At 43.9% G+C, this 57,671-nt stretch carries 48 protein-coding genes (2 of these 48 cut by a window edge); 13 read left to right on the forward strand and 35 right to left on the reverse strand.

Annotated elements, in window-relative coordinates; all coding sequences use genetic code 11:
- From DXX92_RS17700 to DXX92_RS17735, 8 genes are all read right to left on the reverse strand, one after another.
- Nucleotides 1-338, reverse strand: partial view of a hypothetical protein gene (locus tag DXX92_RS17700; protein ID WP_116001995.1) — the start only. The gene continues 1,162 nt to the left of window position 1, outside the view; only the first 338 of its 1,500 coding nucleotides appear in the window; it begins with the start codon at nucleotides 336-338; its stop codon lies off the left edge, out of view.
- A 315-nt stretch (nucleotides 339-653) separates the two neighbouring features.
- Nucleotides 654-1,721, reverse strand: coding sequence for a 3-dehydroquinate synthase (gene aroB, locus DXX92_RS17705; protein WP_116001996.1), 1,068 nt, complete (start codon nucleotides 1,719-1,721; stop codon nucleotides 654-656).
- A complete protein-coding gene (gene aroK, locus DXX92_RS17710) occupies nucleotides 1,721-2,239 on the reverse strand; it encodes a shikimate kinase AroK (RefSeq protein ID WP_116001997.1) in 519 nt (172 codons plus the stop codon). The genes aroB and aroK overlap by 1 nt, the downstream gene beginning before the upstream one ends.
- Before the next feature lie 150 nt (nucleotides 2,240-2,389).
- Nucleotides 2,390-4,450 (reverse strand): type IV pilus secretin PilQ, encoded by a 2,061-nt coding sequence (locus DXX92_RS17715; RefSeq protein ID WP_116001998.1) that lies wholly within the window; start codon nucleotides 4,448-4,450, stop codon nucleotides 2,390-2,392.
- Nucleotides 4,451-4,461: 11 nt separating this feature from the next.
- Entirely contained in the window at nucleotides 4,462-4,986 is a 525-nt protein-coding gene (locus DXX92_RS17720; protein ID WP_116001999.1) for a pilus assembly protein PilP, read from the reverse strand.
- Nucleotides 4,986-5,591: a type 4a pilus biogenesis protein PilO gene (locus tag DXX92_RS17725; protein ID WP_116002000.1), complete on the reverse strand. Its 606-nt coding sequence runs from the start codon at nucleotides 5,589-5,591 to the stop codon at nucleotides 4,986-4,988. Before DXX92_RS17725 ends, DXX92_RS17720 begins: the two co-directional genes overlap by 1 nt.
- The gene (locus DXX92_RS17730) at nucleotides 5,591-6,181 is read right to left on the reverse strand and encodes a PilN domain-containing protein (protein WP_116002001.1); all 591 of its coding nucleotides are present in this window, start codon (nucleotides 6,179-6,181) and stop codon (nucleotides 5,591-5,593) included. The genes DXX92_RS17725 and DXX92_RS17730 overlap by 1 nt, the downstream gene beginning before the upstream one ends.
- Nucleotides 6,169-7,248 (reverse strand): pilus assembly protein PilM, encoded by a 1,080-nt coding sequence (locus DXX92_RS17735; RefSeq protein WP_116002002.1) that lies wholly within the window; start codon nucleotides 7,246-7,248, stop codon nucleotides 6,169-6,171. The genes DXX92_RS17730 and DXX92_RS17735 overlap by 13 nt, the downstream gene beginning before the upstream one ends.
- A 128-nt stretch (nucleotides 7,249-7,376) precedes the next feature.
- On the opposite strand from DXX92_RS17735, the gene DXX92_RS17740 reads away from it, so the two are divergent.
- The 5 genes from DXX92_RS17740 to DXX92_RS17760 all read left to right on the forward strand — a co-directional run bounded on the left by DXX92_RS17740 (nucleotide 7,377) and on the right by DXX92_RS17760 (nucleotide 15,304).
- Complete coding sequence (locus tag DXX92_RS17740; RefSeq protein WP_245961522.1) at nucleotides 7,377-9,962, forward strand: penicillin-binding protein 1A; 2,586 nt, start codon at nucleotides 7,377-7,379, stop codon at nucleotides 9,960-9,962.
- Between the two features lie 490 nt (nucleotides 9,963-10,452).
- Complete coding sequence (locus DXX92_RS17745; protein WP_116002003.1) at nucleotides 10,453-11,337, forward strand: P-loop NTPase fold protein; 885 nt, start codon at nucleotides 10,453-10,455, stop codon at nucleotides 11,335-11,337.
- Nucleotide 11,338: 1 nt separating this feature from the next.
- A complete protein-coding gene (locus tag DXX92_RS17750) occupies nucleotides 11,339-12,229 on the forward strand; it encodes an HAD-IIB family hydrolase (protein ID WP_245961523.1) in 891 nt (296 codons plus the stop codon).
- A complete protein-coding gene (locus DXX92_RS17755; RefSeq protein ID WP_116002004.1) occupies nucleotides 12,222-13,448 on the forward strand; it encodes a glycosyl transferase in 1,227 nt (408 codons plus the stop codon). The genes DXX92_RS17750 and DXX92_RS17755 overlap by 8 nt, the downstream gene beginning before the upstream one ends.
- A gap of 92 nt (nucleotides 13,449-13,540) precedes the next feature.
- Entirely contained in the window at nucleotides 13,541-15,304 is a 1,764-nt protein-coding gene (locus DXX92_RS17760) for a sugar phosphorylase (protein ID WP_116002005.1), read from the forward strand.
- Between the two features lie 173 nt (nucleotides 15,305-15,477).
- Here DXX92_RS17760 and DXX92_RS17765 read toward each other — a convergent pair whose 3' ends face one another.
- From DXX92_RS17765 to metB, 11 genes are all read right to left on the reverse strand, one after another.
- Nucleotides 15,478-16,266, reverse strand: coding sequence for a PEP-CTERM sorting domain-containing protein (locus DXX92_RS17765; protein WP_116002006.1), 789 nt, complete (start codon nucleotides 16,264-16,266; stop codon nucleotides 15,478-15,480).
- Nucleotides 16,267-16,886: 620 nt separating this feature from the next.
- Nucleotides 16,887-18,263 (reverse strand): amino-acid N-acetyltransferase, encoded by a 1,377-nt coding sequence (argA, locus tag DXX92_RS17770; RefSeq protein WP_116002007.1) that lies wholly within the window; start codon nucleotides 18,261-18,263, stop codon nucleotides 16,887-16,889.
- A gap of 42 nt (nucleotides 18,264-18,305) precedes the next feature.
- Nucleotides 18,306-20,255, reverse strand: a complete 1,950-nt coding sequence (gene argH, locus DXX92_RS17775; protein ID WP_116002008.1) for an argininosuccinate lyase — start codon at nucleotides 20,253-20,255, stop codon at nucleotides 18,306-18,308.
- Between the two features lie 54 nt (nucleotides 20,256-20,309).
- A complete protein-coding gene (locus DXX92_RS17780; protein WP_116002009.1) occupies nucleotides 20,310-21,536 on the reverse strand; it encodes an argininosuccinate synthase in 1,227 nt (408 codons plus the stop codon).
- Nucleotides 21,537-21,610: 74 nt separating this feature from the next.
- Entirely contained in the window at nucleotides 21,611-22,525 is a 915-nt protein-coding gene (locus DXX92_RS17785; RefSeq protein ID WP_428977367.1) for an ornithine carbamoyltransferase, read from the reverse strand.
- Between the two features lie 150 nt (nucleotides 22,526-22,675).
- Nucleotides 22,676-23,482 carry an acetylglutamate kinase gene (argB, locus tag DXX92_RS17790; protein ID WP_116002011.1) on the reverse strand — a complete coding sequence of 269 codons (807 nt, stop codon included), beginning with the start codon at nucleotides 23,480-23,482 and terminating at the stop codon, nucleotides 22,676-22,678.
- On the reverse strand, nucleotides 23,479-24,528 hold the full coding sequence (gene argC / locus DXX92_RS17795; RefSeq protein WP_116002012.1) for an N-acetyl-gamma-glutamyl-phosphate reductase: 1,050 nt from the start codon (nucleotides 24,526-24,528) through the stop codon (nucleotides 23,479-23,481). The genes argB and argC overlap by 4 nt, the downstream gene beginning before the upstream one ends.
- Nucleotides 24,529-25,277: 749 nt before the next feature.
- Nucleotides 25,278-26,741, reverse strand: a complete 1,464-nt coding sequence (locus tag DXX92_RS17800; protein ID WP_116002013.1) for a hypothetical protein — start codon at nucleotides 26,739-26,741, stop codon at nucleotides 25,278-25,280.
- Nucleotides 26,742-26,902: 161 nt separating this feature from the next.
- The gene (metF, locus tag DXX92_RS17805; protein WP_116002014.1) at nucleotides 26,903-27,793 is read right to left on the reverse strand and encodes a methylenetetrahydrofolate reductase; all 891 of its coding nucleotides are present in this window, start codon (nucleotides 27,791-27,793) and stop codon (nucleotides 26,903-26,905) included.
- Nucleotides 27,793-30,279, reverse strand: coding sequence for a bifunctional aspartate kinase/homoserine dehydrogenase II (metL, locus tag DXX92_RS17810; protein ID WP_116002508.1), 2,487 nt, complete (start codon nucleotides 30,277-30,279; stop codon nucleotides 27,793-27,795). The genes metF and metL overlap by 1 nt, the downstream gene beginning before the upstream one ends.
- 16 nt (nucleotides 30,280-30,295) lie before the next feature.
- Nucleotides 30,296-31,456: a cystathionine gamma-synthase gene (metB, locus tag DXX92_RS17815; protein WP_116002015.1), complete on the reverse strand. Its 1,161-nt coding sequence runs from the start codon at nucleotides 31,454-31,456 to the stop codon at nucleotides 30,296-30,298.
- A gap of 287 nt (nucleotides 31,457-31,743) precedes the next feature.
- On the opposite strand from metB, the gene metJ reads away from it, so the two are divergent.
- Nucleotides 31,744-32,076 carry a met regulon transcriptional regulator MetJ gene (gene metJ / locus DXX92_RS17820; protein ID WP_116002016.1) on the forward strand — a complete coding sequence of 111 codons (333 nt, stop codon included), beginning with the start codon at nucleotides 31,744-31,746 and terminating at the stop codon, nucleotides 32,074-32,076.
- 116 nt (nucleotides 32,077-32,192) lie between these two features.
- Here metJ and DXX92_RS17825 read toward each other — a convergent pair whose 3' ends face one another.
- The 12 genes from DXX92_RS17825 to DXX92_RS17880 all read right to left on the reverse strand — a co-directional run bounded on the left by DXX92_RS17825 (nucleotide 32,193) and on the right by DXX92_RS17880 (nucleotide 46,196).
- Nucleotides 32,193-33,437, reverse strand: coding sequence for a malic enzyme-like NAD(P)-binding protein (locus DXX92_RS17825; RefSeq protein WP_116002017.1), 1,245 nt, complete (start codon nucleotides 33,435-33,437; stop codon nucleotides 32,193-32,195).
- Nucleotides 33,438-33,920: 483 nt separating this feature from the next.
- Nucleotides 33,921-35,219, reverse strand: coding sequence for an adenylosuccinate synthase (locus tag DXX92_RS17830; protein ID WP_116002018.1), 1,299 nt, complete (start codon nucleotides 35,217-35,219; stop codon nucleotides 33,921-33,923).
- Between the two features lie 179 nt (nucleotides 35,220-35,398).
- Nucleotides 35,399-35,962 (reverse strand): prepilin-type N-terminal cleavage/methylation domain-containing protein, encoded by a 564-nt coding sequence (locus DXX92_RS19370; protein ID WP_116002019.1) that lies wholly within the window; start codon nucleotides 35,960-35,962, stop codon nucleotides 35,399-35,401.
- Between the two features lie 209 nt (nucleotides 35,963-36,171).
- Nucleotides 36,172-37,056, reverse strand: a complete 885-nt coding sequence (hflC, locus tag DXX92_RS17840; RefSeq protein WP_116002020.1) for a protease modulator HflC — start codon at nucleotides 37,054-37,056, stop codon at nucleotides 36,172-36,174.
- A 3-nt stretch (nucleotides 37,057-37,059) separates the two neighbouring features.
- Nucleotides 37,060-38,217, reverse strand: a complete 1,158-nt coding sequence (gene hflK / locus DXX92_RS17845) for an FtsH protease activity modulator HflK (protein WP_116002021.1) — start codon at nucleotides 38,215-38,217, stop codon at nucleotides 37,060-37,062.
- 67 nt (nucleotides 38,218-38,284) lie between these two features.
- Nucleotides 38,285-39,571 (reverse strand): ribosome rescue GTPase HflX, encoded by a 1,287-nt coding sequence (gene hflX / locus DXX92_RS17850; RefSeq protein ID WP_116002022.1) that lies wholly within the window; start codon nucleotides 39,569-39,571, stop codon nucleotides 38,285-38,287.
- A gap of 39 nt (nucleotides 39,572-39,610) precedes the next feature.
- On the reverse strand, nucleotides 39,611-39,859 hold the full coding sequence (hfq, locus tag DXX92_RS17855) for an RNA chaperone Hfq (protein ID WP_116002023.1): 249 nt from the start codon (nucleotides 39,857-39,859) through the stop codon (nucleotides 39,611-39,613).
- 91 nt (nucleotides 39,860-39,950) lie between these two features.
- A complete protein-coding gene (gene miaA, locus DXX92_RS17860; RefSeq protein ID WP_116002024.1) occupies nucleotides 39,951-40,886 on the reverse strand; it encodes a tRNA (adenosine(37)-N6)-dimethylallyltransferase MiaA in 936 nt (311 codons plus the stop codon).
- 6 nt (nucleotides 40,887-40,892) lie between these two features.
- The gene (gene mutL, locus DXX92_RS17865) at nucleotides 40,893-42,830 is read right to left on the reverse strand and encodes a DNA mismatch repair endonuclease MutL (RefSeq protein WP_116002025.1); all 1,938 of its coding nucleotides are present in this window, start codon (nucleotides 42,828-42,830) and stop codon (nucleotides 40,893-40,895) included.
- A 2-nt stretch (nucleotides 42,831-42,832) separates the two neighbouring features.
- Nucleotides 42,833-44,149, reverse strand: a complete 1,317-nt coding sequence (locus tag DXX92_RS17870; protein WP_116002026.1) for an N-acetylmuramoyl-L-alanine amidase — start codon at nucleotides 44,147-44,149, stop codon at nucleotides 42,833-42,835.
- On the reverse strand, nucleotides 44,150-44,671 hold the full coding sequence (gene tsaE / locus DXX92_RS17875) for a tRNA (adenosine(37)-N6)-threonylcarbamoyltransferase complex ATPase subunit type 1 TsaE (RefSeq protein ID WP_116002027.1): 522 nt from the start codon (nucleotides 44,669-44,671) through the stop codon (nucleotides 44,150-44,152). It lies immediately after the preceding gene.
- Between the two features lie 4 nt (nucleotides 44,672-44,675).
- Nucleotides 44,676-46,196, reverse strand: a complete 1,521-nt coding sequence (locus DXX92_RS17880; protein ID WP_116002028.1) for an NAD(P)H-hydrate dehydratase — start codon at nucleotides 46,194-46,196, stop codon at nucleotides 44,676-44,678.
- Nucleotides 46,197-46,209: 13 nt separating this feature from the next.
- Here DXX92_RS17880 and queG point away from each other — a divergent pair, with 13 nt between their 5' ends.
- Nucleotides 46,210-47,418 carry a tRNA epoxyqueuosine(34) reductase QueG gene (gene queG / locus DXX92_RS17885; protein WP_428977350.1) on the forward strand — a complete coding sequence of 403 codons (1,209 nt, stop codon included), beginning with the start codon at nucleotides 46,210-46,212 and terminating at the stop codon, nucleotides 47,416-47,418.
- A 48-nt stretch (nucleotides 47,419-47,466) separates the two neighbouring features.
- On the opposite strand, the gene DXX92_RS17890 is transcribed toward queG, so the two are convergent.
- From DXX92_RS17890 to DXX92_RS17900, 3 genes are all read right to left on the reverse strand, one after another.
- The gene (locus tag DXX92_RS17890; RefSeq protein ID WP_116002509.1) at nucleotides 47,467-47,646 is read right to left on the reverse strand and encodes a DUF1289 domain-containing protein; all 180 of its coding nucleotides are present in this window, start codon (nucleotides 47,644-47,646) and stop codon (nucleotides 47,467-47,469) included.
- Between the two features lie 97 nt (nucleotides 47,647-47,743).
- The gene (locus tag DXX92_RS17895; RefSeq protein ID WP_147301987.1) at nucleotides 47,744-51,382 is read right to left on the reverse strand and encodes a hypothetical protein; all 3,639 of its coding nucleotides are present in this window, start codon (nucleotides 51,380-51,382) and stop codon (nucleotides 47,744-47,746) included.
- A 243-nt stretch (nucleotides 51,383-51,625) separates the two neighbouring features.
- The gene (locus tag DXX92_RS17900; protein ID WP_116002031.1) at nucleotides 51,626-52,114 is read right to left on the reverse strand and encodes a DUF4442 domain-containing protein; all 489 of its coding nucleotides are present in this window, start codon (nucleotides 52,112-52,114) and stop codon (nucleotides 51,626-51,628) included.
- A gap of 170 nt (nucleotides 52,115-52,284) precedes the next feature.
- On the opposite strand from DXX92_RS17900, the gene DXX92_RS17905 reads away from it, so the two are divergent.
- Both DXX92_RS17905 and DXX92_RS17910 read left to right on the forward strand, forming a co-directional pair.
- The gene (locus DXX92_RS17905) at nucleotides 52,285-52,791 is read left to right on the forward strand and encodes a phosphatase PAP2 family protein (RefSeq protein WP_116002032.1); all 507 of its coding nucleotides are present in this window, start codon (nucleotides 52,285-52,287) and stop codon (nucleotides 52,789-52,791) included.
- A 5-nt stretch (nucleotides 52,792-52,796) separates the two neighbouring features.
- A complete protein-coding gene (locus tag DXX92_RS17910) occupies nucleotides 52,797-53,825 on the forward strand; it encodes an MJ1255/VC2487 family glycosyltransferase (RefSeq protein WP_116002033.1) in 1,029 nt (342 codons plus the stop codon).
- 178 nt (nucleotides 53,826-54,003) lie between these two features.
- On the opposite strand, the gene orn is transcribed toward DXX92_RS17910, so the two are convergent.
- Nucleotides 54,004-54,549 (reverse strand): oligoribonuclease, encoded by a 546-nt coding sequence (orn, locus tag DXX92_RS17915; RefSeq protein ID WP_116002034.1) that lies wholly within the window; start codon nucleotides 54,547-54,549, stop codon nucleotides 54,004-54,006.
- A gap of 175 nt (nucleotides 54,550-54,724) precedes the next feature.
- Here orn and rsgA point away from each other — a divergent pair, with 175 nt between their 5' ends.
- From rsgA to DXX92_RS17935, 4 genes are all read left to right on the forward strand, one after another.
- Nucleotides 54,725-55,762: a small ribosomal subunit biogenesis GTPase RsgA gene (gene rsgA / locus DXX92_RS17920; protein WP_116002035.1), complete on the forward strand. Its 1,038-nt coding sequence runs from the start codon at nucleotides 54,725-54,727 to the stop codon at nucleotides 55,760-55,762.
- 63 nt (nucleotides 55,763-55,825) lie between these two features.
- Nucleotides 55,826-56,710 carry an archaetidylserine decarboxylase gene (gene asd, locus DXX92_RS17925; protein WP_220347672.1) on the forward strand — a complete coding sequence of 295 codons (885 nt, stop codon included), beginning with the start codon at nucleotides 55,826-55,828 and terminating at the stop codon, nucleotides 56,708-56,710.
- A gap of 21 nt (nucleotides 56,711-56,731) precedes the next feature.
- Entirely contained in the window at nucleotides 56,732-57,463 is a 732-nt protein-coding gene (locus DXX92_RS17930) for a glycerophosphodiester phosphodiesterase (RefSeq protein WP_116002036.1), read from the forward strand.
- Nucleotides 57,464-57,588: 125 nt separating this feature from the next.
- A protein-coding gene (locus DXX92_RS17935; RefSeq protein WP_116002037.1) for a BlaI/MecI/CopY family transcriptional regulator crosses the window boundary here: on the forward strand, nucleotides 57,589-57,671 show its beginning. It continues 298 nt past the right edge of the window; only the first 83 of its 381 coding nucleotides appear in the window; it begins with the start codon at nucleotides 57,589-57,591; the stop codon falls past the right edge of the window.

A 57,671-nucleotide genomic window follows, 5' to 3' on the forward strand; every position in this document is an offset into this window, starting at 1 on the left:
GCGATCGGTAATTGTTGGTTGATATAGTGTTCAACAACGCTTTGAGTTAGCGATATTTCGGGATCGAATGCTTCACCTGGGAAAAGTTGTTCATTGATGCGAGCTCGCACCTGTACATCATTCAACTTGCTAGAGACAGGTACAAGGGCTGCGTTAGTTTGTTCAGAAAGAGATTCTAGGTAAGTGCCGGAAATTGAGCCAAAACCAGATTGCTGATCGTCTAGCACCACCACCATATGGCGGGAAAACTTCAAAATGTAGTCAATGCGAGCATTGGTGCTTATTGACATAACATTCTTATCCGTTGTTTGATTTTCGCTGGTTGCTAGAGCCATCATGGAGCCATCCGTACTGAGCAGTCTCAGTTATCATACCCATGCTACTTCAATATGCTTGAATTCAGCGCTGTCACAGGGACTTAATATTAAGGCGCAGCTTGCAGGAATGGTTACTCCCTTTTAATAAGCTGCAACGCTGATAGTGAGTTCCTGTGAAGCGCCTTTTCCACCTTAAAAAAGTGGGTTGGTTTATAAGCGATTTATGCTGCGTCATTGATTTTAACAAGGGAACGACCATTCTCTGCAATCAATGCCTTACCTAAACCACTTCTAATTCCAACTGAAACAAGCACTTTGAAATAGCATGGGTATCTATTAATCCAAAAGTTGCTTTAGCTCCTCAATCGTCACATCACCCACAACTTCACTGCTACCAATGCCGGTAGGCAGGACAAACCGCAATTGACCAGCGACATTTTTCTTATCCCGCTTCATATGCTTAAGATAAGCATCAAGCCCCATATCGGATGGAGATGTTGTCGGTAAATCAAAATATGCAATCAATTGCTCTATGCGACGTAGTTCTGGCGCTAACAGCAAACCTCGTTCTACTGAAAGTGTCGAAGCAATAACCATACCAGCGGCTACAGCTTCACCGTGTAACCAAACCCCGTAGCCTTGCTCAGCTTCAATGGCGTGACCAAAAGTATGGCCTAAATTAAGCAAAGCACGCTTACCCGCTTCTTTCTCATCTTCGGCAACAATATCTGCTTTACATTGACAGCAGCGAGCAATAACTTGCTGCAAGAGCTCTGGTTCTTGTGCTTTGATTCCTGCTTTATGCTCTTCAAGCCAGGCAAAAAACTCGGCATCGCCTAAAATACCGTATTTGATAACTTCCGCCATACCTGCAGCAAACTCACGAGCAGGTAGTGTATTTAAAGATGTAATATCAATCAGTACAGCGTTAGGCTGGTAAAATGCACCAACCATGTTCTTGCCAAGCGGGTGGTTAATCGCAGTTTTACCACCTACCGAAGAATCTACTTGCGATAGCAGCGTAGTAGGTATTTGGATAAAATCGACACCACGTTGATAACAAGCAGCTGCAAAGCCTGTAATGTCACCGATAACTCCACCACCGAGTGCAACCAAAGTTGAATCTCGACCATGACCATGCTCTAGCATGTGGCTCATGATGCGATCGAAGTTGGCTAAGCTTTTTTCTTGCTCACCATCAGATAATACTAAGTAATCTACTTGAAAATCGGTTAGTGCAGCGAGCAGCTTCTCGCCGTATAGGGGAAATACAATGTCGTTTGAAATAACGCAAACACGTTTTGATTTGATGTGTTGAGCGAGCGGACTGCTTTGCTCAAGTAGTCTCGGCGCAATGTATATTGGGTAACTGCGCTCACCCAGCTCAACACGTAAGGTAGCCATTAGAAATCTAAACGTTCTACAATCTTATGAGCAACAACTTTAGCGCTTTGGTCGTCAGTTTGGATGATCACATCAGCAATTTCTTCATAAAGCGGATTGCGCTCTACTGCCAAGTTTTCAAGTACTACGCGAGGATCTTCAGACGTTTGTAGTAATGGACGACGACGGTCGCGCTGAGTGCGAGCCACTTGCTTGTCTATAGTCGTTTCAAGGTAAACCACAATACCACGAGCCGATAAACGGTTTCTCACTTGTGCACTAATCACTGAACCGCCACCTGTAGCTAACACAATACCTTGCATTTCGGTAAGGTCATCAATGACAGTTTCTTCTCTTTTACGGAAGCCTTCTTCGCCTTCTAAGTCAAAAACCCAAGAGATGTCAGCACCTGTACGACGTTCAATTTCTTGATCTGAATCGAAAAACTCTAAGTGAAGCTTATCTGCTAATTCTCGACCGATAGTGCTTTTACCAGCGCCCATCGGGCCTACTAGGAAAATATTACGTTTTTCTGCCATTAGACTTACTTAATTCTCGTAAAAATAGTGTAAATAGGTAAGAGGAAACTCCTCTCAAAAATTTCAAGGGCGTAATTATCGCAATTGTTGACGGGAGAATGCAAGTAAGTGACCAAAAATTACGCCACTTACTTGATTTTTGAGGGCTTTTTAAAAATGTTCAGTAACGATGCGGGGCGTCACAAAAATAAGTAACTCTTTCTTTTCATTAAAGTTATTAGTATTTCTGAACATCCAGCCAAAGTATGGGATATCACCTAATACAGGAACTTTTGATACAGCACTAATAATTGACTGCTGGTAAATACCACCTAAAACAATCGTTTCACCATTTTTAACCAGTACTTGTGTGCCAATACGCTGTGTATCAATCGCTGGCGCTTGACCGCTAGTAACATCCGAAACCGTATCTTGTGTCACACCTAGATCTAGAATGATGTTGTCATCAGGAGTAATTTGCGGTGTAACCGTTAAGCTCAATACCGCCTTTTTAAATTGAGTTGACGTCGCACCACTAGATGCAGCCTCTTGGTAAGGAATCTCAACACCCTGTTCAATAAAGGCTTCTTTTTGGTTAGCCGTGGTAATACGTGGGCTAGCAATGATTTCACCTTTGTTCTCTTGCTCAAGCGCACTTAGCTCTAAATCCAGAATTGTGCCGTCAGCTAAACGCGCAATTTGGAACGCAATGCTACCAGCTGGGTTAGGCACCGGAAGGTTAACGTTAAGGCGATCAGCAATATCAGGTACGACACCACCACCGGCTGAATCTGCGCCAGTTAAACTGCCTGATGTAGAATATTCGCCGTCAGTATCCGTGATACCCCAACGAATACCTAATTGCTCGTTGATATCGTCAGTTACCGTTACCATACGTGCTTCAATCACGACCTGGCGCACTGGAATATCTAAAATATCGATCATTCGTTTGATATCTTCAATACTCTTAGCGGTATCTCTAACCAGCAGGGTATTTGTACGTTCATCAACCGACACGGTTCCGCGTCCAGATAGGATACTAGTGTCTTCATTCTTGATTAAATTAGCCAATTCAGATGCTTTGGCATAATTAATCTGCAGATATTCCGAGTATAATGGCGCCAGCTCTTCTACCTGCTGCTGTGCCTGTAAGTTCTTAGCCTCACGCGCGGCAAGCTCATCGCTAGGCGCAACCATTAAGATGTTACCCTGCATGCGCTTATCAAGACCCTTAACTTTCAAGATAATATCAAGCGCTTGATCCCAAGGCACTCCATCTAAACGCAGGGTAATGTTACCTGTTACCGTATCACTCGTAATTAAGTTGAATTCGTTGTAGTCAGCAATAATCTGCAACACGGTACGTACCGAAATATCTTGGAAGTTTAATGCGATTGTTCGACCACTGAAGTCTTCTTCAGCTCCCAAATAGCCGACTGGTTTTTCTTCTTTGCGCACATTAACCAAGAAAACGTTTTCTTGTTGGTCATGTTCAAAAGTGAAGTTGCCATCAACCTCTATCGCTAATTTAGCATTGCGACCTTCACGGAACGTCTCGATACCCTTAACAATGGTAGCAAAGTCTGTAACATCCAATTTATACAGCATATCTTCAAGGATTTGCGTGTTGTAGAACTCAACAACAACTTTACCCAATTGATCTGATACGTCAGCAGCAACAACGCTATCACCAAGCTCAATAATGACTTGTCCTTCGCCTTCTATTTCACCACGACGGAAGTCAATGGCTTGAATGCTGTTAATAAATTCTTCACCAGCAGGTGCGACTTGTTCAACAACTTCAGCAGCTTGACCATATGTTAACGTGATAGCGTATTGGTCGCCTTCGATTGATACATCAAAAACGGTCAATTTGTCCAAGTTAATGGTTGCGACCATGTCGCCATCAACACGACTGAGTAAAATAGTTTCTACACCAGCATGATCAACAATGGTTTCAGCGTAATCTTCTTCAAATTCAGGGTTACCAAAGTTGACTTCTATCACTGCCGGATTTAGCGACGTTTTGACTGCCGGTTGCCCTAAAATTTCTTCCGAGAAAGAGAAAACCACTTCAATTTGATCATTGTGAATCGTGTTATATGCAATACCGATAAGATCTGAGGCATTGGCGGCCGTAGAGCTAATGAGGTAAAAGCACATAGCAATAACAATTTTTGCCCGTTTAGCAAGGGCAAAAACCTTATTAATTATTGTTGTATTAAATAGCATCACTACTTCCTTTACCTTTGACTGTCCAGTTCTATCATTTCAATTTCGGTTTCACGTTCTACCCAACAGCCTGCACCATCAGGGGTTAATTCGATAACTTTTACACTTTGAGAGTCGACTTCTGTAATTCTGCCATTGTATAAACCGACATAGTTACCAATCGACACTCTGTGTAAGGTACTATCTGAGGCTTCAACTAAAGCCCAAGTAACACCACCTTCACCTAAGGTACCACGCATCACTAAGTCACCCAGAGCAAACTTTTCCAGAGGCTGTTTACGGCGGCGAGGATCAGGGCTTAAACAGCCAGAGATTTGTTGTAACTTTTCTTGAATGACCTCAGGGCGCGGTGCGACAAAGGGACTTCTTAGGTCTATTGCCGCATACTCGAAGTGGTTGAAAGTCGGTACTTCTGGCATCGGCTCAATGTAGCTTTTCGCATTGGCTTTAACCTTAGCAATGTGAATTTTTAAGTCGCTAGTATCATCAAAGCAACCAGTAAGCACTAACAGCGACAATAAGGCTAATCTTTTCATTACTGACCGGCCTCCTGATAACGATAAGTTTTCGCTTGTAGTTTTAAGTTAAGCGTTTCGTTACTGACTTGTGCAATATTTATTGTGAAGTCATGTAGCGTTACAATTCTCGGCAAGCCAGCGATTTTGCTCACAAAACTACCAAATTCGTGATATGCGCCAATAACTTCAATATCGATAGGCAATTCAATATAAATCTCTTTGGTTATTTCAGGCTGCCAGTTTAATTTGACAAAATCTAAACCGCTGGTTGTACCAACAAAGGTAATATCGTCAAGTAAGCCCGGTGTTTCATGACTTTCTGGCAAGCTACGCAGTTGATTTGCAAAAATACTTTCTGCCTCTGCCATCTGCTGCTGGAATAATTCAAGATTAGCCGCAACATGATATTTAGACTCATATTCTTGCTTCAGCGTAACTTCTTCCGCACGAACACGTTCTAATGTGGTTATTCTGTCGCTGACCATAGCAACATAAGATAAGGCCGAGACAACTATAGCTGTAAAGATAGTCAACACTACTTTAGCTGCAATTGGCCATTCGCCGATATTATCTAGTTCAAGGTTGTCAAACTGTTCGGCAAAATTGCGAAAATCAAACTCCATTAATTGCCTCCTTGAAACGCTTGGTCAACAGCGGCATCAAGGTCACCCACAAGGCCTTTGATGGTCACACGCATTTTAAAATCACTAAGTAACTTAGTTGCTTCTTCATCGGTAATAATTGATTCAGGTGTCGCATCGGTGAACAAGTCAGATAAGTCAATTTCACGAATCATATTCGCCAAATGGTTGTTTGACTCACTCTTACCAGTTAAGTGAATAATGTTGCCTTGCTTTTCCAGTTTCGTCAGGTAAATCCCGTTAGGAATGATCTTGGCAATTTCATCAAGCACTTGCGTACCAACGTTTCGACTACGTTGCAGCTGTTCGATTACACTGATACGTTTTTGAAGGGCATCCTTTTTCTCGTTCAGAGTTTTGATTTCAGCGATTCGTACATCAAGAATTTGAATTTCATTTTTAAGAAATTGATTACGAGCCAACTGGCCATCAACTTGTGCTTGGTAGTAGCTGCTGATCGCAAAAACAATTAAAAACATAAAAAGCCCGACAAAGGCTAATATGCTGATAAATTCTTTTTTCCTGGCCTGTTGCGCTTCTTCGCGCCAAGGCAGAAGGTTTATATATGCCACGGCGTAAAACTCCTTAACGCTAATCCTGCTGCTACCATTAACTGAGGCGCGACTTGTTTTAACTCACCCTCATTCACATTACTTCCCACGTCTAAGCCTTCAAATGGGTTAGCAACAACAGTGAAAATACCCAACTCCTCGGTAAGCAATTCTTGAACGCCCTCAACCAAGGCAGTGCCGCCAGAAATAATTAAATAATCAACTTTTTCATGACCGCTAGAGGTTAAGAACATTTGAATGGCACGACGTATTTGCTGCACCAAAATGGTATGAAATGGTGCTAACACTTCAAATCGGTAGTTAGGTGGCAATTTGCCTTTTACTTTTGCTGATTCAGCCTCTTCAAACGACTGATTGTAATAAGACACTATCGAACGCGTGTACTGTTCACCACCGAAAATTTGGTCACGACTATAAACATGCTCGCCTTGATTAGTTGCTGAGAACAAAGTCATCGTCGCGCCTAGGTCAACCATGGCAACCATTTTCTTATCTGCATCTTCTGGCAACTGTGCCATACACAAATCAAACGTTCGACTAATCGCGTAAGATTCAACGTCAACAACTTTTGTCGCAAAACCGCCAGCTTCGAGCGCGGCAACTCTCGCTTCAACTGATTCTGTACGGGCGGCGCTAAGCAGCACATTAATTTTGCTAGGATCTGACTCGTTAACCGCTAGTTTTTCGAAATCTAAACTAACTTCATCAAGGGGGTATGGAATTAGGCTGTCAGCTTCAACTTCAATTTGGCCAGCGAGTTCATCATCGCTTAGCGCAACATCCATATAAATGACTTTGGTAATTACCGTTTGACCAGAAACAGCAACAGCAGCTTGTTTGACGGAAGAGGAAATTTGTTTGCGAATTTTGGCAATAACTTTGCCAACAGCTTCAATATCTTGGATTTCGCGGTCAATGATAGCGCCGCGAGGCATAGGTTCAATAGCGTAGTCTTCTAAGGTGTAGCCATCATCTCCTTGACTCAATAGCACCGCCTTGACAGCGTGAGAACCGATATCGATCCCAACCATCATTGATGCTTTCTTTTTCCATAAGTTGCTTAGCATAACTTCCTACTAAATCTATAGTTGTAATTATTTTAGTCATAATATACGCATAAATACATTTATTACATGGTTTTACACGATATACTAGCCCTAACCTATAAAATTTTGTCAATTTTTGAGCTTTTTCTGTGTTTTCATTTAAAAATTTAGCGAAAGTCGCTGTTGCGCTAAGTGCCATAGGGGCTGTATCTCTTTTTGCCCTTTATTGGTCAATGAAAGATGACTTGCCAAGTGTTGATTCGCTTAAAGATATGCGCTGGCAAACACCTATGCAGATTTTCAGCCACGACGGTGAATTGATTTCACAATTTGGTGAAAAAAAGCGTATTCCCTTGTCGCTCGATGAATTTCCTAAACAGCTAGTTGAAGCGATTTTAGCCACAGAAGACGACCGTTTCTATAACCACTTTGGTGTTGACCCCATCGGCATGGGCCGAGCTATAGTGGGTAAACTTATGGGTCAAAATAAAGGTGGTGCAAGCACCATCACCATGCAAGTTGCTCGCAACTTCTTTTTGACCCGAGAAGTTACCTACACGCGTAAAATCCGAGAAATATTTATTTCTTTTCATATCGAGAGCTTGCTCACCAAAGACGAGATCCTCGAGCTTTACATGAATAAAATTGAGCTCGGTCATCGGGCGTTTGGTTTTGGCGCAGCCGCACAGGTTTATTACGGTAAAGAGGTCAATGACTTAACGTTAGCGCAAATTGCGGTATTAGCAGGCTTACCTAAAGCCCCGTCGACACTTAACCCAATTAGCCGACCTGAACGTGCCAAAAATCGTCGCGCCGTGGTCCTACAGCGTATGCTAGTAAGCGGCTATATCAATGAACAGGAATACCAAATTGCTAAATCTGCGCCGATTACCGCTAAAAAGCACGGTGCAGAAATTACATTAGACGCACCATATATAGCTGAAATGGCGCACCAAGAAATGATCACCCGTTTTGGCAAAGAAGAAGCCTACACTGGTGGCTACAAAGTTTATTTAACCATTCCTGCTAAACTGCAAAAGGCAGCACAACACGCGGTACAAAGTAACTTACTAAGTTATGATCAGCGTCATGGCTATCGCGGCCCTATTAACGCATTGCGCCCACGTTTAGATGAAGAAGAAAACACGCTAACCGAAGAACAGCTTGCACAGCTCAATACCCCACTTTCTGAATTAGAAATTCAAGAGGCATTGGCGAGCGTTACTAGCTACCAAAACTTACAACCTGCGGTTGTGATTGGTGTGCTCGAGCAAAGCGCTATTGCCGTTTTGAGTTCTGGTAATTCTATTGAACTGCCATGGCAAGGACTATCCTGGGCTCGTGAATTTATTAGCGATCAGAAACAAGGCCCAGCACCTAAACTAGCTAGTGAGGTCGTTAATGTTGGCGATCTTGTCTATGTTGTTGAGCAGTCAGGTACATACCGTTTAAGCCAACTACCACAAGTTAGTAGCGCATTGGTGGCATTATCACCTGACAATGGTGCAATTCAAGCCGTTGTTGGGGGCTTCAGCTTCAAACAAAGTCAATTTAATCGTGTTACACAAGCAAAACGTCAAGTGGGCTCAAACATTAAGCCATTTGTGTATTCAGCAGCGCTTGAAAACGATCACACACTTGCTACCTTAGTCAATGATGCGCCAATCAATCAGTGGGATCGTCGTTCAGGTGTTGTTTGGCGACCAAAAAATTCACCGGCTGAATATAACGGTCCAATCAGAGTTAAGCGCGCTTTAGCACAGTCTAAAAACGTTATTTCCGTGCGCTTGTTACGTGATGTGGGTCTTGGCAAGATAATTGACCACTTGTCGGGCTTTGGCTTCGTCCCTGACGAGCTGCCAGAAAACGAGTCATTAGCGTTAGGCTCAGCGTCGCTAACACCGCTTGAAGTAGCAACTGGCTTTGCGACTTTCGCTAATGGTGGCTTCTTAATTGAACCATACTTTATCGAACGTATTGAAGATTCATTTGGCCATATTATCTATCAAGCCAACCCTGCTTTGGCCTGTGACCCACCTTGCCATGAATACGCCAACCCAGTTGCGCCTGAAACGATTGCAACTGAGATAATAAACGATGTCGAACGCCCCACGGCAATACAAGCTATTGATACTGACTTAGCAGCAGAGCAGCCATTGCAAACCGCGGAGCGCGTTATTAGTAAACAAAATGCTTTCTTAATTACCCAAGCGCTCAACAGTGCGGTATGGGGTGCAGACTGGTCTGTAACACCTGGCTGGCAAGGCACAGGTTGGCGCGCAAGAGCGCTTAAACGCAGAGATATTGCTGGTAAAACGGGAACGACAAATGAAGCGAAAGATGCGTGGTTCTCAGGTTACAGTCGCCGCATTGTGGCAACTTCGTGGATTGGCTTTGACGATCATACCCGTAACTTAGGTAAAACCCGCTACAACAATAATTTAGGCAAAAACCAAATCACAGGTACCGAAGCAGGTGCGAAGTCAGCACAGCCAGCTTGGATCACATTTATGAGAGCTGCGCTTGCTGATAAGCCAGTTGAACCATTTGAGCCCCCAGAGGATATTGTCTCTGTTCGTATCGACAAGCAGTCAGGCATGCTGACCACCAAAACAGATAAGAGCAGCATATTCGAATATTTTGAAGTCGGCACAGCACCAACCGAGTATATCAAGGTTGACGATAGCAGTATTATTCTTGATGGTGACGAAACCGCTGAGCAAGAAATATTTTAACGTTAATTTAACCACGGTATAAAAAGCGAATACGCTTCTTGGCCAGAGCTTTTAATCAAGGTTTTGTTACCAGCTTGGCTTAGTAACGCTAGTATGAATAAGCGAGAAAAGCCTAGTTCACTTGCAGTACCTGTTAGGTGATATGCTTCAGCTGAGCTTCTCTGCTATCTATATCTTCTATACCTTCCCCATACGCCCCTCTGCTAAACCTTTCTTGTGCGCCTTTCTACTATGATTCTCTACTGTGCTTCTCAAATTATATTTAAAAACCCAGTTTATTAACAAATTCCGTTACTCTTTTCGTGCAATGCGATTTACCAGCACCAAACTGGTGCTGCACAACATTAGTGCAAAGGAGTGTTGTTTGTTGATATCCACTCTTTTTGAAAAGTAGATAACCATCTGTTTATAAAAGATAAAGCTGTTATTCGACCGCTTGGCATAAAGCTTGTTAGTATATTTACAACTGTGAGAAATCTATCAGGCCCCAATGCTTAGCAACTTTATTGAGCAATACCAACTACCAGCGAGTTTTGAGCAAACAGCTCGGCTGCATTTTATGCCACTTGCCAAGCAACTAACGAATAAAGTTACAAACTCACCCAAGCCATTTTTTTTAGGTATTAATGGCTGCCAAGGCTCAGGTAAATCAACCTTAGCGTCATTTCTATTTCACTATTTAACCGAGCAAGCACAACTTTCAGTTGTGAATTTATCGCTAGATGATTTTTATTATGACCAAATCACTCGACAACAATTGGCAAGCGACATTCATCCGTTATTAGCAACACGTGGCGTCCCCGGCACGCACGATATCACCTTACTCGCCAATACGCTGCACGCCCTAAAAACTGGCAAACAAACATTACTTCCTAGGTTTGATAAGGCCCAAGATAATCCTTCGCCAAAGACAGGCTGGTTGGATTCACCAGAAAATACTGATGTCGTTATTTTTGAAGGTTGGTGCTGGGGCGTTACCGCGCAAGCTATGGCAGAGCTTGCGCCAGCAATTAACTCACTTGAAGCAAAGTCAGATGCGACAGCTACTTGGCGTAACTATGTGAATGAGCAACTTGCTAACGACTATCAACCGCTTTACCAGTTGATGAATAGTTGGCTGATGCTTAAAGCACCTAGCTTTGATTGTGTTGCCCAGTGGCGCTGGCAACAAGAGCAAAAATTGGCAGCCCAACAAGCTATCATTAATACTAAAGAAGCGGCAAACAAGGTAATGTCTAAGTCACAAGTGATGGACTTTATCGCGTACTTTCAACGCTTAACAGAGCACGCCTTAGCGACATTACCCGAACGCTGCGATCTCGTGTTTGAATTAGACCAAGAGCGTAATATTAACGCCATCGTAGGACGGATTTAAGATGACAATAACGGCAAATAGTGCCTTGCCTATGGTATTCACTGACCTTGATGGCACCTTACTCGACCATCACAACTACAGTTTCGCTGCGGCAGAGCCGACACTGGAAAAGCTTAAAGCGCATCAAATTCCAGTTATTGCAACAACCAGCAAAACAGTGCAGGAAGTCACACATTTGTATGAAGCAATGGCTATTAATGGCCCCTTTATTGTTGAGAATGGTGCGGCCGTTTATATCCCAAAATCCTTGTTTACTAAGCAGCCTGAAGACTGCGAGTCACAACCGCCTTTTTGGGTAAAAACCTTTAGTTCTCCGCGCTCAAATTACATTGCAATAGCAGAGCAATTAAAGCCAGAGTTTGGTCAATATTTTACCCATTTTGCAGCAATGAGCATTGAAGAAATTGCCAAGGTCACAGGGCTAAGTCTTGCCGATGCGCAGCTGGCAAATCAACGCCAATATGGCGAGCCTGTGCTTTGGCGTGGCGGCGAAAATGAAAAGCACGCTTTTATCAATGCCGCTCAAGCGTTAGGTGCCAACATTCTTTTGGGTGGCCGCTTTATTCATCTGTGTGATGCATGTGATAAGGGTAAAGCCATGAACTGGCTAGCAGGCGAATATCAACACCAACTTCAGTTGGCGAATGTGAATGTGATTGCACTTGGTGATAGTGGCAACGATACTGCGATGCTAGAGGCAGCAGATATCGCCGTGCAAATTAAATCACCGACTCACACCTACCCGCTACTAAACACCAGTAAAATAAAGTTTATCTACCAAACTCAAGGCTATGGGCCAATCGGTTGGAGTGAAGCATTAAACTTCATCATCGATTTTTCAGCGCTTGCCACCAACCCCACAAAACCAACGGGAGAACTTTCTCATGGCTGACTTTTATCAAAATGGCAGTGTTACTACGTTACACAATCTAGGCCAACGCTCATACGAAGACATGGAAAAAGAGCTTGTCAGTTTTAATCAAACACGCCCATTAGGTCTATTATTACCCTCTTTATTTTCCGAATTAGAAGGGCCGGCGCTGGCAAAAATTATCGACAAAATAGCGCAAGTGCCTTATTTATCAGAGGTCGTTATCGGCCTAGATCGCGCCGATGAAGCCCAATATCGCTACGCCTTAGAGTTTTTTGACAAGCTGCCACAACACCATCGTGTACTATGGAATGATGGGCCAAGATTAAAAGCGATTGATGCCAAGCTGCAAGCTTTAGGTCTGGCTCCAACAGAGCTCGGTAAAGGGCGTAATGTTTGGTACTGCATGGGGTATATCTTGGCATCTAATCGCGCCGAATCTGTTGCCTTGCACGACTGCGACATTTTGACCTACGAAAAAGACTTACTCGCCCGTTTGCTCTATCCAGTTGCACACCCTCAGTTTAACTATGAATTCAGTAAAGGCTTCTATGCTCGCGTTGCCGATGGCAAAATAAACGGTCGCGTTTCTCGCTTATTGGTTACGCCACTTATTCGTGCACTAAAACGCGTTGTTGGTCCGAATGAATATCTCGACTATATGGACTGTTTTCGTTACCCATTAGCGGGCGAATTCTCATTCCGTCGCGATGTATTAAATGACCTCAGAATTCCTAGTGATTGGGGCCTAGAGATTGGTGTATTAAGTGAAATGCACCGCAATTACGCCACCAACCGTATCTGTCAGGTTGATATCGCTGATGTTTATGATCATAAGCATCAAGACTTGTCACTGGATAACGCTGAAGCTGGCCTGTCAAAAATGTCGATCGATATTACCAAAGCGTTCTTCCGTAAACTTGCTACTCAAGGTCATACTTTTAGCACTGAAACGTTCCGCTCAATCAAAGCAACCTACTTCCGTATTGCGCTCGACTACGTAGAAACTTATCGCCACGATGCGCTAATGAACGGTTTATCACTAGATATTCACAATGAAGAGGCGGCAGTAGAGATGTTCGCGAAAAACATTATGAATGCTGGCCAAACCTTCCTTGAGAACCCAATGGAAACGCCATTTATTCCAACGTGGAACCGTGTGATCAGCGCAGAACCCAATATTTTAAATGAGCTCAAAGAAGCGGTAGAGCAAGACAACTTAGAATTTAGCCCAAAATAATGGGCTTTATTCTGTGCTTAGCTCAATGCTTAGTTCAGTGAGTAGTTCAGTCCTTAATTAACTTCTTAGTTTAGTAAAAAGTAGGCAATAAAATGGCAGAGTGTACCAACAGCACATTGGAGGTGTTAACTAACAAGCTAACGCAACAATTAGCGGTAATTTATGCTGATGTTGAGCTCGATATCAGTTATCAATCGCTTGCCTTGAATCTTATTCAAATCATGCGTTTGAGCGAGCAAAGTAAGCCGCCGGCGCCCTACTCTAATCATTGGTCTGAACAAGATGTAGTGATGATCACCTATGGTGACTCGTTACTCAAAGAAAATGAAAAACCATTGGTGACATTGCAACATTTTGCCGACCATTACCTACAAGATCACATCAATAGCATTCATATTTTGCCATTTTTTCCCTATAGCTCCGATGATGGTTTCTCTGTCATTGACTACTCATCAGTCAACGAAGCATTAGGTGACTGGGGAGATATCACCGCCATTGCCAATAAAAAGCGGTTAATGTCGGACTTGGTAATTAACCATTGTTCTTCACGCAGTTTGTGGTTTGACAACTTTGTTAAAGGTGAAGGACAAGGTCATGATTACTTCTTTACTGCTTCTCCGCATGACGAACTAAGTCAGGTAGTTCGCCCGCGGACTTCCCAATTGTTGCGTAAAACGGAAACAGCCAGAGGTGAACAATATGTTTGGTGTACCTTTAGTCACGACCAAGTGGATTTAGACTTTCGCAATCCTGAAGTTCTTAGCCAATTCGTTAAAGTTATTCGCCTGTATTTAGACAATGGTGTGCGTATATTTCGTATGGATGCCGTTGCCTTTTTATGGAAAATTGCAGGTACACCTTCGATTAATCTACCGCAAACCCATGAAGTCGTGCGTTTACTGCGTACACTAATCGAGCATGCGCAACCCGATGCGGTAATTATTACCGAAACCAACATCCCAAACACCCAGAATCTGACCTATTTTGGCAATGCTAACGAAGCCCACTGCATTTACAATTTCTCATTGCCACCACTGTTGATTAATACCCTGATCACAGGCAACTGCTTGTACTTAAAGCGTTGGTTAATGAGTATGCCACCCGCGCAAGATGGCACCACTTACTTCAACTTTATCGCTTCACACGACGGCATCGGCTTAAGACCCGCGGAAGGCTTATTAAGCGATCAAGAAATATCATTGCTGATCAATACTATGAAAAATTTTGGTGGTGCCATTTCGTGGCGCACTAGTGAGTCGGGCGAGCAGAAAGCCTATGAGATGAATATTTCTTTGTTTGACGCACTGCAAGGCACAGTTAATGGCCCTGATAAGTGGGGCATGCAGCGCTTTATTTGTGCGCATTCAATTATGCTTGGTTTAGAAGGTATTCCAGGTATTTATATTCACAGCTTACTTGGTACGCGCAACGATTATGAAAAACTAAAAAACACCCATCATAATCGCGCCATTAATCGCCACCGTTGGGATTATGAGGCGTTAGAACAACAACTCGCCGATGAAACAAATCCGCACGCCAATGTACTAAAACAAATGCTAACGCTAATTGATATTCGCACCGCACAAAAGGCGTTTCATCCCAATGCGACGCAGTTTACGCTGCATTTAGGGCTCAACTTATTTGGCTTTTGGCGTCAAAGCCAAGATCGTCGACAAAGCATCTTCTGCATAACCAATGTGACCGATCAGTCACAAGAATTACCTATTTCTGAGCTAAACTTGATTATCACAGAGCACTGGGTCGATTTGATTTCAGAGCAAAGTTTTGATGATCTCACTCAAGCGATCGAGTTAGCACCTTATCAAACAGTATGGATAAGCAATCGCGGAGACTAGATAACCACTACCTGTAGCCGTTTATATTGGTAGTTTTTGTGGTCATTAGCGACGCCAAATCTACCTGCTATTCCTTATCCAATATAATTGAATCACTAAGAATTTTGACATTAAAAAAGCCGAATAGATTGCTCTATTCGGCTTACATCAATTATAAAACTAGCATTAGAAAGTTATTTTTGAACGCTTCGTTTACGCATAATTCCTAATCCTATTAATGCACTCGCTAATAGACCGATCGGGGCAGGCTCAGGTACATCGACAGGTGCATTTCTAACGAGTAAGTTGGCAACAGCGAAATGTCTTTCACTAATTGTACTTGTTGTTGCACTGCTTCTAAGACCAAATTCAGCGCCATCATTTTCAGCGATATAGCCAACACCAGCGTGGTTTAGTGGGTCAAAAATAGAGCTAAAAATATTGCCCGTTAGAATGTTTTGGCTGGCTGGAAGACCTACTGTGCTAGAGGGATCTTTGGCATCAGCATAGGCTCTGATCTGCCCTTGACACGTGCGAGCAGAATCATCACTACAGGCGTTCGTTGCACCATAGTTAAACCAGGCTATTTGTGCATCATTAAAGTTATTACTGAATATTGATTTAGTACCAAAATTTTCAGCAAACCAAGTGGCGCCATAGAAGTTGCTCACACTGTACCCATCGACTAATCCACCTGACAGTGAATTCAATAGAGTGTTGGTTTCTTGACGCGTTGCAAAACGCCAGTCATCAGCTTGCCAAATAGCACCGTTGTTATCAGTCCACGATTGGTTTTCAATATCCAAACGCGCAATACCAAAGGTGCTATCAAGTGATAACCACTCTAAGTCTTGTAGCTCAACTTGTTGAGCTTGACCAAAATCGTTTTGAAACTCATGTGTTCCAGAGATAAGTCCAGCATTTGCCGTTGTCACAATTGTAGAAAAAACAAGGGGAAGCGCTAACTTAGTAAATTTATTCATAAGGAAATCCTACCTTAACTGCTTATTAAATTTTCCATCGTTATAAGAAGCTCAATTAAGCGCAGAATCATGGGTACAGTAAATTTGTGAGGGGCTGTCATAGACCACAACGCACAATACCACTATCTTTGTTCGCACTTAATGACACTTATCGCTGCTTTTAGTTAGCACTTTTAATTAGAATTGACGCTGAAAAGCAACATCGCTTTTATAGCAAATATAGTGCCTAATACCAATTTGATTAATTATTTAGTCTCTCAGAATGACATAAGCAGTATTAGAACAAACGAAATTTATGACGATATAGTTGCTCTACATCAAGTGAATTTTGTGCAGTTATCATGCTGCTTATGCATTCCCAAAGGCGAGTTTTAAAGGCTCATATACTGCGTTATGCCGTTTGACAAGGGAATAACCATTCTCTACACGCCAAGCCTTGTCTATGAACCTTTAAATTCTCGCTGAGTGATCAAATAATTATTCAATTTGGTATAAAGGGTATGCATTTAGAAATGAAAAAGGCTGCGCAAAGCAGCCCTATTAAATTGTCACCACGTTAAGTTTACTTACTCTACCGAAAGTCTCACTTGGGCAAAGTATAAACGCGCTAAGAGAACGTGTTACGCAATGCCTTTTACCAAAACCTTAGACTTACGCTGGTAGTTGTACATCTGTTTTTTCTCTTCTGGTAATTCATCAATACTGGTTTCAATAAAGCCCTGCTCTCTAAACCAATGGCCACTGACCGTAGTGAGGACAAATAATTGCTCCAACTTTTGACGTTTGGCAAAGGCTTCAACGGCAGCGATCAATCGCTCGCCGCGATTTCCTTTGCGGTAATCTAGGTGAATGACCACGCAGGCTAATTCCCCCGCTTTAGCTTCGGGATAGGGATATAGCGCGGCACAGGCAATGATCACTTCTTCTTTTTTTAAGACGATAAAGCGATCAATCTCTGTTTCTAGCAGCTTGCGCGAGCGACGTACGAGTACGCCCTCTTCTTCAAGTGGCTGGATAAGCTCTAAAATACCACCAACATCATCAATTGAGGCGGTAGCAATATGCTCTTTATGATCTTTGGCAATCAAGGTGCCAGCACCATCACGGGTAAACAGCTCTTGTAGCAGCGCCGTATCACTTTGATAAGACACACAGTGACAACGCTCTACGCCGTTTTCACCACTTTGGATAATGGCGCGCAGCAATAACTGGCGCACATGATCCACTTCTTGCTTACCATAAGCATCCAATAACTCTTTGACTTTACCGACACTACAACTACGAATCAGCGAACCATCAGTATCCAGTAAGCCATCATCTTCGGTAAAAGTAATCAGCTTATCCGCCCCTAATGAAATCGCCGTTTGTGTAGCAACATCTTCCAGCGCCAAGTTAAACACTTCACCTGTGGTGGAATAACCAACAGGTGAAAGCAAGACAATTGAGCCATAGTCTAATTGGCGATTAATGGCTTCCGTATCAATACGGCGCACAAGACCAGTATGCTGATAATCTACGCCCTCTTTAACACCAATCGGGCGAGCAATCACAAAGTTACCTGTACTGACCCTAATTTGTGCGCCATGCATTGGCGAGTTTGCTAAGCCAGTGGTTAACAGGGCTTCAATATGAACCCGCAGTGAACCCGTCGCATCTTTAACCGCCATTAACGTTTTCGGGTCGGTAATACGCAGATGCTGTTCAAATTGCTGATCAACACCGAGTAAGTCGGCACGCTCGGCGATTTGCGGGCGCGCACCGTGCACAATCACCAGCTTTACGCCAAGGCTTCGCAGTAAGGCAATATCATGAATAATATTGGCAAAGTTTGGGTGCAGCACCGCCTCACCACCAAACATTAACACCACAGTTTTACCGCGATGGGCGTTAATGTAGGGAGCAGCGTTTCTAAACCACTTTACGTAGTCTTGGTTTTTTTCGCTCTTTTCAGTATTAGCGTTCTGACTTAATTGCTGACGCGCGTGTGAAGCTGGCACTAAAGACTTTTCCTGTTCAATTTAATCGATAACAAACGTGAGCTAGCTAGCTACGCGGCACACTTGATAAGCCATAGCAATCTCATCTTCTGGATGACGATTTGGGCTTAGCTCACTATCTTCAATGATATAATCCGCAAGAGTCGACTTATCAATGGTGCTAAAGCCCAACTTTGTGAAGTAGTCAGGAATGTAAGTCAGCACAATAATGGTTTCGAGCTCCATCATATGGGCAAATTCCAGCAAGTATTGTGTCAGTGCCTGCCCCTGCCCTTGACCATGCCAGCTGTCGTCCACCACGATACTGCGAATTTCTGCCAGCCCTGGTTCATAAATATACAGCGAGGCACAGCCAACCACTTGCCCTTCCACTTCAGCGACGACAAAGTTTTGAATATCGTGAATAATATTTTCGCGAGTGCGACTTAAGATCTCACCTTTATCCGCCCAGTAAGCAACTTGTTGATGGATCTTATCGATATCTGACATGCGCGCGCGACGGACCGAGAAAGCTTCCGCTTTTTGTGCATTTAAGCGTTGCTGCACTTGTTTAAGCGCCAGCTTAGTTTGCTGTTTACCTGGCGCACCAACCACTTGCTCATTAAGAATATCGGTTTGTACTGTTTGGCCTTTTTGCATTTGGGCAATCGCCTTTTGTACTTGCGAGCGCGAAGTGCCACCCAGCGCCTCACGTTTATCTAGCGTCGATTCAATTGATAAGTGTTGGTAGACATCTTGCTCAATTTTGTCGCTAAAGGCTTGTAACTGGGTTAACGTCAAATCTTCCAGCGGTACACCTTTATCAATGGCTGCCAGTACTACTTCACCGACAATATGATGCGCTTCACGGAATGGAATATCTTTGCTAACAAGATAATCGGCAAGCTCAGTGGCATTAGCATAACCTTGCTGCGCAGCAGCTAGGGTTCTCGCGCTATTTACCTTCAGCCCTTCAACCACTAGCGTCGCCATTTCCATACATTCTTGCCAAGTATCTAAGGCATCGAACAAGCCTTCTTTGTCTTCCTGCATATCTTTATTATATGCGAGCGCCAAAGCTTTCATGGTGGTTAACATGCCCGTGAGTGAGCCAAAGACACGCCCCGCTTTGCCGCGAATCAGCTCACAAGCGTCGGGGTTTTTCTTTTGTGGCATTAAGCTTGAGCCAGAGCTAACCAAGTCAGACATTTCCACAAAGCCTGCTTCACCTGAATTATAGAAAATTAAGTCTTCGGCAAAACGCGACAGATGCATCATGCTGATGCTGGCAGTCGACAATAGCTCAATGACATGGTCACGGTCTGAAACTGCATCTAAGCTGTTTAGTGTCGCAGCACGAAAGCCTAAGTTATGTGCTAACTTATCGCGGTCAATCGGGTAGGCCGTACCCGCTAGCGCACCTGAGCCTAATGGCGAAACATCTAAACGATAGAGTGAATCTTTTAAGCGACCAATATCGCGGTCAAACATTTCAACATAGGCCAAACACCAATGACCAAAAGTCACTGGTTGAGCACGCTGCAAGTGGGTGTAACCCGGCAATACAGTATTGGATTCACGATCGGCGAGGTTCATTAGCGCTTGCTGTAAGTTCACTAAGGCAATAAGTAACTCGCCGCCCGTTTCTTTACACCAAAGCTTAAGGTCAGTGGCTACTTGGTCATTACGACTGCGGCCTGTGTGCAGTTTTTTACCTAAGTCACCGGTTTTTTCAATCAGTTGAACTTCCACCCAACTGTGAATATCTTCCGCATCAGACAATAAAATCTGTTTCGGATTTTCTTCTACCGATGCTTTAAGCTCCAATAGTGCTGACTCAAGGCGTGCGACTTCGTCATCAGACAACACGCCTACTTGATTGAGCGCCCCAGCCCAAGCAATCGAGCCAACAATATCTTGCACCGCCATGCGGTAATCAACCGGCAATGAGTCGTTAAATTTCTTAAATTGTACGCTCGCCTTTTCTTTAAACCGGCCGCCCCACAATGCCATAGTCTTTCTCCTAACCTTATCTTTAAATGTCGCTGCTACTTATATCTTTTCTAGTTACTTGTCTTTTTGGTTCATGGCAGTAATTCTGCTCGATAAACTAAACAAGCGAATAAAGCCCTCTGCATGCTGTTGGTCGTAAACCTCATCAGCACCGAAGGTCGCAAACTCTTCTGAGTATAAGCTGTTTGGTGAACGACGTTGGGTTACCGTCGCGGTACCTTTGTAAAGTTTCACGACCACATCACCCGTCACTTTTTCGGATAGGGATGCCGCAGCAGCTAGTTGTGCTTTTGCCAGCGGCGTAAACCAGCGACCATCGTAAATCACGTGTGAGAATTCAAGACCAATTGACTCTCTAAACTTCAGCGATTCTTTATCAAGAATCAGGGTTTCCAAGCCTTTGTAAGCGGCCATTAATACCGTACCACCCGGCGTTTCATAGCAGCCGCGTGACTTCATACCAACTAAGCGGTTTTCAACGATATCAATACGACCCACACCGTGTGCAGCTGCTTTATCATTTAGGTAAACCAGTGCTTCATACGCTGACAGGGCTTTGCCATCAACGGCGGTCAGTTCACCTTGGTCAAAGCTTAATTGCACTGTCTCTGGCGTATCAGGTGCATCCATCGGATCTACCGTCATGGTCCACACTTCTTTTGACGGCTCACACCAAGGGTCTTCTAACTCACCACCTTCATGTGAAATGTGCCATGCATTCGCATCACGGCTATAGATTTTGGTCAGTGACGCTGAGCATGGAATATCACGCTCATCGAGATAATTAAGCAGGTCTTCACGCGAAACCATGTCCCACTCACGCCATGGCGCAATCACGGTAAGCTCTGGCGCTAGTGCCGCGAAACAAGACTCGAAACGCACTTGGTCATTACCCTTACCGGTACAGCCATGACAAACCGCATCGGCACCGACTTTTAGCGCCACTTCAACGTGCGCTTTGGCAATGACAGGACGCGCCATTGAGGTGCCCAATAAGTATTGGCCTTCGTACACTGAACCCGTTTTTAAAATTGGATAAATGTAGTCTTTAACGAACTCTTCTTTGAGATCAACCACGTGACATTCAGAGGCACCTGAGGCAATCGCCTTTTCTTTAATGCCTTCAAGCTCTTCATCACCTTGACCGACATCGGCACAGAAGGCGACGACTTCACAACCGTCGTAGTTTTCTTTTAACCACGGAATAATTGCCGAGGTGTCTAAGCCACCCGAGTATGCTAATACCACTTTTTTAATTTGTTTTTTCTTTGCTAATGCCATGTTCGTTACCTAAAAATTCTTTATTAATCTGTGTTTACTGAATTTGTATTTAATCTGTTCGTCGAAATAGTGAGTTACTGGTTCGCAAATAGTGTGACCAGTACCGCCATTTGCGCCCACATACGGTTTTCCGCTTGCTCAAAAACAATCGCGTATTTTTCGTCGTCAAATAGCGCAGTGGTGATTTCATGCTCTAAATGTGCAGGTTGGCAATGTAATACCTTAGTTGCACCTGTGGTTTCCATCATGGCGTGATTGACCTGAAACGGCATAAAGCTCGCTTCAATATCGGCAAATTTTGTATCGTCGCCCATAGACACCCAAGTATCAGTATAGATAACATCTTGCGCGCCAATGGCTGAAGCATCGTGGGTTAATACTAGCTTGCTGCCTGATTGTTCAGCGAGTGCTTGTGCCTTGGCAAACATCTCGCTATTTGGGCCATAACCCTCTGGGCAAGCAAGGGTGAAATCAACGCCTAAAATGGCCGCTACTAACATCAAAGAGTTAGAGACATTATTACCATCCCCCACATAAGCCAGCTTGACCTGAGTCAAATCATCAAACTGTTCGGCAAGCGTGACAAAATCAGCTAGCGCCTGACACGGGTGATACAAATCACACAGCGCGTTAATGACCGGCACGCTGGCATGCTCAGCAAGACCTGTAATTGATTGATGGGAAAATACACGCGCAACAATCGCATCGGCGTAACAAGATAGGTTTTTCGCGTAGTCACTGACACGCTCACGCTCACCCAATTTGCCATTTTGCTGGCCTAAATACAGAGCGTGGCCACCGAGCTTGGCAATACCAATATCGAAACTCACATGGGTGCGCAGCGATGGTTTTTCGAAAATCATCGCTACTGATTTGCCCGCTAGCGCTTGGCTGTATTCAGCAGAGTTGCTTTTAATGGTTTTAGCGAGTGCAATTAGATCTAAAATTTGCGATTTGCTTTGCAAATCGTCGGCTAAAAAATGTGAGATTGTCATCTTAAATTCCTAACGTGGCACTGAGTAAAAGTGCCCTAAAAAAGTATCAAATATTCGTATTTAGCTAGTTGTTCTTTGACTCGGTTGCCTAGTGGCTAACTGAGTAAGAGGCTGCGATACATTGCTTGGGTAACAGTGTTCTAACTAAGCAGCGTTGCTGGGAATAATGCGGGTACCAATAGCAGCGCCAGAGAGCAAAGTTAAAATCTGCTCTGGTGCTTGCCAGCTGGCGACCGCGATACTTCGTCGTAATTGATTGGCAGCATAGAAAGCCGCATTGACTTTAGCGGTCATACCGCCGGAGATAACCCCAGCTTCAATTAATTGTGAAGCTTGGTTTTCGGTGAGTTCGGCAAGGTAGCTGCCCGTGTCATCCATCACGCCATTGACATCGGTTAGTAGCAGTAATTCGGCATTGAGTAACTGACAGATGACCACGGCCGCATCGTCGGCATTCACATTGACTAGCTCGCCAGCGTGCGCTTCATTATTAACCGTACCAATCATGCCAATTGAGGAAACCACAGGTAAAAATTCAGCCTTTAATAAGCTGTCTAGCAATTTACTGTGCTGTGCTTTTGGAATTCCGACAGCGCCAAGGCCATCAGGATTTAACGTGCAACTAACCATATTGCCATCAGCAAGTGAAAGCCCGACCGCATTGAGGCCAACTTGGCTAGCTGTCGCGACGATTTGTTTATTCACGCTACCCGCTAAAGCGCCGCTGATAATTGGCATTTGCTCAGCTGGCGTCACGCGAAGGCCATTTTTCTTTTCACTGGAAAAGCCTGCTTTCTTGAGCATATCATCAACCACACAGCCACCACCGTGCACTAACACGACAGGCGTATTTTGTTGTTGCTGCAATTGGGCGATAACAGTCAGTAATTGCGTTAACGCATCGGCTTTCTCTAAAATCGCACCGCCAATTTTTATCACTAGGGGTTTCATGCATTCACTCCCGCTGATTGAGCAACTGTTGATTGAGCAACTAAAGAATAGCCAAGTGGTAAACCAAGTTTAGCATTTAAGCACTGCACCGCTTGTGAGGCAGCGCCTTTAAGTAGGTTATCTATTGCCGTAGTCACGACCAGCACTTGCTTGCTTTCATCGTATTGCCAGAAAACATCAGCAAATGGCGTATGCGCAACATCGTCAATTTGCGGACATTGCTTTTTAATGCGCACTAGCGGCTGATCTTGATAAGCATTAACAAAAGCTTGATCGACCATCTCACTAGTGACATTGGCATTCAGTGTTAAAGTAACAGTTGCCAATAAGCCGCGTTTAAATGGCGCAAGGTGCGGATTGAAAATCACTTGCGCGCCAGCTTCTTGGCTGATTTCCGGCTGATGACGGTGTTTAAGAATATTGTATGGGCGCAAGCTGACTTCATTAAAGCTAGTCGCTAACGAACCATTGCGACCAGCGCCGCTAACGCCACTAATGCCGTTAACAACAATCAAACTATCCTCAAGCTGCAAGTTATTGGTCATCACAGGTTTAAGCGACAGTAAACTCGCCGTTGGGTAACAGCCTGGCACCGCAACTAGCTCACTGTCGGTGAAATTTTCCGGCAACCATTCAGCAAGGCCATATTGCGCCTGCGCTAATGCACGTAAGCTCGTATGAGCGAAACCATAGAATGTCGGGTAATCGGCAGGCTCTTTTAAGCGAAAGCCACCAGAAAGATCGAAGACTTGAACGCCGTGTTCAATAAACGATTGCGCCCACTCAACACTAAATTCGTGAGGGGTCGCAAAAAAGACCGCATCTAGCTCATCAACAGCCGCTTCGAACCATTGCTTTGAAAAAGCCTGGAGGGGTACATCACAGATCCCCAGCCAGCGAGCATGTAACTCTGAAAATAATGATCCATTGGAAGTACTGTTTTCCGATACCACTAAATGCGAGATCGAAACTTTGTCGTGTTGTAGCAATAAACCAATCAGCTCAGCTCCAACATATCCGCTTGCGCCAATAACCGCGACTTTCATATCAAAACACCAAAATTGCAATTGTATTCATTTAACTTACAAAAAACTCAGTACAAAACTAACGCTAAACTTGTTTTCTTGACTACTTGGTACTGCGCAAACAGACAAAACATTCTCAATCTTGCAATGACCAACAGCGATAATTAGGTCATAGCTTGGTGCTTTATCGTCGGAGCTTTGAATACATGTTGATGTTTCCGTAGCCTGCTTCAATCAGGTTATTCACACTGTGACGAGAAAAGTAACACCGCATGAATTTTTATGCAACATTTCAACATAAATATTTTATGAATAATTTATTACTAAATCTGGGTTTTGTTTTGCTGATTAATAGTTAACCTCAGCTCTGGATAACTAATGTGCTTCTAGCGGCTATTTGTACTGCTACCAGCGTTAAATTTACTTGCAATAGACTGGCTATTGACGCGCAAATTTGCCTTGATATCAGCAAAAATCTCTCGCTAGAAGACAACGATTAACATAAGCATTTGAAATGATTTGTTATTCACTATTTCTTATCCAAACCTGAGGTTAGTTAGCCTAAAGAGATAGGCAATAACACTTAGTGAGCCGAATTTGAGCCCTGCTTAAGGTGAGAAATTTTGCTGAATTAAGCGCAGCTAGCAGTAGAAAATTAGTATCTAAAGGGTATTTAAGTATGAAAAGTTAGCGTTGAACACTCATGGTGAAGGCAAACTATTACCATGTTAATCTTATTATCGAGCGTTAGCCTTTGTTCAAGCGAACTGTTAAGACGCTTTGTTCCAAAGTTTTTGATTGTTGCGAATTGAAAAGTATTCTTTGGGGTGCCAACAACGTGGGATGAGATCGAGATCGGCACGTTCTTGATAATTCGACACGAGGTTTTCCAGTATTTCCTGCAAACGCGCTCGGCTCATATTGGCAAGTCGTTTAGCAGAATTAGCAAAATACAGGTTTTCACTTTTACGGATCAGAATATCCCCGCCATGGCTAATAAACGTGAGCTGTCGAGTGGCGACTCGGCAAATAGGCTCTTCAGGATCTTCAGGATAAAGCTGATTAACGATCGCGTATTCATAGCGTTCAAGGGAATTGCCTGCATCGTCAAGCGCTAGGTAAGTAATACCAAACCCTTGTGGAAACATGCCGGTAATTTTATATAAGCTGTCCACGACTTTTTCGCTACAAACACCGCGCTCAGCATTTTGATATAACGCCTGATAAACTTTAGGGATCAGTTTGTATTTATAGTTCTGCTTGGTTGATAACACAATTGAGCAGTAAATTTGCGGTACTTTAATCACATTCGCCAAGCTTTCTTTCGGGTTAATCGCTTGTTTGAGAATGTTTTTGATAAACTTAAGTTTTCTCAACTCTTGGTGATGAAATATCTCGCGGTCTTTTTTTGAGTTACCAAAGTATTCTCCAGCACCTAGCCCATCGACGAGAAACTTAATCGACTCTCGATAGTTAATTTGCAGTAACTGCTTGCGATCATCTACCGACAGCGTGCGATAAGGATCGCTATCTCCGTCAGGGCCAAACAGAATCTGCTGAGCTTCAGGGTGATAGGTACCAATATCTTGAATCAAAGACGCCTTCATTAGGGGCATTTTTACTTGATCGCGAAAACGTTTGTAGCCTTCTTCGTCAAGGCGAGCAAATTGAATAAACTGCTCACCACTGAATTCACCTAGAAATTCTTGAATATAGGCATCTTTGACCGCGCCATCAATAATCAGCCGATCAAGCAGGCGCAACATCAATACGGTTTTATATAAGGGTTTATATTGCTCGTTTATTTTCGCAATGCCAGTTCCCTCGGTTGGCGTTAACAGTTGTACTGTTCCCAGTAGCTGCGCAGATTTCCGATTAGTTTCTTCATAAGACTCCCCTTCACACAGGTCGAGGATCTCAAGACACAAATTATCGAATCTCTCATGGCGAGCAATACGAGCAGAGCGCACTTGCTGTTGTTGATGTGTCGAATTAGCTTCCTGCTCAGCTCGCCTGCGATCGGATGCTGGACTATGGGCTTGCACCTGTTTGGTGTAGGTCTGTTTGTCTTTTTCTTCAAGTGCCGTGACAGCTTGATTAACCGCATGATCTTGTTCATAAAACTCAAGCGCACCATCTAAGATCGTGTCTTTCAACGGACTGGTTTTAAACATGCGGTCGAGTAAGTTAGTGACCTGAGCAGTTAATATGGATTGATTCGACTTTTTACTCATGCGACAAACGTGGCTGATTCTTGCGGAGCTATGTAGCTTTTCAGCTAACCATAAGTGAAAAGCACCTTAAACTCAAATCATGCTAGCTTAACGCAAAAAGGTTACCTAAATAGTAACCTTTTGTATGCGTTAGCAAAAAAGTATAAGGAAAAGTAAAAAATCTACTTCGGACGAATTCCTAGCGTATGGCAAATTGCATAAGTAAGCTCGGCGCGATTTAGCGTGTAAAAGTGGAAGTCTTTCACCCCTTCTTTTTGCAGTACCTTAACCTGCTCCATGGCAATATTGGCGCCAACTAAGCGACGCGTCGTTTCGTCACCTTCCAAACCTTCGTACATTTTGGGCATCCAACTAGGCACATGAACATTGGTTAAACCAGCGAAGCGCTTCAACGTGTTGTAGTTAGTTACCGGTAAAATGCCTGGAATAATTTCGACATCAATACCGACAGACACGCAACGATCTCTAAATCTTAGGTAAGACTCGATATCGAAGAAGAACTGACTAATTGCACGTGATGCGCCAGCGTCTACTTTGCGTTTTAAATTTAATAAATCAAATTGCGGATTTGGCGCTTCTGGGTGCCCTTCTGGGTAAGCTGCTACTGAAATATCGAAATCTGCGACTGATTTTAACAACTCAACTAAATCGGCAGCATACATGGACGGCTTTTTTTCACTGCTGTCTGGCAAGTCACCACGTAGTGCAACAATATGGCGAACACCACTGTCCCAATAATCTTTGGCAATTTGCACTAGCTCTTCACGCCCAGCATCAATACAGGTTAAGTGCGGGGCTGCCAACAGCGCAGTTTCTTTTTGAATGCGCTTGATGACATCATGTGTGCGGTCGCGCGTGCCGCTGCCAGCACCGTATGTCACTGAGACAAAGCTCGGCTTAAGTGGCGCTAAACGCTCAATCGAATTCCACAAAGTGGTTTCCATTGCAGGGGAATTTGGCGGGAAAAATTCAAATGACACATTAATATCACTGCTGATCTCACTCAAACTTTGATTCAGTGATTCTACTTGTCGCGCATGGCTATAAGTCATTAGTTTATCCCCTTTAATTTTACTTGATGTTGTTTACTCGAAAGCTGTTTACAAGCGTTGGCTAGATCTGAGTGCAAACCGCCTGCGGTGACTTCACGCCCTGCGCCAGGGCCACGAATAATAAGTGGATTTTCTTGATACCACTCACTTACGATTTTAAAAATATTGTCGCAAGGCGTTAGACTTGCAAATGCGTCGCTCAATGGCAGAGCTTCTAGACTCACCTCGGCACGACATTGACCGGACGTTGCGCTAAACCTTGCCACATAGCGAATACACTGACTTCGTTTCTGCGCTGCGTGTAAGCGCTGTGAAAACGGCTCATTTAGCTCTTCTGCTCTCTCGAGAAATTCAGCTAACGAAATACTGCGAAGCGATTCAGGCACCAAGTTTTCACAGCTGATATCATCTAACGACAAGCTAAAACCCGCTAATCTCGCCAGAATTAATAGCTTGCGCTGGACATCTCGACCAGATAAATCTTCACGTGGGTCTGGCTCAGTAATGCCTTGCGCCAGCGCTTCTTTAAGTAAGCTAGCAAAGTCTTGCTTGCCATCATAATGCTCAAACAACCAAGATAACGTACCAGAGAATATCCCTGATATTTCAACAATGCGATCACCGCTTTGTTGTAGATCTTCAATTGCATAGTTAATCGGTAGCCCTGCCCCAACCGTGGTATTGCCTAACCATAAGGCTTGATGTTGCTGTGCCAAATCAAGCATTTCATGGTAATCAGCAAGCGGTGCTGAGGCCGCCCATTTATTGGCGCCAATCACATGAATACCATGGCTAAACAATTGTGGATACAATTTGCTGAACGCTTCACTCGGCGTGATATCAACCACGATTAACTCATCGTATGGGTGGTTCGCTAGTTGCTCAACAACTTGGTCAAGTTGATATGGCTGCGCTGATTGCTCAAAACAAGTAACCGCCTGTTCAGGTTCAATACCATCTAATTGATATAAGCTATTACGTGATGACAACAAACCGACCAAGTGCACATTCTCTAGCGCTTTAACACGCTCTAACTGCGTCGGTAAGCCCGCCAAAAATTGCTCACCAATATTGCCTAAACCAGCGACAACTAAGCCGATATGTTTGGCATCTTTAGTAACAGCTTGGTGAACGCTATTAAGTAGTTCGCCACTACACGCATGTGGCAGCACAGCAACAATACTATCTAAGTGCAAGCTATTATAAATCGCTATGGTTTTTTGTTGTTTCAATGCACGTTTAAAGCGCGCTTTAACATTGGCGCGCTTTGAGGCTTGATGACCTACAACCGCCATTAGCGACACCGGCGTAAACTTAATTTCAGTACCGTAACTCGCTAACCATTCACTGACGGCTTTTTGCTGCGATAGCTGGATCACTAGTTCGCCAGCGGTGATATCGCCAGTAATGGCATTAAATTGCTCAAATGCCGATTGCCCTTGTTGACCGATTAAACTTGGCGACTGCACAAGCAACAAGTCGTTTAAATACGTTACCGACAACTCTCGCTGCGCAATATGACCAAAATCACCAACTTCTGTGCCTGGCGTTGCTGGATCAAAGCTACTGGCAACATGCAAGTGGCTGCCAACTCTTTCCAACGGCTGAAGCGTCTTGGCGTGTAATACTGGATTACCTAAACGACCGAGTTCTTTTGCAACGGTGCGCGGTACACGATGCAGCTTTCTTGATAGCGGTACAACTCTGGGGTCTGCACTATAAATGCCATCAACGTCTGTCCACAAAGTCACATTTTGCGCATCTGTTAATGCAGCCACTATGGTTGCGGAGTAATCGCTACCATTACGACCCAATGTGCAAGGGAAGCCTTGATTATCACGAGCAATATAGCCGGTGATCACCGTTAATTGCTGGCTATTTAATTGTTGCTGCAAATTGTCACGGCTAAGTTTGTAATCTACTTGGCAATTAACGTCGTTGTCGACCACGAGAAATTCACGTGCATCTATCGCATAACTCGGGCAGACTCGCTCCGCTAATACTGCAGCAAGCAACTTTGCCGACCAAACTTCGCCAAAAGCTAATAGTTCAGCTTCATGCGCTCGAATATCCAGCTGTAGCCATTTTGCCAGTAACGCAAAATCTTGCTCAATGGCAGTGGTTAATGGCTCAACATTTGAATCACTCAACAAACCTTTTGCTAACGCTTGTTGTTTTTGCTTTAACGCATCAATCGTTTGATGAAGCTGATCGCTGTTTTCAGTGGCAAGCTGAAATATTTCAATAAGATCGTCCGTCGTATCACCAGAAGCTGAGACCACAACGATGTCATCAAGCTGGCAATTGCGCTGAATAATGTCGATAACTCGATTAATACATTCAATAGATGCCAACGAACTACCACCAAACTTATGCACTTCAATAGCGCGTTTGGCTAAATTATTCTGTGGTTGCTTATTCTGCGCTAAGTTATTTTCCGGAAGGCTATCTTGCGGCAAATGGGCTGGGACTAAATTACTGCTCATGTTAATACGCCCAAAGTTAAGCTTGCTGACTAGCGGCAAGGCCAGCATCAAGATCGGCTAGAATATCGCTGATATCTTCAATGCCAACTGACAAGCGCACCAATGATTGGCTAATACCTGCCGCTTTTTGTGCTTCGATGTCCATTCCCGCATGCGTCATGGTGGATGGGTGACTGATCAAACTTTCAACGCCACCCAAAGATTGTGCAAGCGTGAATAGCGACAGATTGTCAAATAACGCTCGCACTGCTGGCTCACCACCCTTCACTTCAAAGCTTAACATCGCACCAAAGTCTTTTTGCTGACGTTTTGCCAACTCATGCTGAGGGTGGTCTGCCAAGCCAGGGAAGTACACTTGTTCAACTGAAGGATGATTTGCCAAGAAGCTAGCAACTTGATTAGCATTTTCTTGATGTGCAGCCATTCTCAGCGGCAAGGTCTTTAAGCCACGTAATGCCAAGAAGCTATCAAAGGCTGGGCCGGTAATTCCAATACAGTTTGCCCACCATGCAAGCTCCTCACCGAGAGCCTGTTCTTTAGTCACTAAAACGCCACCAACCACATCGCTATGACCGTTGATGTATTTCGTCGTAGAGTGGAAAACAATATCAGCACCCAGTGATAATGGCTGCTGCAGAACTGGCGATAGGAAAGTGTTGTCAACCGCAACCAGTGCGCCAACGGCTTTACTTGCAGCTGCGATTTTTTCAATATCAACCAAGCGCAATAACGGGTTGCTTGGCGTTTCAATCAGCACCAATTTAGGCTGTTGTGCAAGCGCATCATTGAGTGCCTGCTCGTCGCTTTGATCAACAACAATAACATCGAATTGACCGCGTTTTGCCAAGTGCACAAACAAGCGATAGCTACCGCCGTAACAATCGTGTGGAATAACAACTTTATCGCCGACTGACAGTAGCTGACAAATCAAGTGAACCGCTGCCATACCAGTGCTCGTGACAATACCTAGAGCACCACCTTCAAGGTCAGCAATAGCTTTACCAAAAGTCGCTCTTGTCGGGTTACCTGTGCGTGAGTAATCAAAATCACGCTTTTCATTAAAGCCCTTGAGTGAATACGTACTTGATAGGTGAATAGGCGCCACCACAGCACCATGATGTTTATCGCTGTTAATACCGGCGCGTGCTGCGATAGTAGCGGTTTTTTGCTTAGTCATACTATTCACCTAGTAATTACTGAGTTTAGCTAGCTTATTCAATTTAGATTTTGAGTGCTAAAAGTGAGCAAGCCATTAAATGGATGTTTAGACGTCTATAAATCTATCCGTTTTAAATTTTGTGGTCAAGAAGTTTTAGACATCTAAACTTCTACACATATAGGTTGACTGAAATATGCCACCTAGTACAATTTAACGTTAATATCTGGGTTGCATCAAAAAGACATTACAGCGCATTACAAAACGCTGACCATCACCCAACTAATAACAATGTATGAGGTACTTAAATGGCTGATTGGAATGGCGAATATATTAATCCTTACGCAGAGCATGGAAAAAAAAGCGAACAAGTTAAGAAAATCACCGTTTCTATCCCACTTCGGGTACTCAAAGTACTAACTGACGAGCGCACTAGACGCCAAGTTAACAACTTACGTCACGCCACCAATAGTGAACTGCTATGTGAAGCTTTCTTACACGCTTTCACTGGTCAACCCTTGCCTAACGATAACGATCTGGCCAAGGATAATGAGCACCGATTACCAGAAGCCGTTCGTGAAGCCTTGATTGCACAAGGTATTACTGACTTTTCTGAATTCGAAGCAGATGACGAAGAGTAAATCGCTCGAAAAACGCTGCACATAAATTCGAATCAAAAGGCGCAAAATGCGCCTTTTTTAATGCAATTATTGCAATCGCTAATTCATTACTAAATTAGCCATCTTAGCTTGTCATCTTAACTTACCATATAGTTCTCAGGCAGTGGCAATGCCGCCACACCAGATTCAACAGCCGCTTCGGCAACCGCTTTAGCAACTCTTGCTTTCAGGCGACTATCCATAGGTTTAGGAATAATATAATCGCGACCAAAAGTTAAGCTCTTATCACCGCTTGCTTTAAGCACTTCAGCTGGCACTTCTTCTTTCGCCAATTGGCGAATAGCATGTACCGCAGCAACCTTCATTTCATCGTTAATGGCTTTTGCACGCACGTCTAATGCACCACGGAAAATAAACGGGAAACAAAGTACATTGTTCACTTGGTTCGGGTAATCGGAACGCCCAGTGGCAATGATGACATCATCACGCGTTGCCATAGCCAATTCTGGCTTAATTTCCGGATCTGGGTTTGAACAGGCAAAGACGACAGGGTTAGGTGCCATCAAGGCTAAATGGTCAGCCGACAGTAGATCAGGCCCAGATACGCCGACAAAAACATCAGCGCCTTTGATAGCATCTTCCAATGTACGCTTGTCGGTGTTGTTAGCGAAAAGCTTTTTGTACTCATTTAAATCGTCACGACGAGTATGAATCACACCCTTGCGATCTAACATGTAGATTTTTTCACGCTGCGCGCCACATTTGATTAATAGCTCCATACAAGCGATTGCCGCTGCACCTGCGCCCATACACACAATATTCGCCGCTTGAATTTCTTTGCCTTGAATATCAAGAGCGTTAAGCATACCGGCAGCAGTAACGATCGCAGTACCATGTTGATCATCGTGAAAAACAGGAATACGACAACGCTCGACCAACGCACGTTCAATTTCAAAACACTCAGGCGCTTTGATATCTTCTAAATTTATGCCACCGAATGAGTCTGCAATATTGGCGACAGTGTTAACAAATTCTTCAACCGTATGGTGTTTGACTTCAATATCAAACGAATCAATGTCAGCAAAGCGTTTAAAAAGTAATGCTTTGCCTTCCATTACAGGTTTTGATGCCATCGGCCCCAAATCACCTAGCCCTAAAATAGCCGTTCCATTTGAAATTACCGCTACGGTATTACCTTTCGCTGTGTATTTATAAACGTTGTTTGGATCTTCAGCGATTGCTCGCACGGGTTCTGCGACCCCTGGGCTATAGGCTAATGCCAGATCTTTACTGGTTTCTGCGGGAGTTGTCAGGGCAATACTGATCTTGCCCGGATTTGGCAGCGCATGATAATCCAATGCCTGCTGTTTTAAATCTGTCATCGTCGTTCCTTTGCATGAACATGGTGTTAACTTGATGGATATAACTGTATTTGTAAATCAGATACTTATTATGTTTATTATTATTATAGTTTATATGGTATTTGAATTAAGATGATGCTGACAAGGCTATTTTTTCAAAGAAACTTGCTACAAGTCATATATTTAATGATGCTACGCCTACTCGGATTTTGACTTAAAATCTCGATAATGCGCTAAAATTGCAAAGAAAACTTCATTTTTTTGTACAAATTTTGACATAGCTTGAATCTATGCACGGTTCAAAGATTACTATACCGTTAATGGCGGATTGAATCGGCCTTAGCAATGGATAACTGCCAAGTGCGCTTTTTATAGAGAGGTTAAAGTTAGGAGCTAAGGCGTTAGCGAAAAACCATTTTTCGCAGGCACTATTCACAGGCACAAAAAAACCAGCTATAAGGCTGGTTTTTAAAACTGTTATACAACAAAACTTAAGACAACGAATTACTCGTCGAATGGATTAACCAAAATCATCGTTTCGTTACGATCTGGGCCTGTTGATACGATATCAATTGGAACACCCGTCACTTCTTCTAAACGTTTGATATAAGCAACAGCGTTTGCTGGTAGCTCATCAAAAGACGTTGCACCTACCGTTGATTCATCCCAACCTGGCATAGATTCATAAACAGGTGTAATTTGCTCATAACCTTCTGCTGCTGTTGGCGGTACAGTAATCACATCACCATTAGCTGTTTTGTAGCCAGTACAGATTTTTAACTCTTTTAAGCCATCTAGTACATCAAGCTTAGTCAAACAGAAGCCTGAAATACTGTTAATTTGCACGGCACGGTGCATAGCTACTGCATCAAACCAACCACAACGACGCTCACGACCTGTAGTAGCACCAAACTCGTGGCCTACGGTACCTAAATGGTTGCCGATCTCATCGTTTAATTCTGTTGGGAATGGACCTGAACCTACACGCGTAGTGTAAGCCTTGGTAATGCCTAATACGTAATCTAGGTAACGCGGACCAAAACCACAACCTGTCGCAACACCACCAACAGTGGTATTTGAAGACGTTACGTATGGGTAAGTACCGTGGTCAATATCAAGTAAGGTACCTTGAGCACCTTCAAACATGATTGACTCACCGTTTTTGCGTGCTTGATCAAGAAGCTCTGCAATGTCAGCAACCATACCTTTAATAACATCAGCAACAGCCATTGCGTCTGCTAGCACTTCTTCATAGCTAACTGGCTCAGCTTTGTAGTAGTTCACTAATGCGAAGTTATGGTACTCAACGATTTCTTTTAATTTTGCAGCAAAAGAATCAGCACAGAATAAATCGCCAACACGTAAACCACGACGCGCTACTTTGTCTTCGTATGCAGGGCCAATACCGCGACCTGTTGTACCAATTGCTTTGCTACCACGTGCTTTTTCACGTGCTGCATCAAGTGCATTATGGTACGGCAGAATTAATGGACATGCGTCAGAGATAAGTAAGCGTTCACGCACTGGTACGCCGCGCTCTTCTAACATGGTGATTTCAGCCATCAGGGCTTTTGGACACAGCACAACACCGTTACCAATCAAACATTTTACATTGTCACGTAAAACGCCAGATGGAATAAGATGAAGAACGGTTTTTTCACCATTGATTACTAGTGTATGGCCTGCATTGTGGCCGCCTTGATAACGTACTACGTACTTTGCTTTGTCTGTGAGTAAGTCAACAACTTTACCCTTACCCTCGTCACCCCATTGGGTGCCCAGAACTACAACGTTTTTTCCCATGATTACATGTTGGTAAGAAAATTAGGCGGCGATTCTACCAGAGATCAAAATTGAGTCCAAGTTTTATTGGTTAATTTTACAGCATAAAACGGAAAGGTTTGCCGCTCAACACGTACGATACCTAAGCTAATTTTGCGATTAATCAACTCAATCAATTAGTTGAGAAAAATCATATAAACTCAACATGAAGTAGAAGTTTGTGACCCGCAAGCGCTGACCTGACCGTTAAGCGAGTTGTATAACACACCGAGCTGAGCTGTGGTTCTTCCAGCCGTATCGCCATTCGCTCGGTAGACGAAAGAGCAAGATGTATTGCCACTATGACGAAAACTTTGAAAGTCTTCAGAGGTATCAGCATCAGCTCGCGGACCATCAATTAATAGATAATTCCACAGCGAATGGCATCCTGCATTACCTCGGCCGATATTATCATTGGCATTTCCTTTGTTAATCCCAATGGGCCAGCCATTAGTGCTCATATCCAAAGTGCCATCACCAAAATCTGGCATATTTTGAATGCGCCCAGGTTCACCAGATATTTGCCAGCGCAAATGAGCATCGTCCACCGCTTTTTCAAAGTTAGCTGCAAGCGTACGAATCACCGCTAAATTTGCATCATCCGTTAGATCAATAAATCGAGGTATTGCCGTTACGGCAATGATGCCAAGAATAACGATAACAACAATAAGCTCAATCAGTGTAAAGCCAGTGCTTTTATTACTGTCCATTATTCTACTACTCATATAAACAAATCCTTTTGCGCATAAATTAGGTTAAAGCAAGAATAGCTTGCAGTATGCAAGCCCCTATTCAGATGATAGCAAAGCTCTTGATGTAATAAGCGACAAGCAATAAAAAAGGCCACAAAATATGTGGCCTTTTAGGCAAATTAAGTAACTCACTTAACACAAAGTTTTAACCCAAGGCTTAAACCCCAGTTTTTAACCTTAAGTTATTTACCTTGTTTACCGTTTTTCAGGTAATTGAAGAAGTCACTGTCAGGTTTAACAACCATGATATCGCTTTTGTTGTTAAAGCTGTTCTCGTATGCTTCTAAACTACGGAAAAATGAATAAAACTCGGCGTCTTTACTGTATGCATTAGCATAAACTTTTGCTGCAGTCGCATCGCCATCACCGCGAATTTGCTGAGCATTCTTCTGCGCATCAGCCAACATTACGGTGACTTTTGCATCAATTTCTGCACGAATGATTTCTGACTGCTCTTGGCCTTTCGAACGGTGTTCTTTAGCTACCGCGTTACGTTCAGCACGCATACGTTCAAAGATTGAGTTACTCACCTCATTTGGTAAGTTAATCGCTTTTACACGTACGTCAATAACTTCAATACCTAAGTCATCACGGCTACTCTCAGCACTCTCACGCGCTTTCGCCATCAAACCGTCACGGTCACCCGAAACAATTTCTTGAATAGTGCGAGTACCAAACTCAGTACGCAGGCCGTTGTTTACTTTCTGCTTCAATAAGATGGAGGCTTGATCAAAGCTACCCGAAGTACGTAAGTAAAATCTTGAAAAGTCAACAATACGCCATTTCACGTATGAATCGACCATCAAATCTTTTTTCTCAGCAGTAACAAAGCGATCTGGCGCTTCATCTAGCGTTTGAATACGAGCATCTAAGCGTTTTACATTTTCAATTAATGGAATTTTGAAGTGCAAACCTGGCTCGTAAATACGCATTTCGCCTGTAGCAGCGTCTCGCTTAATTTTTGAGAATTGGAAAACAATGCCACGTTGGCCTTCAGGCACTACGAACACTGACGATACAACCAAAATAAACAGTAGTGCAATTGCTGTCACAATAAAGTTTTTCATTGCTTAGTTTCTCCCACTGTTGAATCGGTCATTGCGACCAGTGTTGCTAGTTGGTGACGAGTTTTTGCCCGTACTAGCAGGTACACTGCTCACTGATGACGGAACGATACGTGTTGGTGCGGCTTGCTGCTGCATGATTTTGTCCAGTGGTAGGTACATCATGTTATTACCACCTTCAACATCAACCATTACCTTGCTGGTATTGCCGTATACTTTTTCCATGCTTGCCAAGTACATACGCTGACGAGTCACGTCTGGCGCAGCCTGATATTCAGGTAAAATTTTCTCAAAACGAGCGACGGCACCTTCTGCTTCAAGCACGGTTTGTTCTTTATACGCAAGTGCCTCTTGCTCCATACGGTTTACACGACCACGTGCTCGTGGTTCGATACTACGCGCATAAGCTTCAGCTTCTTGAATAAAACGTTCTTCGTCGGCTTGAGCCGCAATAGCATCATCAAATGCTTCTTTGACTTCTTCTGGTGGACGTGCATCTTTAAAGTTAACGTCAACCACCAGTAAACCTAAGTTGTATGACTCGATAATACCGTCAAGTTCTTCACGCACTTTCTGGCGCACTACTTCACGACCACTGGTTAACACATCATCCATTTTCGCGTGGCCAACAACGTAGCGAAGGGCACTGTCAAGCGCGTCACTCAAGCTGTTGTCAGCATTAGTTACGCTGAACACATAATCACGAGGATTGATAACGCGGTATTGAATTTCCATTTCAACACGTACAACATTTTCATCCTGCGTCAGCATAAAGCCTTCTGCACGAATGTCGCGAGTCGTTTGTACATCCACTGGAATGATGTTTTCAATGAAGGTCCACTTCCAGCTCAAACCTGGCTCAACAACACCAACATATTCACCAAAACGCAATTTAATGCCACGTTCAGCTTCTTTAATGGTGTAAACACAAGTGAATAGGTAAGCGACTAACGCAATAATTAGCGCTAAGGTGACAGCAATGCCTGAGAAATTATTACCTGCACCGCCAGCACTAGCTCCGCCGCCTGATTTCCCACCAAACAGGCCATTGAATTTATTGCCTAAATCTTTAAATAAATCGTCTAAATCCGGTGGTCCTTGATTGTTACCACCTTTGTTTTTCCAGGGATCTTTATCGTTATTCCCCGGCTCATTCCACGCCATGACGCACTCCGCAACAATGTGACTTTGATATTAAAATTATAAAGAAAGCCAATAATATATCAGCCTGTTAACTTTCGATAAAGCGTTCCACGCTTGCTTTGTCTTGTTTAATCAACCGATTCCACTCTCGCACTGGCAATTTTATATCGACTAAGCAGTTGCCCTGCTCGTCATAATCTTCATGTGAAATACAATTAAGTTGGTACAAGGCACCGAGCAACTTGCCTGCAGTAGGGGGGATTTTGAGACTGTGTTTGACCACTTGGCGTCCCATGCGCTCTGCCAATGCTTCAAATAACAAGTCAACGCCAATATTCGCTTGCGCTGACAACCACACCCTAATTGGCTGACCGTTTTCATCTCTGTCGATACGAGGCTGACAGTCAGTTAGTTTATCTATTTTGTTACAAATTAATAACTGTGGAACATCACCCGCTTCAATTTCATCCAGCACACTTTGCACTTCATGGATGTTCTCAGAGCGCCTTTCATCAGCAATATCGATAACATGCAGTAAAAGCTCAGCTTCTCTGGTTTCGGTTAATGTTGCTTTAAAGGCAGCGACTAAGTCATGGGGTAAATGGCGAATAAAACCAACTGTATCCGCCAAAATAGCACGGCCAACATCTTCGATTTCAATTTTCCGAAGTGTCGGATCAAGCGTGGCAAATAATTGATCAGCAGCGTATACATTAGCTTGAGTGATCAAATTGAACAGAGTCGACTTTCCTGCATTGGTATAGCCAACCAAGGATAGTGTTGGAATTTCAGCTCTGACCCTTGAGCGACGACCTTGCTGACGTTGTTTTTCAACTTTTTCAAGGCGCTTACCAATATTGTTCATGCGCTCACGCAATAAACGTCTATCCGTTTCAAGTTGGGTCTCACCCGGACCACGTAAACCAATACCACCTTTTTGTCGCTCTAAGTGAGTCCAACCGCGGATCAAGCGGGTGCTGATATGTTTTAGTTGAGCAAGCTCAACTTGTAACTTACCCTCATGGGTTCGGGCTCTTTGCGCGAAAATATCAAGAATAAGCGTTGTCCGGTCAATAACGCGACACTGACATAAAGCTTCAATATTTTTTTCTTGGGAAGGTGAAAGTGCATGGTTAAACAGCACTACGTTAGCTTGATAGAGGTTTACTGCATCAGCAATTTCTTCTGCTTTACCGCTACCAACAAAATATTTCGGGTGAGGCGAATTACGCTTACCAGTAACCACTGATAGCGCATTAACGCCAGCAGATGAGACTAACATTTTGAATTCTTGTAGGTCTTCTCTGCTGCTTTCGTCGGGAAAGTCTACATGAACAAGTATTGCCTGCTCACCTGCTTGATAGCGATCAAACAAATGAGCAACTCCATACAATACCGAATGCAATCATGGAAATTAACTGTCCTGATTAAAGTCAGGCTGCCCTTGAGGTGCTGTATTTACTGCGCGAGCAGGAACTACGGTGGAAATAGCGTGTTTGTATACCATTTGACTCACGGTATTTTTAAGTAAGATAACAAATTGGTCAAACGACTCAACTTGCCCTTGTAATTTAATACCGTTAACTAAGTAAATTGCTACAGGAATGCGATCACGACGAAGCGCATTTAAAAATGGGTCTTGTAAAGATTGCCCCTTTGCCATTCTTTGGCCCCTTTTGTTATTGTTAGATAAATTAAGCTAAAAAGTTTTTATTAATCAAATAGTCAGTAACAAGCTTAGTATAATACAAAGATTAAAGTTTGCTCACTGCCGACAATACTTGTTGTAGGTTAGTACTATCTTCCATGTCTAACCGATGTAAATTTGGCCAACTCCTTAACCAAGTTAGCTGTCTTTTTGCCAGCTGTCTAGTGGCACAGACGCCACGGAACACCATTTCTTCGAAATCGCATTCACCATTAAGATGTTGCCACATTTGACGATACCCTACACATCGAATTGATGGTAGGTCTTCGTGCAAATCTCCCCGAGATTTAAGCTTAACTACTTCTTGCTTGAAATCTTGTCCAATCATTTGATTGAAACGCAGTTCAATACGCTGATGCAAGGTTGCGCGATCTGCAGGCGCTATCGCAAATTGTAAAACATCTCCTTGTAGGGTATCACCTTTTATTGCCGTTAATTGTGTCAAAGTGTTTCCCGTCAAACGGAACACTTCTAATGCACGCGTTAATCGCTGCGGGTCATTGGGATGAATACGCTCAGCCGAAACAGGATCGACTTGCTTAAGCTCATCATGCAAATATTCCCAACCGTTAATTTGCGCTTGCTGATTAATTTCGGCGCGCACTGCTGGCGATGCCTCTGGCAATGGCGATATGCCATCAATCAGACTTTTAAAGTACATCATAGTTCCACCAACAAGCAGTGGAATTTTACCCTGTGCGCGAATATCAGCGATTTCACGCAGCGCATCACGACAAAAATCAGCCGCAGAGTAACTTTCACTCGGATCGATAATATCAATCAAGCGGTGCGGGTACTGTGCTTGTTCTTCCGCCGTTGGTTTAGCGGTGCCAATATCCATTCCTTGATAAACTAGCGCCGAGTCAACACTAATGATCTCGCACGGTAAGGCATCATAAAGTGCCATTGCAAGTGCCGTTTTGCCAGAAGCCGTAGGCCCCATTAAACAAATAACAGGAGGTTGTTTATCAAGGTTTGTCATATCTTTCTAGTGTAGTTGAGATATCGCAGAAGTAAGGTCAACCGCGACGGATTTCAAGTCACATACTTGATTTAATTGGTCTCCTAGCACGGTTTCTGCTTGCAACCACAATTGCTTGGCACTGGCTGTATCAAAGTTTTTCGGCGTCATTAAAGCGGCAAATTGTTGTCTAAATGCATTGCTAAGCTCTGCGTCTGAAGGGTCACTACTACTTGTGTAATCAAGCATTTGCTCAATTAGTGTTTGCATGCAACTAGCAACATCGTGCTCGCGTAACATGGCCGGAAATTGACGAATTTGCACCTTTTTACCCGCCTGAATCTGCACGCCAATGCCCGCTTGTTCGATTAATGCCATATGGCTATTCAGCCAACTAACCGATTGCTCACTCATGTTCAGTACAATTGGCAACAGCAATGGTTGGCTGGTTAACCCTTGCTGCCAACGTTGTTCCACCAGCACTTGGTTAACGGCCATTGCGACATCAGCCAGTTTAACCACGGCCAACGATTGTTTACGATTTATTAAGGCGACTTGCTCATCAACTAGATGCAAAAATTGTGGATGCTCAATTACAGGCTGAGCGCCCGGCGAGTTTTCGGCTGCCTTATGTTCGACGGCTTGGTTTTCATTGGCTTTGCTTTCGACGACTTTAGGCGTCATCAATGCTTGATAACTCTGCGCGGCTTGGCGAATATCTGCGCTATTGGATGAATGAGAGGCGTGATAGCCTGATGAGCTAGCTGACGAATTTCCTGTTAACCGAGCAGAACTATAGCCCATCGGCGAAGCTTCACCCACATGCTCTGCCCGTCTTAGCGGCGCAACATAGTCTCGCGAATCATCATTGGCATTTGCGCCCTGCTCAGGGGCCAGTGCAGCCAAGCCTTGCTCTGTACCTTCTTGAATAAAGGTTTCATCACCAGCTAGAGGAACTTGCTGCGAGAGCGCTTGCTGTAAAGCTTGCTGGCAAACAGTGTAAATAAAATCATGGACGTAGCGCCCTTGATGGAAGCGCACTTCGTGTTTGGCTGGGTGAACATTCACGTCCACTTCTTTGTGATCTAAATTTAAGAACAGTACGAATGCTGGATAACTATCGTTAGGGATCCAATCAGAAAATGCTTGGCGAATACCGTGATTAATCAGCTTATCGCGCATCATGCGTCCGTTGACGTAGCTGTAACATAAATCATTTTGACTTCGATGTTGCTCAGGATGCGCTAGCCAGCCCCACAAGTGCAATCCATCATGCTGGCAATCAACAGTGACCGCTTGCTCGATAAACTTTTGCCCACAAATCATCCCAACACGTTTAGCATACTGCGCCGAGTTTTTTATTGCGCGGTATTGGCGAATCATTTTGCCATTGTGAGTGAGCGAGAAGCTCACATCGAAACGCGCCAGCGCGATACGGCGCAACACTTCATCAATGTGAGTAAACTCGGTTTTTTCGGTCCGCAAAAACTTACGGCGTGCAGGTGTGTTAAAGAATAGATCATTAACTTCAATGGTGGTGCCATTGGGGTGCGCGGCGGGTTGCACCGTCACAGCCATATCTCGGCCAGTTGCGAAAGCTTGCCACGCATTTTCCTGCTCTGCTGGTTTTGAAGTTAAGGTTAAGCGTGCAACTGAGCTAATACTCGCTAGCGCTTCACCGCGAAAACCAAGGCTGGCAATTGCTTCCAAGTCATCAAGATCTTTAATTTTACTGGTTGCATGACGGCTTAAAGCTAACGTCAGCTCGTCTTTCGCAATACCCTTGCCATTGTCAGCAATGCGAATCAGCTTAGCCCCGCCTTTTTCGATGTCGATGGCTATTTTGGTCGCGCCAGCATCCAAGCTATTTTCTATTAACTCTTTCACTACTGATGCCGGACGCTCAACCACTTCACCCGCGGCAATTTGGTTTGCCAAGCGGGCTGGTAAAATCTCAATCGCCATTGTTAAGCTCGAGGAATTTTTAGGGTTTGCCCAATACGTACTGTATTGCTGCTAAGATTATTTGCTGATTTTAGCTGACCAACAGAGACCTTATATCGCTGCGCAAGTACCGACAGCGATTCTCCCTTGGCAACACGGTGCTTTTTATAGCCTGTTGACGCGTATAATGTGTCAGCTGGGGGTGCATCCATAAAGTAATTATGGACTGCTGTTAAAATGGCTTTTGCCAATTTTTGCTGGTGTTTGTCACTATTTAAATTGCGCTCTTCCGCAGGGTTAGAGATAAAGCCCGTTTCAATTAGCACCGATGGAATATCAGAAGACTTTAAGACGGCAAGGCTCAAGCCTTCAGGACGCTTCTTATGCATTCTGGTCACTTTCTTCAGCTCTTTAACCGCTTGTTCAGCAAAGTCATAGCTGCTTGCCATGGTGTGCTCTTTTTTCATATCAGCAAGCGTGAGCGCTAAGTTTTTGTCTTTGGTTTTTCTAATGGTATCGCCTGCACCGCCAAGCAGCTCAGACTCTTTCTGGCGATTAGCAATCCACTTGGCAAATTCAGAGTTTGCGCGACGCGGATCTTGCACCAGCACAGATGCGCCTCTTGGCTGTGGTGAAGTAAAGGCGTCAGCGTGAATAGAAATAAGTAAATCAGCTTTGTATTTGCGGGCTAGCTGAGTCTTACGATTATGGTTAATGTAGTAGTCGCCAGTTCGAATAAGCTTAGCGCTCAAGCCTTTTTTACTGTTAATCAGTTTGGCTAACTTTTTTGAGATGTTAAGCGTAACGTGTTTTTCATACGTTCCCCGCGGGCCAATTGAGCCGGGATCTTCGCCACCATGGCCAGCAACAATGGCAATCACAATGTCGCGTTTCTTCTTGCTTTCAACACGAACCGTGCGCTTTTCTAATGATTTTTTATCGTATAAATCAACGACAAGACGGTTTCCGTATTGGCCTGCAGGGGCTAATGGAAAAATGGTAGTTTGATAGCTTTGCGCTAATTCCATGACGACGCGAGTGGCACCTTTGTGCTTAGCTTTACTCGTACGTATTTTTAAAATGCGCTTATCATTTTTTGCCAGCTTGCTTAACTCAACGGCATTCGCACTATTTTTAAAGTCGATAACTAAACGGTTAGGGCCCGATAAACTGAAATAGCTGTAATCTGGTTTTTTTGACAAATCAAAAACGACACGGGTATTTTCCGGTGCAGGCCACACCCGAACACCATTAATTTTGTTACTGGCTAGAACATTTAAGCTCACTAACCAGAGGGTTAGCAGCAATGCATACATCCAGCTAGAGCGCTGCCCAATCATCTATTCGTCTGTACCTTGTAAACGAGTGCCTTGCAAGTGAGTTCCCTGATAATGACTAGCTAAGGTATTGAGTACTTGGTTACCCAGCTCAGATTGACTCGTTAAGGTAACAGTACGTTGTTCCGCTTGATAAGCTAAATCAATAATAAGATCTGGCCCTGCCAGCAGCCCTTGGCCTTTTTCTGGCCACTCAATAAAACTACAACTATTGTCGCTAAAGTAATCTCTTATCCCCATAAACTCAAGTTCTTCAGGGTCAGCTAATCGATAAAGATCAAAGTGATAGACTTGCCAAGGTGATAATTCATAGGGCTCAACTAAGGTGTAAGTCGGGCTTTTTACATTCCCTTGGTGGCCCATACCACGCACAAAGCCTCTGGTTAACGTTGTTTTGCCAGCACCCAAGTCACCGTTTAAATAAACGGTAATACCTTTTTGGATATCGCGTTTAACGACCTCTGCTAATGCTGTACCTAAGCCTACCGTTGCCGCTTCATCAGCAAGGAAATATTGTTTTTTCATAGAGTTAATATTGGTTTACTAATTGTCTTATCGGCTCAAATAAGTCGCTGGCTAGCAAGCCGCGCATACCGATGTTTTGAGTAACGAGTTCTGCAGCTTGACCGTGAATGCTAACCGCAAGCCTTGTTGCGTCCATCATCGAGCCTGTTTGTAATATCAATGCCGCTATTATGCCTGATAATACATCGCCCATGCCACCCGATGCCATACCCGCATTACCCGTGGTGTTTACAATCACTTTCTGGCCATCGCCAATTAAACTACCCGCGCCCTTCAACACGCAAATACCACCATATTTTTGCGCTATGGCCGTTACCGCACCAAAGCGATCTGCTTCAATTGTCGCAATATCACAGTCGAGTAAAAAGGCCGCTTCGCCTGGGTGAGGCGTTAGCACCCAATTATTGCTGAAGGCGCGCAGTGATTTCATCGCGAACAAAGCATCAGCATCGACAACCATTGGCTTGTCGGCTTTGAGTGCTGCCTGCATCAGCTGATTTGCCCAAGCATCACGCCCCAAACCCGGACCGATCAAAATGACTTTCGCTTTCTCAACAAAAGAAGAGGAGATCAAGCGCTCTGGCTCACTTGGTGCCAGCATTAGCTCCGGTCGCCCCTGAACCACAATCGCTTGGTTTTCTTGATGACAAGCCACTGCGACGAGAGAGGCACCTGTTCTAAGTGATGATTCGGCGGCCATACGTATCGCACCAGGCATTCCTAAGTTTCCGCCCATTGCCAACACCAAACCAATACTGCCTTTGTGAATGGTTGGCCGTCTTGGTGTAATAGCTGGCAGCCCAGATGTTCCTTGAGCAAATGCCTGCGCAGGAATGGTTTGCACAAACTCAGTTTGCACGTCCAAGGTTGCGAGCCATAAATCACCAATATAATTCGCAGCTTTACCGGTCAGTAACCCTTGTTTTAAAACAATGAAAGTCACCGTAAAATCGGCTGCGACAGCCACATTTTCGACATGCCCTGTGGTCGCACAAAGACCTGATGGAATATCGAGACTAATAATTTGGCTGTAGTGCTCATTGATCGTCGTCAGCAGTTGCTGCCATGCGCGAGTAAGTTTCCCCTTTAACCCAATGCCAAAAATGGCATCGACTAGCCAGTCTCCCTCGAATGCTGCGATCATCTTGTTCGCTTTCGCCAAATCCGGTTCAAACCTGAGGTTAACACTGTCTTGATCAAGCATTGCCAAGGCTTTAGCTGCATCTCCAGTGATCTTCTCTTCGTCAGCAAGGACTAATAAAGACACCATAAAACCAGCCGCTGCACAATGACGGGCAAGCACATAGCCATCACCACCATTGTTGCCTTTGCCCGCCACAATCAGCACAGAGCTTGCTTGTTCAGCCTGTTGGCTGAGCAGCTCAAAAGCTGCTCGCCCTGCCGACTTCATCAATTCAAAGAGCGGAATACCCTTAGCGTCAGCTGCCGCAGCTTCATTCGAGAGTACTTGATTCGCACTGTATACTGGCTGTGGTAAACTAGCCGTCAATTTCATTACTTCCATTTTTTACTCGCCATTGATGACTGCCGCTATCAACTATCAAGATCTTGCAGAAAAAATCAAGCTTTGGGGAGAATCATTAGGTTTTGCACAAATAGGCATTGCCGATATTGATCTCAAATCCCATGAGCCATACTTGCAGGCTTGGCTGGACAATCAATACCATGGTTCGATGGATTACATGGCGCGTCATGGCATGATGCGCGCACGCCCGCAAGAGCTTGAGCCTGGAACAGTTCGAGTCATTAGTGCCCGTTTAAACTACCTGCCACCAAATGCGAAATTTGCACAAACGCTTAAAAACAAAAAACTTGGTTATGTAAGTCGATACGCACTAGGGCGTGATTATCACAAGTTAATGCGCAAGCGTTTGCAGCAATTAGGTAAAAAAATTCAAGACTATTGTAGTGAATTCAACTTTCGCCCATTTGTTGATTCTGCGCCAGTGTTAGAACGACCGCTAGCGGAAAAAGCTGGGCTTGGCTGGGTTGGCAAGCATAGCTTGTTAATCAACCAACAAGCTGGCTCTTGGTTTTTCTTAGGCGAACTACTGGTGAATTTGCCGTTGCCAGTCGACAGTGCTCCCGAAAATCAATGTGGCAGTTGTGTCGCTTGCATAAAAATATGCCCAACAAACGCGATAGTCGCCCCATATGTTGTCGATGCCAAGCGCTGTATTTCGTACTTAACCATTGAAAACCAAGGCGCTATTCCGCTCGAATTCCGCAAAGCCTTAGGAAATCGTATATATGGCTGCGACGACTGCCAATTAATTTGCCCATGGAATAAATTCGGCTCGATTACGCTGGAAGACGATTTTCATCCTCGCCAGCAACTCGATGCCAGTGAATTAGTAAGCCTATTCACTTGGCAAGAGAACGAATTCTTAGCGCGCACGGAAGGTAGCCCAATCAGACGAATAGGTTACCAAAGCTGGTTGCGCAATTTAGCGGTAGCACTTGGTAATGCACCTTATGAGGAACAAATCGTTGAAGTACTTACGGCGAAAAAGCAGCAAGCCGATTTAGCGAGTAATACTGCACTATCGGTTATGGTTATTGAGCATATTGATTGGGCACTTGCTGAGCAGCAAAACAAGGCGAAAGCAATTGCTGTTGAACTAGTGACTATTGATTCAAGCATCACTGAGTGTGACAAAAAAGCTCAACGCTTAAATCAACGCTTAATTCGCTCTATCGAAAAAGGCTTGCCCAGAGACGCATAACAAACAAGGGCAAATACGTATTACAAAGACTTAGCCTGGTTAACCAGGCTAAGCAGGATCGGCGCTATGCGAATCACTTATATCGCGCGCCGCTAATTGCGTCATAATCGCTTGACGTTGCGCGTTGCTATAAGACCGCCAACTAACGATTTCATCAAGATGGCGCTTACACCCTAAGCAATAATCGACCTGATTCAAACAACAATTACGTACACAAGGGCTAGCCATCTCGTAATTAGTCACGTTATGTACCTCGCTATCAATAGCTTCGCCACTGGCTTTTTCACTGATTTTATTCGTAGGCTTTGTAAGCATAGACAATTTACTATATCGCCTCTGCATTTTGTTTTATCAGCAAGACCTCTTGCTTCATTTGTTCGAGCAAGCGCTTGGTATTGGCACTGATAATGCCACTTGTAGAAGCAATCGCGTTATTTTTTAACACATGTTCGAATTGCAAGGCTAATTGGCTTAACCCTTGAGCTGACATTATGTTTGCGATCACACCAACCTCTTTCAACGTCCCCAATATCGCTTGCTCATCTGCATACTTCAATTGTTCAGTAAGCATACGAGCGTGGCCTATGAGTTCATTAACATAATCATCCAACATAAAGGCAGCTAGTTCAGCCGAACCTTGATTTTTAGCATATACGTCAATATCAAAAGCAGCAGGTAATAGCTCATTAAGTTGGCCAGTTGAAGCTAGTGCTGAAAAGGACAAATGCTGACTTACTGCTACTTTGCGCGACACCAACCAAGGTGACAGCCTTTGTATCCATGCTTCCAGCTCAAATACGGCAGGCACCGTATTAACTTGCCAAGCGCTGATATGCTGTGGTGCTTCGCCTTCGTTTTGATGAGTTCCTTCTGGAGTGTTCGTTTCATCCTGATCGCCTAGTTCACCTTTGATACTAAAAATACCGCGGCTAATACCTTTGCCGGCGAGCAATTCAATAACTGGCGAAGCACTAAATTCATTAATAAGCACCAAAAATCGCCCTAAACGCCACTGATTAAGCATTGAAGTTTCATCAACTGCCACTGTCACTTGAAAACCAAGCCAATGAAGCAGGCTTAGCAATGCATGATGCTGGTCAACTTGCTTTACTGCCAACAGTAGCTCAACACTGGTGTGCGTAAATTGGTGCTGGCTTATCGCATTTGATGAGACAAGCTGATTGCTGCTTTGTTTTTGCTTAAGACCTTTGCTGATAGCATGAACAAGCGAATCTCTTGTTAACCAAGCATCCGCTAGAGAAAACAAATCGATTTTAGCTAAATCGTCTTGCTGCTTGTGAATCACGGTTAATGTCGGACGCCTTTTGTCAGGCAATAGGGCAAGGGAGTTTTGAATTACGTGATGATGCGCTGCAAAATCGCCACCAACAACTACCGCATCAATCGCTTTTTGCTTAATTGCAAACTCACTACACTGCGCTTTAAGCGTATCAATATTATCAACCAAACGACACTCAGCTTTAGCTGATGTTAAGTACTGAGTAATACGTTCCCTTTGAGCAAAGCTTGAAGTTAATACCAGTACTTGAGTAAGAGAAAGACTGGTATCAACTTGGTGTTTAGTTGCATTTTCGATGATGGCAACAGGAAAGCTTAACACCAATTCCAACGCAAGCTTGTCGGCCTTGATCGTTTTACTGCTGCTCATAGTATGGTCTGGAGCAGCGCTCTGCATTTGGCCTTGATTAATCGCCACTAACCGCCCGTGCAGAGCACGCAAAAGCTTCTGACAATACGCAGTGTCATGGCTGTTTTCGCTAGCAAGGTCTTTCATTAATTCAGCAATAGGTGATTGATCAAAATTGGCGTGTTCAGTGCTATTACCAGCCAAGTCGAGTAGTGAAAAACTCAATTGCCAGGTTTGTTGGCCTCTTGCTTGATCGGCAACGCTCAACGTAATCAATAACTCTTGCTTGTGAAGACCAGCTAACATTAAGTTGCAAAAACCTTCAATTAGGCGGCTGTAAAGGCCGGTATCAAGGTGAACCTTGTGCCAAACATTAGCCGTTTGACAAATCACCACGTTATTTTTACGTGCAGCATTTTCGCGCGCTAAATTGCCATTAATTGCCGCATTTAGCTGAGAAATGTTGATATCTTGAGGCATCCTTACCCGTTGTTCAGTGGCTAACTGTGCCATGATTTGCAATTCGTTTAGCCGCTTTAAAGCACGATTTATGGCTTTATCGTATGATGGCAGGTACGGCAACTGGTGTGACGTTTGGTGCGATGGCAGGTGTGATGACTGAGGATGACCGTGAGTTTCACTCAGCATACTATTTTGTGATTGCAGTAGCCCTTGAATAAGCATTTTGCTTAATACCTGATAATCGCTGTGTGAGCCTTTAAGCGTCGAACTTCGCTGTTGTTCCAGTGACTCCTTTTGCACACTTATTTGAGCTTTCAGCTGGTTTATTTCACGGTAGACTATCGAGCAATCGGTGCACGTACCTGACCACTTGCCGCTTTCTTTACATATGGCGACATCAACAAAAAGCTCTTCGCTGAAGACTAGCAATACATTTTCAACAGAACTTAACTGGCTTTGCTCATTTACTTCTTGCGATTCAATCTTTCTTACTGACGAGGCAAGAGTATGAAAATTTTGCTTACCAACTAAACGGCGTAAAGCAAACTTAGATAACGAGCGTTCAGGCACAATTTCTGAAGCAAACAGCGCGGCACTATCTATGTGCTCTGATAACGAGATAAGCCCACTTTCAAAAGACCATTGCCAAGTCGCAGCGCATTGCGCTAGTTGTTGCCATTGCTTTTGCTGCGCAGTTGTCAGGCTTTCAACAAATTGTGCAGAATAGGTGTTATTCAGCCTTGCGGTAATGGCTTTTGCCACTTCCTGCTGCCGCTCTGTTACCGCATTGTGCTTGCTTTCTTCTATCGCTCTTTGTAAATAGGTACCGTCGTTGTCAGCAAGCACTGTCGTGGTAAAACTCACCAGTTGATCTAACCTTGCGTGGTGACGACGATGGAGGCGATAAAGCAACAAGGAAGCAATGACGAAAAATAACAATGCAGCTGCCATCAGCCATACAGCCAACTCTGGCTTTAACGGTATTGAAACCGAATACCCTGCCACAGCAGCAGTCACACTATTGCTGGCGTTAATGTTTTTCATCGTCAATGCTGCTTGTTTGCTTAGCTGCGCTTGGTATCGATTAAGCTCAACTATTGCAGCATCTATTTGCTGTTGGAATAGTGAATAAAGCCGCTGTTGGCCCTGCCATTTGCCGAACAACGCATGCTCTGTAGTGAATATGCCGACCACCAATTTCACGGCATTCGTTAACAATTCATCTGAGCTACTCGTTTGATTCTCTGTTTGCAGGAAAAGCCATTGGGATAGCTGTTCAACTTGCGCCTTAATTGAGCTCTGGGTCGCAGGAAAAGGTTGCTCGACAGTATCTTGCAACGATGCTTTTAATAGCAACAAAGCAGAATTAAGTGCCATGTTGGGTTGCGGTGTTTGGCTCGCAAGCATGGTCAAGGCAACGTCTGTTCGTTCAATTGCCAATTGAGTGAGTTTAATATTGCGCTTGGCACTATCACTTAATCGAATTAGCGTCGCTTTTTCATAATTAACTAATGCGCTCAGTTTTGGAAATTTTTGACCACTTTTTACCAGCGACTTCATTGCTGGCTCTGCAACAGTCAACCATGCTTGATGCTGCTCTACAATTTGGGGAGATGGGCTGTGGCGATTTAGCGAATTGACAGCCACTAACAGTTGGTTTGAAATGATTAATTGATCGTTTGTTCGATATACATTGGGTAAATGCTGCTCACGCAGTTGATCTGAGCTGTGTTGAACAATAGAAAACGAAGCTGTGATTAGAGCAATGCTTAACAGCAAAAAAAACAACGCAATTAACCAAAGTGAATTGAGTTTTTTAGCAGTGATTGGCTTCGTATACGCAATTTCAGTCATGTTAATAAACCCAATCATCCCTTACTTATTGTTACGGCCATTGCTGCTACTTTGCTTTAGTTTAAGTTTTTGCTAGCGCTGTAAAAATAAAGCCTCACACATAAACTACTGCCCCAGAAGCACTATTAGATTAACAGTATGCTGGCAGGTTTTAGTGTAAGGCAAAATCACTTAGCCATCATCATGCAAGATGCAGGAATTCGTGTAAAGAGCCTAGGCTCTTTACCGTATATAAAGGATGGTTTACTTGCGCTTTTTAGGTACCCAAGCCCAATTCATTAAACACTCAATAGGCTCTTGTCCTGACTCATCCGTAATGGTCACTGGTACCAGCATGTCGCCTTTTTCTTCACTATTAATGGTTGCTATTTGCGCTTCACTGAGTTGAGCTTTAGCGGTCAGCCCACCTTGCATGCGGCGATTGTAATTGACCGTCATAGATTTCAATAAAGGTAAATGACTGTCTGGCACATTCATACCAAATAAAGTACCCGTGGCTGACTCAGCCAATAACGAAGCAGCAATTGCGTGAACACCGCCAATATGGTTCTGGACGCGCTTAATGTTAGCAATCGTCAGTACCACTTCCTGATTAGAAACTTTTTGCAATTTAATGCGTGAAGTACCTGCATATTTTACTTGTGTGCAGAATAGTTTAGTGAGCAAGTAACCATGACAAAACTCAGGTAACTTGTATATTGCCGCCACCGCTTTACTAAATTTATTTGCCATCTGTTATCCTTGTTATTGTCATTTTATCGCGTAAATGAATATTAAAAACTTATTGTTGTTGATACTGGTCAGACCTGCAAGCTTTTTTCTTAAGCCACTTTTATTATTTGTTCACTAAATAGACACATTTTTGTCAAGCAACGGTCATATTAGCCATCTAGATTAGCGGTATGACGGTATTAAACGACATGTATCAATACGATTTACGCATCTTACGTTGGTGTGTTAAATCGCGTTACCATCAAAAGTTTATTAGCTGTGTTCGCGCCGTTTCGCGCACAGGTGATGGCTATATGCAGGTTTTGCTGCCTGTTCTTATTGCCATTGGCAGTCAAAGCGTTAACTTCTTTTTGTTAGCACTCTTTGCCTTTGCTATTGAGCGCCCTATTTACTTTATTTTAAAGAATATTCTCAAGCGTCGCCGTCCACCAGATATCGTGCCAAACTTTTCCTGTTTAGTGCAACCATCAGACAAGTTCAGCTTTCCGTCAGGCCATACCATGGCGGCCTTTTTGCTGGCAGGGCTGGTGGTTTCAGAACTTGGTTTAATTGCCTTACCCATATATTTTTGGGCCAGTGCAGTTGGTGCTTCACGGGTTATTTTAGGCGTTCACTTTCCATCGGATATTCTAGCCGGAGCTACGTTAGGCTCGGTCATTTTACTCGGAGTAATTTAAGTCGTATGAAAATACTGTTCAGTATTCAAGGAACAGGTAATGGTCACATCTCAAGAGCAAGAATCTTAGCAAAATACCTCAAAGAACATGCTGTCGACGTTACCTATCTGATCTCAGGTCGAGAAAGAGAAAAGCTGTTTGATATGGAAGTGTTTGGTGACTTTATGCACCGCAAAGGACTCACCTTTGTTACCAAGAACGGTAAAATTGACTATGTCAGTACCTTTTTGGAAAACAGTCTGTTCGGTTTTTATCGTGATATCCGTGCCCTATCACTAGCAGAATATGATTTAGTGATCACCGACTTTGAGCCTGTCACCGCTTGGGCAGGAAAATTACAAGGCAAACCCGTTCTAGGTATTGGCCATCAATATGCATTTGGCGAAAATACGCCTCTGGCTGGCGAGTCCATGATGGCTAAGTGGATTATGCGTAACTTTGCGCCCGTAACTAACGCTATTGGCTTACACTGGCACCCATACAGTGACAATGTACTGCCGCCGATCATCGATACCACATTAAGAGCAACAGGCAATAGCGATCTTATCGTTGTCTATCTGCCATTTGAGAATCAGCAACAAGTCAGCGCTGTACTCAATCAACTACCACATTATCGGTTTGTGCAATATTCACCAGAGCTTGAAAACGGTGAGCAAGGCAATGTTAGCCTGAGAAAAACGAGTTATCAGGCGTTTAAGCAAGATTTAGCAGGTGCAAAAGCCGTTATTTGCAATAGCGGGTTCGAACTAATTAGTGAGTGCTTACACCTAGGAAAACCCATACTAACCAAACCACTTAATGGCCAAATGGAACAACACTCAAATGCGCTAGCACTTGAGCAACTAAATTATGCGACGGTAATAGATAAAATCACCACCACCAAAGTTGGTGACTGGTTAGATGTTGCCAAGCAGAATGAAGCAAAACCATTACCCAATGTCGCTAAACATATTGTCGAATGGCTCTTAAAAGGAGACTGGCAGCAGCACCAGCAACTTGGCGAAGGGCTTTGGGCTAGAGAAACTGGCGCTTAGTGAATCAGACGCTATCAAAATTCAATCTCGAAAGGTCAACACGCTCTAGATATAAAAAGCGACTTATGCCCTACAGCTTTTGGCATAAGTCGCTTTTTCGTCTTTTCCTGCGCTACTTAATCACACATTAATTGGGCGCGCACTGATTGGATGCGCATTAATTAGGTAAGTTAAGCAATTAAAGCTTAAAGAAATGTGCCTTATAAACTTTTAGCTCTTCAATAGATTCGCGAATATCATCAAGTGCCAAGTGCGCCCCTGTTTTCTCAACCTTATCCAACACTTCAGGTTTCCAGCGACGTGCCAGCTCTTTTACTGTGCTGACATCTAAATTGCGGTAGTGGAAGTAATCTTCAAACTCCGGCATGTACTTGTTAATAAAACGGCGATCTTGGCCAATGCTGTTACCACACATCGGCGATTTGCCTTTAGGTACATATTGGCTAATAAATTCAATGGTTGCGGCACTTGCTGTCGCCAAATCAGTAGTACTTTTTCGGCAGCGTTCAGTTAAACCAGATTTGCCGTGATGCTCAATACACCACTCGCTCATATTATCGAGCACATCATCACTTTGATGGATCGCAAACACTGGTCCTTCTGCTAATACGTTTAGCTGGCTGTCAGTCACTATGGTGGCAATTTCTAAAATTACATCATGCTCAGGCTCAAGACCCGTCATCTCCAGATCCAACCACACTAAATTCGTTTCATTTACGCTCATCAAAGTCTCTTTTTTATAATTCGCTAACAGGGCGTCATTAATCACAATGCTTGTGTATAAATGCCATGATTGCCCAAAGATTAGCTGATTAGCCGATAAGTCAGTATAATACGTGACAATTACCGGTATTGAAAAGCTGATGTGAACATCATGACTTTAATAACAGCGAAATAACGTGGCAAAAGCAAAAAAACTGACCAAAGGGCAAGCGCGCCGAATTCGAGCCAATCAGGCAAAAAAGCTTCGCAATAAAGCGGAAGAAGTACAATGGCAAGATGAAGAACTAGGCGCACCAGAGCAAGGCGTTGTGATCAGTCGTTTTGGCCAACACGCTGATATTGAAAATAGCGAGGGCAATACCTTTCGCTGCAATATACGTCGCGGCGTTGATTCATTAGTTTGTGGCGATAAAGTGATGTTTCGCCAAGGTAAATCATCAGAGCATACTGTCTCTGGCGTGATTGAGGCTGTGCATGAGCGTAGCTCCGCACTTAGCCGCCCCGATGTTTACGATGGCTTAAAACCCGTCGCCGCCAATATCAGCCAAATCATTATTGTCACCACGGTACTGCCAGCGTTTAATCCAGATATTATCGATCGCTACATCGTGGCTTGTGTGCAAACCGGCATCAAGCCCGTTATTTTGATGAATAAAGCGGATCTTATTGACGAAGAGTTAGCGGAAATCGTTGAAGAGCAGCTCGATATTTATCGCGCGATTGGCTACCAAGTGTTATATGCCAGCAGTGAATCCGGTGATGGCATCAAAGAACTTAGAGCCCAGCTGGTCGATGAAACCAGTATTTTTGTTGGCCAGTCCGGTGTTGGCAAATCCACCTTGGTTAACACGTTAATGCCAGAGCTTGGCTTGTTAACAAAGCAAGTCTCAGAAAACTCGGGGCTCGGTCAACATACGACAACAGTTGCCCGTCTTTATCACTTTGAGCAAGGGGGCGATTTAATTGACTCGCCTGGCATCCGCGAGTTTGGCCTATGGCATTTAAGTCCAGAACAAGTGGCAGATGGTTTTATTGAATTTGACGACTATTTGGGCACCTGCAAATTCCGTGACTGCAAGCATGTTAACGATCCCGGCTGTGCCTTGATTGCCGCCGTTGAAAGTGGCGAGATTCACCCAGAGCGATTGGCGAGCTTCCAGCGCATTGTCGAGAGTTTATCGAGCAATACGCTAACGACCCGTTTTAAAAACTAAGCTTAGCCGAACATCAACAGCATTAAATTTAACGAATAAATAAGAAGTAAAGAGGAAGACTCAGTGATAGACAAAATCAAAATTGCCTTTCAATACCTGCTACCGAAGCACGGCATTTCACGCTTGGTCGGCAAATTTGCCGCAGCAGAAGCTGGCTGGTTCACCACACAGGCAATTAAGCACTTTATTAAGGCTTATGACATTAATATGGAAGAGGCCAAGCTAAAGCGCCCTGAAGATTTTGCCACCTTTAACGACTTCTTCACCCGCGAGTTAGAAGATGACGCACGTACCATTGACGACAACCCGATGACACTATGTTATCCCGTTGATGGCACCATTAGCCAACAAGGTGATATTCAGCAAGGCCAGCTTATTCAAGCAAAAGGCTTTAATTACAGCCTACAATCGCTACTTGGTGGTGATGAAAAAACAGCAGCGCCTTTTCAAAATGGTAAATTTAGCTGTATCTACTTAGCGCCAAAAGATTACCACCGCATTCACATGCCAATGGATGCCACCTTGCGTGAAATGATTTATGTGCCAGGCGAGCTATTTTCGGTAAACCCGTTAACGGCCAACAATGTGCCTAACTTGTTTGCTCGCAATGAGCGCGTGGTAACGATTTTTGATACCCCGCATGGCTCACTTGCCATGGTATTGGTAGGTGCAACTATTGTTGCGAGTATCGAAACCACTTGGGCGGGCACCATTACGCCGCCTGCAGGCAAAGATATTTTTAGATGGCAGTATCCAGCGGACGGCGCTGGCGCCATTAAATTTAAAAAAGGTGACGAAATGGGCCGCTTTAAGCTGGGCTCAACCGTTGTTTCAACCTTCTCGCCTAATATGGTGGAATTTAACAGCCAAGCGCATTCAGGGATGACAACACGTCTAGGTAAGCACTATGCGGATGTGGTTGCTCAATCAGAAGAAGCAGCCGAATAGCACATAGCAGGAAGCTCAACTATGCTGGTTATCGCGCACCGAGGTGCTAGTGGTGAATACCCCGAAAATACCCAAATCGCCTTTGAGCAGGCGATAGCCCAGCAAGCTGATGGCATAGAATTAGACATTCAGTTTCACGCCGAAACTGGCACTTGGTGGTTAATGCACGACCTTTACGTGGACAAAACCACCAATGGCCAAGGCCAATTACAAACCCTACCAAATACGCAATTAGCTAAGCTACGCACCAAAGATAACCAGCCCATATTGCAATTAGCGCAAGCGCTCAAAATCATTAATGGTGCTTGTGTTGTGAACATCGAAGTAAAGATCGCTAATGGCAACGCCACAGAGCTGGCACACATTGCAAAGCACTTAACTGCTGAATTACACCTTGTTGTAAAACAAGGGATTTATGATTGGCCAAAACTCTTAATATCGTCATTTAATCACAGCTTCTTAGCTGCTTTAAAGCAACAACAGCAGACGCTAGCAATTGGTGCCTTAATTGCTCATTGCCCATATGACCTTGCCGCTAGCGCCCAGTCACTTAACGCCAAAAGTATTAACCCAAGTATTGATTGCCTCAACAAAGAGCTGGTTGATGACGCTCACCAGCGTGGCTTAGCCGTTTGGGTATATACCGTCGATCGCCCGCAAGATTTAGCATTTTGTGCCCAAATAGGTGTTGATGCTATTTTTACTAATTATCCCGCAAGAACTCAGCAGTATTTGCAAACTCTGAGGTCCTAGGATTAATTTCGACCAAGCTAACCTTTCATAAACACTATTTATGAAAATAATTTGCTCATTTATTCGGCAGAGGATACGATTAATCTCGTACGTGTACTTAATATACAAAATGGAAGGAAGTTTACATGGCGAGAGATAAGTCTAGTATCAAGCCGACTGAAGCTGAGCTCACATTGCTCAATGTGTTATGGAAAATAGGCCCAGCAAC

This window comes from Thalassotalea euphylliae (assembly GCF_003390395.1).
GTDB lineage: Bacteria > Pseudomonadota > Gammaproteobacteria > Enterobacterales > Alteromonadaceae > Thalassotalea_F > Thalassotalea_F euphylliae_C.

What these genes read in the sequence shown, in the direction of transcription:
- argC (WP_116002012.1), bottom strand. Translation starts at nt 24,528, where the DNA reads ATGAAAGTCGCGGTTATTGGCGCAAGCGGATATGTTGGAGCTGAGCTG.
- DXX92_RS17725 (WP_116002000.1), bottom strand. Translation starts at nt 5,591, where the DNA reads ATGGAGTTTGATTTTCGCAATTTTGCCGAACAGTTTGACAACCTTGAA.
- hfq (WP_116002023.1), bottom strand. Translation starts at nt 39,859, where the DNA reads ATGGCAAAGGGGCAATCTTTACAAGACCCATTTTTAAATGCGCTTCGT.
- DXX92_RS17830 (WP_116002018.1), bottom strand. Translation starts at nt 35,219, where the DNA reads ATGGGAAAAAACGTTGTAGTTCTGGGCACCCAATGGGGTGACGAGGGT.
- DXX92_RS17755 (WP_116002004.1), top strand. Translation starts at nt 12,222, where the DNA reads ATGGCTGACTTTTATCAAAATGGCAGTGTTACTACGTTACACAATCTA.
- DXX92_RS17900 (WP_116002031.1), bottom strand. Translation starts at nt 52,114, where the DNA reads ATGGCAAATAAATTTAGTAAAGCGGTGGCGGCAATATACAAGTTACCT.
- argH (WP_116002008.1), bottom strand. Translation starts at nt 20,255, where the DNA reads ATGGCATTGTGGGGCGGCCGGTTTAAAGAAAAGGCGAGCGTACAATTT.
- miaA (WP_116002024.1), bottom strand. Translation starts at nt 40,886, where the DNA reads ATGACAAACCTTGATAAACAACCTCCTGTTATTTGTTTAATGGGGCCT.
- DXX92_RS17760 (WP_116002005.1), top strand. Translation starts at nt 13,541, where the DNA reads ATGGCAGAGTGTACCAACAGCACATTGGAGGTGTTAACTAACAAGCTA.
- DXX92_RS17825 (WP_116002017.1), bottom strand. Translation starts at nt 33,437, where the DNA reads ATGACAGATTTAAAACAGCAGGCATTGGATTATCATGCGCTGCCAAAT.
- orn (WP_116002034.1), bottom strand. Translation starts at nt 54,549, where the DNA reads ATGAGCGTAAATGAAACGAATTTAGTGTGGTTGGATCTGGAGATGACG.
- DXX92_RS17715 (WP_116001998.1), bottom strand. Translation starts at nt 4,450, where the DNA reads ATGCTATTTAATACAACAATAATTAATAAGGTTTTTGCCCTTGCTAAA.
- DXX92_RS17800 (WP_116002013.1), bottom strand. Translation starts at nt 26,741, where the DNA reads ATGAGTAAAAAGTCGAATCAATCCATATTAACTGCTCAGGTCACTAAC.
- DXX92_RS17735 (WP_116002002.1), bottom strand. Translation starts at nt 7,248, where the DNA reads ATGCTAAGCAACTTATGGAAAAAGAAAGCATCAATGATGGTTGGGATC.
- DXX92_RS19370 (WP_116002019.1), bottom strand. Translation starts at nt 35,962, where the DNA reads ATGAGTAGTAGAATAATGGACAGTAATAAAAGCACTGGCTTTACACTG.
- DXX92_RS17930 (WP_116002036.1), top strand. Translation starts at nt 56,732, where the DNA reads ATGCTGGTTATCGCGCACCGAGGTGCTAGTGGTGAATACCCCGAAAAT.
- DXX92_RS17780 (WP_116002009.1), bottom strand. Translation starts at nt 21,536, where the DNA reads ATGGCATTAGCAAAGAAAAAACAAATTAAAAAAGTGGTATTAGCATAC.
- DXX92_RS17750 (WP_245961523.1), top strand. Translation starts at nt 11,339, where the DNA reads ATGACAATAACGGCAAATAGTGCCTTGCCTATGGTATTCACTGACCTT.
- DXX92_RS17745 (WP_116002003.1), top strand. Translation starts at nt 10,453, where the DNA reads ATGCTTAGCAACTTTATTGAGCAATACCAACTACCAGCGAGTTTTGAG.
- argB (WP_116002011.1), bottom strand. Translation starts at nt 23,482, where the DNA reads ATGAAACCCCTAGTGATAAAAATTGGCGGTGCGATTTTAGAGAAAGCC.
- aroK (WP_116001997.1), bottom strand. Translation starts at nt 2,239, where the DNA reads ATGGCAGAAAAACGTAATATTTTCCTAGTAGGCCCGATGGGCGCTGGT.
- metJ (WP_116002016.1), top strand. Translation starts at nt 31,744, where the DNA reads ATGGCTGATTGGAATGGCGAATATATTAATCCTTACGCAGAGCATGGA.
- metL (WP_116002508.1), bottom strand. Translation starts at nt 30,279, where the DNA reads ATGAGCAGTAATTTAGTCCCAGCCCATTTGCCGCAAGATAGCCTTCCG.
- DXX92_RS17890 (WP_116002509.1), bottom strand. Translation starts at nt 47,646, where the DNA reads ATGGCTAGCCCTTGTGTACGTAATTGTTGTTTGAATCAGGTCGATTAT.
- DXX92_RS17870 (WP_116002026.1), bottom strand. Translation starts at nt 44,149, where the DNA reads ATGATTGGGCAGCGCTCTAGCTGGATGTATGCATTGCTGCTAACCCTC.
- metF (WP_116002014.1), bottom strand. Translation starts at nt 27,793, where the DNA reads ATGACTTATAGCCATGCGCGACAAGTAGAATCACTGAATCAAAGTTTG.
- tsaE (WP_116002027.1), bottom strand. Translation starts at nt 44,671, where the DNA reads ATGAAAAAACAATATTTCCTTGCTGATGAAGCGGCAACGGTAGGCTTA.
- DXX92_RS17880 (WP_116002028.1), bottom strand. Translation starts at nt 46,196, where the DNA reads ATGGAAGTAATGAAATTGACGGCTAGTTTACCACAGCCAGTATACAGT.
- hflK (WP_116002021.1), bottom strand. Translation starts at nt 38,217, where the DNA reads ATGGCGTGGAATGAGCCGGGGAATAACGATAAAGATCCCTGGAAAAAC.
- DXX92_RS17910 (WP_116002033.1), top strand. Translation starts at nt 52,797, where the DNA reads ATGAAAATACTGTTCAGTATTCAAGGAACAGGTAATGGTCACATCTCA.
- DXX92_RS17905 (WP_116002032.1), top strand. Translation starts at nt 52,285, where the DNA reads ATGACGGTATTAAACGACATGTATCAATACGATTTACGCATCTTACGT.
- DXX92_RS17895 (WP_147301987.1), bottom strand. Translation starts at nt 51,382, where the DNA reads ATGACTGAAATTGCGTATACGAAGCCAATCACTGCTAAAAAACTCAAT.
- DXX92_RS17765 (WP_116002006.1), bottom strand. Translation starts at nt 16,266, where the DNA reads ATGAATAAATTTACTAAGTTAGCGCTTCCCCTTGTTTTTTCTACAATT.
- metB (WP_116002015.1), bottom strand. Translation starts at nt 31,456, where the DNA reads ATGACTAAGCAAAAAACCGCTACTATCGCAGCACGCGCCGGTATTAAC.
- aroB (WP_116001996.1), bottom strand. Translation starts at nt 1,721, where the DNA reads ATGGCTACCTTACGTGTTGAGCTGGGTGAGCGCAGTTACCCAATATAC.
- mutL (WP_116002025.1), bottom strand. Translation starts at nt 42,830, where the DNA reads ATGGCGATTGAGATTTTACCAGCCCGCTTGGCAAACCAAATTGCCGCG.
- DXX92_RS17720 (WP_116001999.1), bottom strand. Translation starts at nt 4,986, where the DNA reads ATGAAAAGATTAGCCTTATTGTCGCTGTTAGTGCTTACTGGTTGCTTT.
- hflC (WP_116002020.1), bottom strand. Translation starts at nt 37,056, where the DNA reads ATGAAAAACTTTATTGTGACAGCAATTGCACTACTGTTTATTTTGGTT.